This is a genomic window from Dyadobacter diqingensis (assembly GCF_024220585.1).
Taxonomy (GTDB): Bacteria; Bacteroidota; Bacteroidia; order Cytophagales; family Spirosomataceae; genus Dyadobacter; species Dyadobacter diqingensis.
Window position 1 is genome coordinate 230,685 of sequence record NZ_JAMXKF010000006.1, and the last position, 57,671, is coordinate 288,355.

The window sequence follows — 57,671 nt, forward strand, 5'->3', positions numbered from 1 at the left end:
GTTTGTGTTCTCGCGCGTAGTTAACGGCCATGACCACGTCTTCGGCACTGTGGCACTGCACAATCAGATCAGGATGTTTATCGATCATGCCGTTATGAACTTTCCGGGCAGTTTCATACTCAGGTTCCTGAGCAGTAATAATTTTACCCCCGAAACGGGGATAGGTTTTGGCAAAGCTGTTTGTTTCCATAAATATGCAGAGTTCTGGGTTAATTGATAGGCACAACAAATCAGTTCAGGTAATTTTTTACCCGATAAACATCGTCAATACTGGATGAAGGTTAGTGAATTTTCTCCTTTCGGTAGTTTAAAGGTGATGCACCAAATTTCTCCTTAAATACCCTGCTGAAATGAGAACTGTTCTCAAATCCGCTTTCGGACATGATTTCGCCGATATTTTTTCTGGTGGTATCAAGCATCAGCTGGGCAAAATCCAGTCTTCTGTCCATAAGCCATTTCGCAGGCGTCGTGTAAAACAGACTTTTAAACTCCCGTTTGAACGTGGCAAGACTGCGATTCGCGATCTTGGCATACTCCGTCAGCGAGAGATTATACATATAATTCGCTTCCATCACTTCAAAAAGTGACGTTTTGTGATGGTCTGCCAATTTGTTCAGATAAGAAACCAGAAGCTGATTTTTACGATTGCCCAGTATCGAGAAAACCAGCTGACGAAACTGCTGTTCAAGAACATCCTCCGCGGGTATCGGTTTCCCCGAAAAAGTCGAAAACATCAGGTCTTGAAAATCCTTTGAAATCTCATTGATATCCAGCTGAATAACCTGCTCCATTGCATGTCCGCCCATCGTCTGCACCTTGCCATATCTTAAATAATCGCAGATAAGCCGCCTGAGATAAGCATCAGGAATATAAATATTCATGGAACGCCAGCCTTCATTCAGATATAACTCCTGGTTATACGCGCCCTTTTTAAAAAAATAACAATTGCCCTCTTCCAGCAACCAGGACTTGCCGGGCCGATGGATTATTTTTTTCCCGTCAATGATAAAAGCAATAATGTTATAGTGTGTAAAAATATCAACGCGTTTCACCGCCTGCGGACAATCACAATAGACAAAAGTCATCCCTTTGCAGCTGAATTGCTTATACGCCTCAGGCTTATATTTCAGAAATTCATATCCATTAATCATAGCTGTAAATATTAGATCAGGTAATGAATACAAGTCTGAGAAGTTTCACTGTGCTGTCGGCTGTCAATATTCCATAAACTTCTGTTTTTCAGAATCCTTAAATCAAAAATAAACCTTTTATTTCACTAACTCTTTGCTGTGAGGGTCAAAAAATTGACTATGAGGATCAAGTTTTCAAATGGTCGGGTTTATTTATTAAACGTGTGATTTTTTAAGCCTCATCCCCTCCGACGAACTTACGAATCAGCGATTTTTCTCATCAATGTTTCAAAGGGACCGTTCCGGAAATACCGCGACCATAATTTGCTGAAGTAAAAACTTACCAGAAAATAGAAAACTGAGAAAATCAGAATCCAGACGGGACTAACAAACTCGTTTTCGTATGTATTAACCGAATAACTTCTGTTCGAAAAAACTCCCAAAAGTGCCATTCCGATAGTCAAATGAAGAATGTAGTGCGTTAGCGTCATTTGACCGGTTGAAGCCAGATCCCTTGCGAATGAATTTTCTGAGACTTTGTTACCTAAAAACATAAAACCGGCAATCAGCATAAATCCAAACCCCGTGGTGCTCAGAATAAATGGCAGAAAAGGCGGCAGATAATTTGCGTTGATGAAATATTGCAGATCGTCACGCATGGGAATGTGTCGAGATAAAACTTGAACAATTCCAATACTGGTATACAAAAGCAAACCGGTAAGAAAAAGGCGATATCGGGTTTGGGCTTCTCTGAAATTTAGCCTGCCCAGAAACATCCCCAAAAAGAAATAACTGATCCACGGAAAAACAGCATTCCATCCATTGTAAAATGTGTTTCGAAGAAAACCGGCTATCGTATAGAAATCATTGTAGTGCAGCGTTTCAAAATTCCATCCGGTTTCAAAAGGCACGATCGCCAAAAGCAAGTGGAATATAATGACTGCCCCGATGGCGGCAAAGAGATAATATTTCTTGTCGGAGAACAAAACAAAAACCGCGATATGCATGTAGATACCGTAAAAATGCAGAATGTCCGCCAGCCACCATACGTTCAGTATGAGCCCGGTTATCAGCAAAAAATTGGCTCTTTTTCGGATCGTAGCTCTGATTGTCATTTTTTCAACAGCAGCATAGTCTACCCTGTTCGTCATCAGAGACATACCCATGCCTGCCAGGATAACAAAAAGCGTACTGGAATTCCCGTTGAATGAGGATAGGAATTGTCCGGCAAAACCGGATTTCTCCGGTGTTCCAAACACGATATTAAAATTTACGATGAACATGCCCAATATGGCGTATGCTCGGGCCAGGTCAAAACCGATTATTCTCTGTTTCAAAATTACGATGATTTAAATTTCATCGAATTTCCGGTTAAGATTCTGCGGATTAATTGACTTAAGTCAAATAATCCGCTACATTTTTGCCCTTACCCTGCTGAGCGTTTCAAGTGAAATACCCAGATAGGAGGCAATGTAGGTTAGCGGTACATTTTGGATCACGTGCGGATCTTTTTGAATCAGCAGCCGGTAACGCTGTGTCGCATCCATGGTCTGAAACTGAAACAACCTGTTTTCAAGCCACATGGCGTAATATTCCGTCATTAGTAAATCGAGCGCTGTTAGTTTCGGATATTGCTGTTTTGCTTTTTGAAATACGGCATAATCTGTCACCGCAACTGTTACATCCGTAACTGCCTGAATAAATTCCCTGCCAGGTGCCTGCAAACAATAACTATCAAACGCAACAGCGATATCGCCTGCAAAAATCAATTCCGTTGTGATTTCCTTTCCATCATGGAGATAATACTTCCTGACTATCCCGGATTCTACCAGATAACTCTTCTTACAAACATCGCCTTGCCGCAGCAAAAAATCCCCTTTTTTAAAAACCTTTGCAACCGAGCAATTTTCCAAAACGTTAGCCGTCTCCATGTCCAGCCGCTCAATGAAATCGGTTATTTTATCAAGATATGCGCTCATAAGCCGTTTTGCCAGTTGGGTTCCGCTCAAATATATCACATAACCCGAAACATTACCTATCAAATTCAGGATATTGTCGGTTAAAGCGGATACAATACGCCGGTGAAGCAAATCATAATTAAAACTGTAATAATTAACCCTGCAATAAAAATACCGAATGATTCCCGGCGGAATTTCTTCATCAATATTGGTAGTGAAGAGGTTGATAAATCCCCTTCCACAGACTCAATTCTCCTGACATAATGTGCGCAGGCAATGTGTGCAAATACACTGACAACGGACAAGGTGTAATATGGAATAAAAAAGAGTTTTTCGGGATAACGTACTGCCACACCGGAAGCAAAATAAAAGTCGGGATCAATTTTCCAGACATATCGCGCCATCAGAACTGCCCTCACATGGTTGATCATAAAAAAGGAAAGATATAATCCGCTGATTACCTGAACAATTTCATAGAAGGATTTCTTGAAAAATCCGGCCCGGAATATCAAAAAAATACCGCTTGCGATCTGAAAAAGTACGCATAGGAGCAAAAAAACTTCTACTGGCGGAAAACGATAAATATGCCGCAGCAATTTCATGACCGCTATGTGCACAGAAGGACCTGCAAGCGCAAACAAATGGTTGGTCAAATGCAAAAGCAAAAATACAGAAAGTGATAAGCCACTCAGCCGGTGCAGCTTTTTTAACACAGGTCTCATGTAGGGGGATTTTTTAAATAATTACAAATCAATAACGGCGTCAGCGATTAGAACAGCACCTATTCAGTCTTCTGAAACATATCATACCGTTAATGGCCGGTTGCTTTTTCAGGATATTCGGCGGTGTAACCTTGCCGGCCATTTTTGATAATAAAAAGCAGCAAAATCCGCGTTGGACGATCTTTTAGATTATTGGCAGCAAGCGAGTGCAGCACATTTCTTTTCTCATAAAACATTTCACCGGTACGATACACAACAGGACTTTGATGGTCCAACCCGATCTGAACCTCACCGTCGATTACATATCCAAAAAGATCGCAATCGTGCCTGTGGCTGACGGTGTCTTGAGCACCGGGCGCGATTGTCAATACGGATGATTCGAGTTTGTAGTCTTTAAGAGCCGGGTCTGATAAAAATTCAGATCGAACAGACTCAAATGATAAGGGCGGTTTTTTAGCAGCATTGTCGCCGGCGTGCTTATGCTGCCCGAATGCAAATGAAACAGTAACAAAAAATAATAAAAATTGACAGGAAAGTGCTCGTTGCATCGTGTTTATGGTTTAATTTATAAATCAAATATATACAGTTACAAAACTTTGCAAATAGGCCACAGATGATTAAGCCGCTAGTCCAGAATTAACTGAAAGATGATCGACCTGAGTAAATTCATTACCATTGATAAGCCTTCTACGCAGCCGGTTTACCTGCAAATTGTAAATCATATCATTTCACTGATAAAAAGTGGCGTGCTTTTGCCGGGAGTAAAAATTCAGCCTTCACGAGACTTGTCGAAAATGCTGAATGTTCATCGCAATACCGTTGTGGCGTCTTACAATGAACTTCATGCGCAGGGATGGATTACGGTCAGGGCCAGAAAGGGATGTTTTATCTCCCCCACTTTACCCGATTTAAACCCGGTTCTGCTCAAACCGGATCAGGAAAAACGTGCCTCCTATCCCGGCCACACTTCTTTTGCCATTGACTACAAATTAAAAAATGAATTGCTCCAGCAATATCCCTCAGGCGTATCCAAATATGTTTTTAACGAAGGTTTCCCGGATGTTCGCCTCACTCCGTTAAAAGAACTGCTTCGGGAATACCAGGTCATCGGGAACCGAAAAAGTGCCAGAAAACACCTTTCATATTCCACCAAAGAAGGTTCGCTTCGTTTGCGTGAAGAACTGGTAAAAATGCTCCGCCAGTCGCGGGGCCTCAATATTGAAACAGACAATATCCTGATCACAAAAGGAGCGCAAATGGCCATTTATCTGACGGCATCACTGCTTCTCAAACCCGGTGATCATGTGATTGTCGGCGAACCGAGTTATTTCATTGTCAACGCGATGCTGGACCGTTTGGGAGCCCGCATTTGCCGCGTACCCGTTGATGAGCACGGCATTGACGTAGACGCCGTCGCCAGGCTTTGTGAAAGCACACCGATCAGAATGATTTATGTGATTCCCCATCATCACCATCCGACTACGGTAACGCTTTCGGCTGATCGCAGGTTAAAGCTGCTGGATATTGCTGCGCAATACAAGATCGCTGTGATAGAAGATGACTTCGATTTTGATATCCATTACGAAAACCGTCCAACACTGCCCATGGCAAGTTCGGATCAGCATGGAAGTGTTATTTACATCGGCACCCTGACCAAGATATTCGCTCCTACAATCCGGTTGGGTTATGTTGTTGCCCCGCAAAATTTCATCCGCCTGATAGGCCAGCACCGGGTAATGGTTGACTTGCAGGGAGACAACTTACTGGAAGAAGCCATGGCCGAATTATTCGTCAATGGTGCGATTGAACGGCACCTCAAAAAAATCAGAAGTCTGTATAAGGAACGCCGCGATCTGTTATGTAAAATGCTATCGGAACAATTGCCCGGCATTGCAAACTTCACCATACCGCAAGGCGGTTTGTGTTTATGGGTTACGTTTAAAGGTGTGGATACAAAAGCGATTTCGAAAGAAGCATTACGGAACGGACTTTTCATCCGAGATGGCAAAAATCACAACCCGCCTGATAAGGATTTAAACGCGATGTGTATTGGATTTGCCTCTATGAATCCGGAGGAATTGCGGGAGGCCGGTCAAATTTTAATCGATGCCGTATTGTCGTGTATGGATAAAGGTTAATGTGATTTCTGTTTCGGAAAGCCGGTTTCCGCCCCTCGTTCACCTTTTGTATACCTGCTATATGGGTCTGTGTACTTCTTGTATACCCCTAAAAGTAGGACAAAACTCCTGCCTGTATTACGTTTGCATTGTCTTGTCGGGAGACTCAAACGACTAATAAAAAAGTCTTCTGCCCGGTAGTTCCCTTACTCAAATATTAACGTCATTTCCCGTGATTACTAAAATTTTATGGTCCGTAATCGGACTTAACACTGTTGCGCTGGTCATTGTTACCGTTTATTTTTTTATTGAAACCGCCGACAGAAATCTGCGCGAGCAGGAAGGCGGCTGGACGACCATTTTATTTATTCTCGCCGTCGCGGTGATTCTGCTGGCCGCCGTCCCCTTGCGTATGAGCCAGTCCACTTTCAGTCTTTGTTTTTCAGCTTTTTTCGCCTTCCTCCCTTTGGGCATTTGGCTTTACAATGTGGCCGGCGATAAACTTTCCGCTATAAAAAAACAACCCAGCCAAGCAGAATTCTATTTCAAAGATAAAACACAGCGCAGTATTGCCACAGCCATCGAAAATGGCGATACTTCCCTGGTTCAGGAACTGATTAAGGGCCAGGATCTGAATATCCAGGGCAACCGCGTGTGGGATGCCGACGGATTGAATTACCTTCAGTTTGCCATCCGTTTGAGACGTGGACAGAATTTCAAGGGAGACACCGCGGCAAATTCGTCGATTATAAGGCTTCTGGTTAAAAATGGTTCGGCAACAACCCGCGCCTTGGCAGAGGGTATAACAGGCCTTCCGCTTGAAATCAGTGCGCTGTTGCTGGATTCGGGCGCCGACCCCAATACTTATGCTTTTGTCTATGATCATGCCCTGTTATTTTCAGTAATCGGAGCTACGAGCCAGGATGTGGATGCCGCTATTCTGCTGGTCAAAAAGGGTGCCCGCCTGGATGTGTTAAACCAGTATCAGCTAACTCCGCTGATGTATGCGGCCAACAATTCAGGCACCAGTGCGCACTGGTTTGAAACCTGGCGATTTGTCCGTTTTCTATTGGAAGAACAGCACGTCGATTACAGTTTCACAAATCGTGATGGTAACAATTTTGAAAAAATCATAACATCTATACAGGTGAAAGCCAAGGCCGAAAATATAACGATGCCTTCTGATTTCGGTTGGATCGTAACCTTCCTCGACAAGAATCAAAAGTAAGCAACCGCAGCAAACCATAATGAACCTTAAAATAACCTCACTGATGTTATCCGCCGCAAGTCTTCTGTTCACTTCGTTTTTCGTCAATACAAGCCCGCCTGAAAAACCAATTGACAGGGCCTGGTGGGACGCATTGACAGACGAATGGAAAAACATTTTACTGATCAATCAGAGCTTTTCCCGGCAGCAAATCAATATTTATACGATTCAAAAAGAATATATCAACAGGTTAAACACCCGTGATGAACAATCGCTTTCTGAAATGAACACCTCATTATATGATTTACATGAAGCTGAACAATTCGGGCTGAGTTATCAGGATATGTATGCACGGGCAATTCGGAGAAACCATTTGATTCCTCACGATCAAATCGACCTCGAAACGCTGGAAGAACTGGACACACTGTACATGGTTAACGGTCCAGGCGATCTGTCGCCACTGACCAAACTTCCAAATCTTCGCGTACTGATCATAAACTACTGCGGGATTGGCTACAATATCCCCATAAAAGAACAAATACTGGATTTGACACCCTTGAAAAACCTGAAAAAATTACGGGTATTACATTGTGCATCGAGCGCTGTAAGATCACTGGAACCGATCCGGAACCTGACAGATCTCGAAGAATTGGTCTGCGATAACACAAGTATAAAAACACTTTCTCCGCTCAGAAAATTAACAAATTTGAGGATATTGTCTTTTGGATCAAACGTAGCAGGTACAGCTGACATCGGCCATTTGGTTAATCTCGAAGCATTATACATCAAGGGCAGCAAACCACTTTCCGGTGTTTCTAAATTGAAGAAACTGAAAAAGCTCTCGATTGCCGAAAATGAACTGTCCATTGTAAATCCCGATTATCGCTACAACGATATCAGGTTCCTTGAAAATTTTGAAGAACTGACATTTTTGGATATGCAGCACACCAGTTATCACGGGACTTTGCACGCTCTGTCTGAGTTAAAAAATCTGAAAGCAGTAACACTTCCCAGGGCTCCGGGCGCAGAAGTTTCGGTATTTAAGCAGAGGAACCCGAACTGCCTGATTACTAATTTATTTACATTCGAAAACTAACAAAACATATGATATTTAAACTCATCAAATGGCTTTTTAAAACCTTGTTTCTGATCATCGGTTCGCTGCCTTTGTTTCGCTGTTTTTCCGGCAATAACGATAAGGTTAAGTTTAACGGCAAAGTCATTACCGACAAAAATTTCATTGTCCTCAACAAGCAGTTTGCCAAGGATGCTACAACGGCTTATTACAAATCACGTGCCTTCTCCTATGCCGATGTCCCAACATTTGAAGCCGTGGACGATCATTATGCAAAGGACAAAAATGCTGTTTACTATTGCGACGAATACCGCGAAGGCCAGAATTACTACCTAACGAAAAAACAGACCATTGTCAATCTGGAAAATGCCGATCCGGTCTCTTTTATCAGTTTGGAATATGGTTATGCCAAAGACAATCAGCGGGCGTGGTTTGAAGGAAAACATTTTAAAGTTGAGGACATTACCTCTCTGGCCATTATCGACTACCATTTTTGTAAGGACGATAAAATGGCTTACCTGAACCGCCATCCGATCAAGGAAAGTCAGGGGAAAACGTTTGAACTTATGGACAGGAATTATGCCCGGGATGCGGCTAATATTTACTATTATGGCTATACCGGCGAGGGGCAAAACAATATCTGCATTTTGCCATGTCACAGAGAATCGTTTGAAATCATTGATGACCGCTATTCCAAAGATCAGACAAATGTATTTTTTCTTGGTTTTAAATTGAAGAGCGCGGATGGGTCAACATTTCAGGTACTGGCGGAAGATTATTCAAAAGATCAGCATACTGTATTTTTTCGGGAACGTAAGGTAACGGATGCAGATCCGAAAAGCTTTGAAGTGTACGAGGAAAACGGAATGTACGGCCACGATTTCAACTTTGCCAGAGATCATCAGTCCGTTTTCATGGATGATAAAAAGGTCAGCGGTGCCGATATGGCTACATTTACGGTTTTAGGCGAGAACTATGCGCGCGACAAAAACCATGTTTATTACAAAACCAACATTGTGAAAAATGCTGTCCCGGCAAGTTTCCGGGTTTATCCGCACGATTTCGGCAATGCGGATGCAGAAGATGCTCTAAACAAATACCATGAAGGAAAAAAAGTGACAGATGATTAAAATCCGCCACTTTTTCCGCGATCTTAATCATCCTGACCCTTAGCCCATCGGCGTACAAATTTCGATCAGAAAACCATCCGGATCTTTCACATAAGCCACAACCTGGCCCCAAGGTTTTGTTTTACTTTTTTCGACGGAAACAGCACCCGCTTTGATGGCATCGGCATATGTTTTTTCCACATCCGCCGCTGCAAACCCTATTTCAATCCCAAAAGGTTTTCCGCCTGGCGAACTTTCAACGAAACCTTCTGACAAGTTGGTTTTGGCCAGTTCTGTTGAAGCAAAGGAAAGCGTGGTGTCGCCTGTGATCAGCTCACCATAGTCATTACCGGGAGCAATAAATTTCCGTTCAAAACCAAATGCATTTTCATAAAACGTTATCGACTTGGTCACATCCTGTACGTAGAGGATGGTGTAGGCAAATTTTATCATCTTAGATAGGTTATTAAAATATCCCGTTAAAAATAAAAACTCTGTATCACCCGCAAAAGTATGACGGCAGAAGATATGATCCCTTGGAAAAAAACGACAAAATCAGAGTTTTGTGGGTGCTTCACCCGTATACTTTTTGATCTCGTTGGTAAGATGGGCATGGTCGTAGTAGCCACAGTCAAAAGCAATCTGCGCCAAGTTTTGTCCCAGGTTATTGTTTTGAATAAGGGGTAAAGTACATTGATAACGAACAAGATTCAGGAATTCTTTGGGACTGACGCCGATGTATTGCTTAAAATTCCTTTCCAGTTGCCTGACCGTCGTGCAATGCCTTTCCGCCAGTAATCCGACATTCATCAGCCCCTTATGATTTTGGATATCCGTTACGATGTTTAACAACTGATTATTGGGCTTGCCAAGTTTGGCAAGAAAAAACTGATCGAGATAGATTCTTCCGTCAGTTTTCGTTTTTTTTAGATCTGGCGAAAGCGCCTCGTCAAACTCCAACGTCTGGTCCGTTATTTCGTGCAGTGAGGCAAATTTATAAAACGACAAAAACGCGGCTGGTTTAAAACGGATGCCCAACAATTCCGATTCGGGGTTTAGGCTGCTTTCTTTGAAACGCGTCATTGTACCTACCAGATAAGTCTTTTCGTTTTGCAACGTTAAACTGCCATTTTCTGCTCTGCAATCCGCTCCCAAGTTCAGTATAATATCAACACAGCCATCCGGTAATATTTTTTCAGTTTGTATTTTATTTGCATCACCAGTCGCGATCCAGTAGGCATCAATATAATCTGCCAGTGCAGGATGGGGATTATATTGCCTGTATGCCATGGATAATATCTGTTAAATTCAAGCCTTCAATTTTAGCGAAATTTCACCAAAATTGCTATTCATCCGCGTGGTCAAACGGGCAATCATTAGCAGCCGTGTGAACCATCCGGTTTTTCGTTGATTTAATTATGTTTATCTTGATAAATAATATCACATTTCCTGTCGATCTATGAGAAAAACAATACTCCTGTTATTGTTGAGTGTTTTTACAATTTCTGCTGTTACTGCACAAAACAAAAACCCTAAACACCGGACCATTGTCACTACGGATGGTGAAGTGGACGATGTCGACTCGTTTATCCGGTTGTTATTGTATTCCAATGAGTTTGATATTGTCGGTCTGGTATACAGCAGTTCGCAATGGCATTACAAAGGTGATGGAAAAGGGACGATGTTTACCTCGGAAATGGAAAATACGGCTAAACGTTATGGAAACCGCCCCGATTTACGTTGGCCGGGAACCACCTGGATGCAAAAATATGTCGCGGAATACGCAAAGATTTATCCCAGTCTGATTAAACATGCCCAGGGTTACCCGTCGCCTGACTACCTTTCCGGGATTATCAAAACGGGAAATATTGATTTTGAAGGAGAAATGAAACGGGATACCGAGGGATCCGATTTTATCAAAAAAATTCTGCTCGACAATAACCCTGCTCCGGTTTATCTTCAGATCTGGGGAGGAACCAACACCGTAGCGCGGGCTTTGAAATCAATCGAAGAAGAATACAAAAACAGCGCAGACTGGAAATCCGTTTATCAAAAGGTTTCCCGGAAAGCAATCATTTATGCGGTCCTCGATCAGGATGCTACATACCGGAAATATGTGGCATCCAATTGGCCAAATATCCGCGTGTTATACAATTCGGATCAATTTTGGAGTTTTGCTTATCCATGGCCGATGGTTGTTCCCAAGGAGCTTCAATCGTATCTGAGAGGACCGTGGTTTGCCGAAAACATCAGGTTCAATCATGGTCCGTTATTGGAAAATTATTATTTATGGGGCGATGGAAAACGCATTGACGGCGACCCCGAACATACGCACGGAGATATGGCAGAAGCGACGAAAAATGGTTTCACTCAATATGACTTCATCTCGGAAGGCGACTCCCCTGCTTTCTTTTACCTGGTCGATGTGGGCTTGCGAAGCCTGGAAGATGGCTCCTATGGCGGATGGGGTGGCAGGATGTTAAAGCCTGCAAAAAATCCATTCCGATGGGAGGATGGGAAACATGTTACTGATTTTAATCCCTACACAAAAAAGAATGACGCCGCTTATCCTCAGGTCCGCTGGGTTGATGTCCTGCAAAATGACTTCGCTGCCCGCGCCGACTGGTGCGTGAAGGAATATAAAGACGCCAACCACGCACCGGTCGTCAAATCCGGTTCGGAGGATCATACCGCACGTCCGAAAGAAGTGGTGAAACTATCAGGAAACGCCACAGATCCTGATGGCGATCAGTTAAGTTATCGCTGGTGGCAATATGAGGAAGTCGGGACCTATAAAGGCAAAGTAACAATCGAAAATCCATTGGCGGCCAACACATCGGTTATTATACCCGATGACATTCAAAAAGGCCAGACGATCCACATCATCCTGGAAGTGTCCGATTCGGGCAACCCTAAATTGACCAGGTATCAGAGAGTCATTATCACAGGCAAGTAACAAAATACCGACGCGCCATTTTAAGAGGAGTATTTATACTGTATCAGTGTAAATATTCTTCCCCCTGTAAAAGCAGACTTTCCTGTATTCTTTTTACCAGACTGACGATGGAGTCGTCACGGTCCTTACGTGTGCAGGCGTACCAGCTGCGGTTTCCGGTATCGGAGAGGAAACGAAGACTCGTAAGTCCGTCGGTCTTTTCATATTGCCTGGCCGCCCACGCCGCCATAACGGTAACCCCCATGCCATACCGCACCATTTCCACAATGGCTTCGGTCAACGGAACCTGAATAATTTCCTTCGGCGACAGACTGCTCACAAAACCTTTGGTCAAAAGACTATCGCTGCTGCCGGCCTGATAAGCAATAAGTGTTTCGGAATGAAGATCTGAAAACTCCACCGGTGTATTCCGGATCGCGAGCGGATGCTGGGAAGAAAGCAAAACCACCATTTCGTCGTCAAAAAGCGGATCAAAATGTAACTTCGGGTCAGTAGAAGACCGGCTGACGATAGCCAGTTCCAACCGTCCTGATTCAAGATACTCCATCGGCAGACGTGTCGCATCAGCAACAATCTGAACCGTGATGTGCGGATAATCCTTCTTAAAATCGGCAAGCAAGGGCGGCAGCCAGTGATAACAGGTATAACATTCTGTACTGATACGAATGGTTTGAAATTTACCGGACCGCATTTCCTTCAATGAGGATTCCAATTCTCTGATTACCGGCAAGATCTTTTCAGATCCCGCGACGATCTTGTGCCCAGCCTCACTCAACACAAGTTTCTTGCCTACACGCAAAAACAATTTAAGCCCGGCCATCGCTTCCAAATCCCTGATCTGATGGCTCAGCGCAGATTGTGTGAGGTTCAACTTTTCCGAAGCCTTGGTAACCGAGCCTTCGGAGATAATTTTTTCGATGATGTATAAATGTTGAAGGGTCAACATAGTCGTATTATTCATGAATAATATTCATCAAAAATACGAAAATAATTCATTTTACTCATATTTAATTAACCATTACTTTTGTATCGAACCATTTGACAAACAGACATGAAAATTCAAAGATTATCCTGGGCAGGTCTAAAAATAGAATCGGACGGACAGATTCTTCTTATCGATGCCGTAGAAAATTTTCAGGGAAGAGGCGCTTCCATAGGCCCGGACAATCCGTTTTTGTTTAGTAACGATACCAAAGCCCATGTGATTTTATTGACCCATTTGCATTCTGACCATTACGATAAAGAACTGATATTGAATACACTTCGCACTGACGGCCAACTGATCAGCTCTGATACCGTTACCAATGAACTGATTCAGGATGGACTTAATCCCCTGGGACTATCGCTCGGACAGTCACATGTGATCGGCAATTTTACCGTTACGCCCGTTTTTGCCATGGACGGTATTGGCGACAAGCAGGTTTCCTGGGTTATTGAGGATGCAGAGCACCGTATTTTGCATGGCGGCGATACGATCTGGCACAATCAGTTTTGGAATATCGGCCGGAAATATGAGCATTTCGACGCCGTTTTTCTCCCGATAAATGGTGCTGTGGTGAACATTCCAGGCCTTGCTTACAGTCCTGTACCCATTACATTAACGCCATTTCAGGCTGTCGCGGCAGCTAAATTGGTGAATGCCGAAACGCTGGTTCCAATACATTACGGGTTCAACCGTCCGGGCTTTTACGATCAGTATCCAAACATGGAAAAAGAGCTTCCGCAAACGGCGCAGGAACAACAGTTGAACGTAACAACACTGGATCCTGGCGATTTTCTTGCATTAAAAAACGAATTGAAAGTCAGCTGAACTGCCTGCATATCCATCCGCTTTACTGCCAGTCCCTGAACAACTTTGACCTGATCCCGTCAAAGTTGTTCAGGGATTTTTTATTTCTTTCGTACAAAAAAACGGCCTCGTTCTTTATTTCGATACACGCACCGATTCAAGAAAATCAATTCTTTTTTGTCATTCCCTGAATTTTCTATTAATATTGATACTTAATTAATCATTTTATTGATACTTTAAATATCAATATTGATTACCAGCACATTATACACACCAAGTAACTGGTAAATTCTGTGAAAAATCGACAACTACTTAACTTATGACCGTATGGAAGACATCAAACTGATCCCTGATAAAATAAATGTTATCGTGCGTTTGTGCTGCTATAATTATGCAAGCAAAGTGGAAACACCGGACGTAGTCCGTTTTGAGCTGCACACCATGTGTGACGTTCCTATCTTGACTTTCATATTTCAGAAACCGGGCGAAGTTGTCGTCGTTCCGGTGAACTTCCGGACGGTTGCCACCTGGCCGAAAGCCAAAAAACTGACGATCAAATTACAACAATTTGATCTGAGAAAAGATGTACTTTTATCTGAAAAAACGATAGTTCTGAACGAAGAAGATACACACACCATTCAGCAGGCGAGATGGGAGCAGCAGAAAATGCGAAAACGCCAGATCGACGCTATTGCCGACTTTATCTATTCTGATTATATCGGATTTGCGGGTTTATCGGAAGTATTTTAAAAAATTTCTACACGAACCTCTCCGCTCCGGGATCAAACAACGTTTAATAAAAAACTTCTGTCAATAAGATGCGTTATGCCATTGTCGATATAGAAACCACAGGCGGTTATGCTTCCGGCAGCGGGATAACCGAAATCGCCATTTTGATTCATGACGGCACGTCGGTTATCGACCGGTATGAGACACTTATCAATCCAGGCCTCCCCATTCCATTTTCCATACAGGCCCTCACCGGTATTGATGACGAGATGGTGGCCAACAGCCCGGCATTTGATAAAGTGGCTGATCAGGTTTACCAGATGCTCTCAGGTTGTGTATTTATCGCGCACAATGTCAACTTCGACTATTCTTTTATAAAATATCACCTTCAGGCAGCGGGTTATGAATTTAGTGCTCCAAAACTTTGTACAGTTCGGCTGAGCCGGAAAATCAAGCCGGGGTTATCTTCGTACAGTCTTGGGAAACTGTGTGACGCGTTGGCGATTCTTATTGAAAACCGCCATCGCGCCGGCGGCGATGCGGATGCAACGGCTATTCTTTTTTCAAAACTCCTGACCTGGGATACCGCTGGCCATATCCCGATGATGCTCAAAAAAACATCAAAAGAACAGCAGCTTCCGCCAAATCTACCCAAAGAAGATTTTACCAATCTGCCCTCCTGCCCTGGTGTTTATTATTTTCTGGATATGGCTGGCAAAGAAATTTATGTTGGCAAGGCCTTAAATATCAGGAAAAGAGTAGCCTCACACTTTTCAGGCCATAATCCTAATCCACAGCGTCAGCATTTTCTCAGGAGCATTTATGCGATCCGTTACGAAAGTTGCGGTACCGAACTGATGGCGCTGCTGCTGGAAGCGGCAGAAATCAAGCGGTTATGGCCTTTGTATAACCGCGCAATGAAACGGCCGGAACCTAAATTTGCCCTGTATAGCTATGAAGATTTTCACGGATACAGGCGGCTGGCTATCGGAAAACATGGGAAATACCATGATTGTATCCATGTTTTTAACCGCGAATCGGATGGGATCAGGATGCTCCGCAAGCTGGTGATCGATTTCGGTCTTTCCGCCGACCGATGTTCCTATGGGCGTTATCCCTTATTCAGCAGTGAATCCGAAGATATACAGAAGTTATCCACTGAAATCCAGCTTTTGAATCCACAGGATTACAATACCCTTGTGGAAAATGCGCTGACCAAATTCACTGAAAATCTGCCCAGTTTCGTCATTGTTGATACCGGCAGAAATACGGACGAAAACAGCTGTATCTGGGTTGAAAAAGGAAGATTATCCCGCATCGGTTATCTCAGCAATCAATCGGATCTGACCAGTTTGTCTGACATTAAAGAGATGCTGAAACCCTGCACGTCCAACCATTATATGAACCAGTTAATTTTTAGTTACGCTGAAAAATACCCGTTAAAAGTGAAGCGTCTTATGCAGGAAATGACTAATTTTCAGGAGATACCTGAGTAAGACCAGCCAGATTCCGGCTCAACAAATTGAATGATAATTACCCTCACATGATCACAGCCATATTTCTAACCAACAGTGTTATTTTCATTACGCTTGCCCTCATCCATATTTACTGGGCCTTTGGCGGTACCTGGGCAGCGTTTGCGATTATCCCGACAGACAGCAATGGCCGACGGAGATTTCGCCCGGCATTTATAACAATCACCTCCGCGGCAGCCATATTTCTGGTATTTGCCTGGGTCGATCTGGCTTCCGCGGGCTTCGTCAGCGAGCCTGTTCCTGACAAAATCCTTACAAACGCCGTCGCCGTTATCGGGCTCATATTTTTACTGCGTGCCATTGGTGATTTTAAATACGTGGGGTTTGCCAAACGTTACCGGAAAACGATTTTTGCAAAAAGAGACACCCTGATTTTTACGCCGTTGTGTTTAATTATCTCCGTACTTCACCTGGCTCTGTTCTTCGTTTATTTCTAAAAAACAGATAAGCTGAACTGATGCCTTACTACTGGCAGGTCGCAAATAATCCACGCATCCGGAAATAAGACGTTATATTTGAAGATAATTTTATTTTCAATATGACCTCTTTTTCAAAAGTTATAACCCACGACACTTCGTTTCACGCGGATGACGTGATTGCCGTTGCGCTTCTCCGCCATGCCGGATACGATTTTGAACTGATACGCACCCGAAATCCACAAGTACTTGCCGATGCCGTTGCAGACCCCAACACGCTGATTCTGGATGTCGGCGGTAGTTATGATCCGGAAAAACTGAATTTCGACCATCACCAGGACATGGAGCTCAGCTCGGCTGCCGGGCTTGTTTACGAGCATTTCAAAGACGAGATCTGTCCTGCGGAAGCACAGGTTTTCTTCGGACGATTTATCGCTTCCATTGATGCAATGGACACAAACCGGGACAACATTTTTGATCTCTGGGCTACGTTACCAAAAGGTTTCAGAAACACGTCCGGACTGATCGGAGGCTTTAACCGCGAAGTGACCGACGCCGCTTTGCAGTACAATCAGTTTGAAAAAGCAGCCGCATTTGCACTGGAAATTATCGGTAATGAAATTTATAAATCGGTAAAAAAGGCCAAGTCAGAAGCGGAGTATAACGACAGGCTGATTCTTGACAACAACGTAGCTGTTTTCGATCAGTTCTCGACAGTCTGGAAAGAAAAGAAAGAACACACGTTTGCTATTTTACCACACGCCAACGGTTGGCAGATCCAAACCATGGATACCAACATCGCTAAAATTCCGGAAAGTATCGCGGAGCTCGACGGGTTCGTTTTCCGTCATGCCTCGGGTTTTATGGCCGTTGTGAAGGATAAATCAGTCGTTATGGATTTTGCGCAAACGCTTTGATCTAAACGGATAAATAAACGCATAAAAAAACGGCTTGCGGTAGCGCAAGCCGTTTTTTTTATAACCGGTCAGTCAGAAAAAGCCTATCAATCTGTGTGACTTAACTTACTTTCAGCAGTGATTCAAGCCGACTGGCTATTGCCTGCAATAACCCGATGTCTAACCGTGCCCTCTCCACGTCATCAAGACTTACCAGTGCGCGATAATTGCGCTCTTCATCAGGTTCAAAGAGGACTTTTGTTCCCGCAATATCCATCTCAATTTTATGAAGATAACCCGAAACAATCAGCCATCCCTCAAATTCTAAGTCCTTTCCCAGGTACGCTACATCGATAAAAAACGATTCCTCCATCTTTTTAAACTCAAATTCTTCAACATTTTTGGCAAGATACCCAGAAACCAAGCAGCATCGTTAAAATATCGTTTCGTGTTTTAGAATTTGTACGCAAAACTCGCTGTGACATTTCTCGGCTTCTGTGGGTTCACCGACCAGTATCCGATATAATATTCCTTATTTGTCAGGTTGTTAACATTCAAAGTAAATCTGAAATGATCCGCATTGTAAAACAAGCTGGCATTGATAAGTGTGTAACTCGGCAGATAAAAATTCCCGGTTTTGCTGTTGTCAATCACCTTGTATTCGCTGGCATAGTTTCCACCGGTACCGATCCCGAAATTTTTCAGTCGGCCATGTGTAAATTTATAAGTAGCCCAGAAATTAGCCAGATTCTGGGGTCCCTGTCCACCCGGACTTCTGCCTGGTTCCGAGTAAAAGTCCTCACGATCGCCAGCCAATACCTTTGTTTCGTTGTGGCTGTAACCCGCAATCAGATTCAGTCCCGGTACCGGATTGGCATTTAAATCCAGCTCAAAACCTTTGCTTCCAACCTTGCCACCCTGAATCACATTCCTCGGATTATTCGGATCAGGCATAACCCTGTCGGTCACTTTAATATCATAAACAGAAACCGTGGCATTCAGCTTATCCGACAACAAAGTGGTTTTCACACCGTACTCCCATTGATCGGCATGTTCCGGTTTAAACGATTTGACACGGGTATTGCTCCCGTCCGCATCCGCCACCTGCTGCGGAGCTACATTGATAAACGCATTCATATAGTTTGCAAAAAGAGAAACCTTTTCGCGAATCGGTTGATAAACCAGACCAAATTTCGGTGAAAGCGCAAACTGATTAAAGTCGTCATCCGAGCTATCTTTTTCACCTTTGGAATCAAAATAATCTGCTCTCAAACTCACCATTGCCATTAATGAAGGCGTCAGGTTGAGAATATTGGAGGCATAGGCACTGTACGAGCTGTTGGTGATATTGCTTTTCGCTGGTTCGGTTCCGGCCAGCAAATTGTTGATCGACGCCTCTGTCAAATAAACCGGCGCAAGTGTGTCGCCCGAGTACGGATCCACATAATTCACATCCCCCTGAGGCGTTACATTTCTGGCCGAAGCCCACCCCGATCCGTTGTCTATTACGTTACGGTTAAAATAGTCGAAGCCAACCAGCAAACGGTTTCTCATGTTTCCGATTTTGAAATCCCCGTTAAAATTCTGCTGAATATCGGTTGTGTTGGTCGTTTGCTGCTCCTTGTGAAAATACTGGCTAAAATAGTTATCACCCGAAACATCATCCCAGATATAGGTATAAAAACCATTGGACTTCACATTTCCTCTTGAAAAAACGGTTTGTGAGCTCCATTGATCAGACAGCTTGTAAACCATCTGCCCTTGCAAGTTAAACCGCGGATTTTTGATCGTCAGGTCATTGCTCGTGAATGACAGGTTGTTATTCAAATTCAGTTCTTTGATCGTCTTGAACGGAAGCGGGTCCACACGGTTCGAGTGAAAAAATACCGGCGCGACAGCTCTTTCTTCTTGCAGGATTTCCGTCATAAAGTGAAAAGAAAGCCGGTCGCTGACCTCATAGGATAACGAAGGAGCAATGAAAAACGACTTTTTAAACCCCGCATCCTGAAAACTGTTTTCGGTATGGTAAGCGGTATTGACACGCAACGCAATCTTGTCTTTTTTGCTTAAAGGGGTATTGATATCGGCCGTAATCCTGTTCAGCCCGAAACTCCCGACATTGTAAGCCACTTCACCGCCAAAACTGTGATAAGGTTTCTTGGTGACCGTGTTGATGATCCCGCCGTAGCTATAATAACTACCACCGAACAACGTGCCGGAAGGCCCCTTGATCACCTGAATTTCCTCCACATTGGCAGGATCCAGATTTCCGCTCGTGATCCCAGGCAAGCCGTTATACAAAGTAGGCTGCGCATCAAAACCTCTGAGCGCAAAATACGAAGCTCCGTCCCCTGCCCTGCCCGTCGACTCCCAGGTTCTGGTGATACCCGGCACATTACGCATGGCGTCGTCATAATTGGTAATTCCCTGCTGCTTTAAAATTTCAGAAGAAACTGTATTGTAAACCTGAGGATTTTCAAGGTTTTTCAACGGAATTTTGGCAACAATAACATTTTCACGGTTCGACTTTTTCGAAGAAACAATAACCTCCTGCAACTGCGCTGCATTCTCTTTCAGCACAAAATCCCGTACCGCTTTTTCTCCCGGTTTCACCTCCACGGCCTGCTCACTGTTTTCCAGACCAACAAAAGAAGCGATTACAATATGGTTTCCCGGTGTGATCCCTTTAATCTGAAAAGTACCATTTTTGTTGGTCACAGCACCTTTGCTGGTACCTTTTATGGCCACGGTTACGAACTCGGCCGGTTCATCGTCCGACGTTCTCACCGTACCGGTCACAGATCCGTTTTGAGCGACCGACAGGATTGTGGAAAGAAAAAACAGAACGGCGCAAAAAGTTAAATGTTTTATCATAATACGATTGTTTAGTGCGCCGCAAAAGTATTATTTTAAATTAATCTAAACAAGAATAACAAAACACCAGATCGTAGAAATGGTTACAAAAGCGTGAAAAGCAAAAGGCGTTTACAGAAGTATTTCTGCAAACGCCTTTTGATCTTTTTATCTGTTCAATGCTCTACCAACACCCGGCCGATTCTGTAACCCGGATAAAGATGCGGATAGTTTTGTTTGATCAAATGCTGTAAAAGCGCTCTGGCACGTACATAATGCGACCGGACCGTCGCCTCGTTGATTCCCAAAAGCTCGCCGACTTCCCGGTGATTGTACCCATCGACCACGTACAACAGAAATACATTTTTGTAAACCGGTTTAATATGCTGGATCAGTTGCAGGATTTCCTCCGCGGTGATATGGCTCACGATATCTTCCTCAAAACCCAGATAAGGCGCGTCTTCCAGCGCTATTTTCTCTTCGGAGTGTTTCTTGTTTTTACGAAAATTACTGATTGCCGTATTTACCATGATCGTCCGCAGCCAGACTTTGAACGGGTAGGTATTGTCATACCCTTCCAGATTCCTGAATACCTTCAGAAAACCTTCATTGAGCACTTCTTCTGATTCCTCTTTTGAAGTGGTATAACGGAGACAAATGCTTTTTGCATATCCGAAAAACTTCTTGTACAAATAACGCTGCGCCTGGTTGTTACCAGCAATACACGCCTTCACGACGGCATCAAAGTCGTTTTCATCAAATGCTGCTTTATTTCCGAATGGCAAAATCATGGTAACAGTCTTTAGGTATTTTCTTTATTTAACCAGGCCCGCAAAGTCTTTTCCCGGATGCCCGCTTATGGGTTATTACTCGAAACAAAGTGAGGAATAACCGATTACAAAAGAAAACCGGACAGATACAAAGGCAGAAAGTCTGGATGAAGGGTCAAAATTTCTCTATAAAACGGCTTTATCCTCCGATTAAAATCATGTCACCAGAATACGGCTGTTGACCGTCAAAGTTTTGGTCTGTACCCCGATAAATTTCCGGTACGTCGAAAGTCTTTTGATGTTAACGCAAGTTCTTTTATCCTTGCAGCATAATTGAATCAGATGAAAAAGGAAAAATCTAAAAGATGGGTAATTGTTGCCGTCCATATTCTGGCCTGGGCGTTGCTCGGTTTTGTCCTGATGTTTTACCAACCGCTGTCGTGGGGCGTTAAACTTCCGTTTTCCTTTTGGACAAAACAAACCCTGAACCTTGTCATTCTGGCCGGACTGTTTTATGCCAATATGCTTTATATGGTGCCAGGCTTTCTGCTGAAAAACAAAGTACCGGCCTTTATTTTATGGATTGTCGGCTCGGTCATTGCGCTGCTGCTGATAAGCAAGTTTGTAGATTTGCAGCTTCACGTACGCGAACAAATGGACGCTGTCATGCGCAGGCCCGGCCCCAAACATAAGGGCGTGATCGATGGACTGCTGCTCATGACCTCACTGCTCGTGCTGGGTGTCAGCACAAGCCTGGCCGTGATACACCGATGGCAAAAAGATGCCCAGATACGAGAATCCGTTGAAAAACAAAACATTACGTCTGAGCTGGCACTATTGAAAGCACAGATCAATCCGCATTTCTTTTTCAATACTTTAAATAACATTTACGCTTTAACCTACACTGACGTACCCGTTTCCAGAGACGCCATCCTGAAACTTTCGCGGATGATGCGGTACTTATTATACGAAACCCAGCAGGACACTGCTCTGCTGAGCCAGGAAATATCGTTCGTGAAGGATTATATTGAGCTGATGAAACTTCGCGTGCAAAGCAACACGACGATTCTTTTCGAAGAAGTAAAAACCGGTAAAGATTACGCGATGGTGCCGATGCTTTTGCTTCCATTTATAGAAAATGCATTTAAACACGGGATCAGCGTGATGCAAAAGGCAACCATCCGGATTGATCTGGAAGTGCAGGAAGGCGTGCTGACCCTCCGCGTCCTCAACGATATTTTCCGGGACAAAGATGCATTGAATATGGAAAGCGGCGGGATCGGGCTGACGAATACGCAAAGAAGGCTGGACCTGCTTTACCCTGGAAAACATGAGCTGGCGATCAATGAAAATTCAGAGCAGAACACGTATCTGGTTACCTTGCGCATCCATTTGCTGTAAAACTAAATCCTATGATCAAATTAAACTGTATCACCGTTGACGATGAGCCGCTTGCGTTAGGCCTTGTGAGCGCGTTTGTAGAACAAACACCTTTTCTGCATCTGGCAGGGCGGTTTGGAAATGCAGTTCAGGCGTTGCAGGCTATTCACAGCGAAACCATCCATCTGGTTTTTCTGGACATACAAATGCCCGACCTGAATGGCATGGAGCTTGCGCGTGTGCTGAATCACGGTGCTGCGGTATCTCAAACCAAGATTATCTTTACCACGGCTTACAATCAGTTTGCCGTGGAAGGTTACAAAGTTGATGCCATGGGTTACCTCTTAAAACCTTTTGGTTACGAGGAATTCCTGAGCGCGGCCCTGAAAGCAAAAAATTATTTTGAACTTATCCAGGAAACAAGTGCCCCATCGGAACCAGCTGAAACAACGGAAAATTATCTGTTTGTCAAAGCCGATTACAAACTGGTCCGGATCGACTTTGATTCCATTTTGTATATCGAGTCTTTAAAAGATTACGTTAAAATCCATCTTGCGGGAAATAACAAACCCGTTATGTCGCTAAGCAGCCTGAAAGCGATTGAAGAGAAACTTCCCCAGGGAAAGTTTCTGCGCATACACCGCTCTTTTATTGTGGCCGTCAATAAAATTGACTCCATCAGCAAAAATGCGGTACATATCGGCAACCTGGATATTTCCGTTGGCGATCTTTATAGGGACGCTTTTAAAGAGCTTCTCTCACGGTGGAGCTGAGGCCGCCAACAGAAGGTCGTCAAAATGGGTTATTATTTTTCGACGGGATAATCGGGAATATGCTTTCCAAGATAAATATTTCTCCCGGCTTTGGACAGCCCCCTGCCCACATCCACTAGATGTAAAACGCCGCTACCGCCCCTGTTTTCCAGTTTTTTAAGTCTGTCGGGCGTCACCAGCGGATCGTCGTCGAATAAAATTTCGTCGATGTAATATTCATTTTTATCCGGTTCTTTCACAACCATATGGATATGCGCAGGTTCATCACGCCCGGGATACGCACCGGGACGCACCGTCATAAACTTGTACGCACCTTTGTCATCCGTTTTCATCCACGCACGCAAATATCCATGTCGTTTCCCCCAACCTTTTTCATCGCCTTTTTTAGGATAAATTCCGTCCGGATTGGTGTGGTAAACATAGATAATCACACGCGGTGCGGGCGTTTTCCCGTCCGCCTTATAGACCGTGCCGTGTATTCCCAAACGGTTGGATAAGTTATCGTTAAAATCAGGGAGCCGGACAAACATATCCAACTTTTCAAAAGGCGTTGTATTTTCATAGATCGCTTCGCAGCCCTCGCAGGGTCCGCCAACTTTTCCGGGGTGGTTAAAACCACCTGCCCCGATCATTATGAGCAATAAAAACGTTATCTTTTTCATGGTTTTGTTTTGGTTTAATTCCTGAATCAAACCAAGCATATTTGATCACCATTGCAAAAAATAGTATACGAACAGCCGATTTAATAGATGACCTTTCCGCTTTGGAGTTTAGCAGGCGCGTCAAAATGATTTCCTCTACTTTTTCGGCAGTTGGTCGATATTATTTCCTGGATTTAAATCTTTTATCTTCATTTACATAAAATAATATTTTTACTGTTAAAAATACAAAAACAATGGACGCCTACGAAAAAACAGTTCGCCTGCCCTTTTCGAAACGCAGCATTTCGCTGAAATATGCGCTGGTCCATACCGCCTACTGGATCTTTATTACAGGCTTTTTCATTTATGAAAAACGGTATCTGATCTATAAAGCCAGCATGCCCTATTTTGTAATTTGCGTCACAGCTCGCATCCTGCTTCTGATTTTGGTGGCTTACCTGAACCTTCACTATTTCTTGCCAAAATACCTGCTAAAAAAACGCTACTATCAGTACTTTACAGCCGTTTTCCTGTCCATTTTGGGCTACCTTCTGGTACAATGCCTTTTCGATTTTTATCTCTACGGTTATGTCATCGGCCCGATGCGCAACAGCAACTGGATCGAGACACTGTCGTATAACTTTTTCAGCACGCTGTGGTACCTCGGACTTATGCTGGCGCTGAAACTGAGTATTGATTGGTATGAACAGCAACGGATCCTGCAAAAAATAACGGTTGAAAAATTACAGGCCGAAGTCAATTTCCTGCGTTCGCAGGTTAACCCGCATTTCCTTTTCAACGTACTCAACAACCTGTATGCGCTTACATTGAAAAAATCGGATCTGGCGCCGGAGGTCGTGCTGAAATTATCGGAAATGATGGAGTATATGCTCTACGACAGTGATGGCTCAAAGGTACTGCTGCAAAAGGAAATCGGTTATCTGAACAGCTACATCGAACTCGAAAAAATACGTTTCGGAGATCATTCGGATATTGTTTTAAATGTTACGGGGGATATCAACGGACAGGAAATTGCGCCGCTCTTATTGCTCCCGCTCGTTGAAAATGCAATGAAACATGGCGTGAGCCGACAAACAACCCATGGCTGGCTGCATGGCAAACTTATCGTCACCAAATCGTCAGTCCGGTTTAACATTGAAAATAGTAAACCTGCTGCCCGGTCGGTGCATAACAAAGGCGGCATCGGGCTCGACAACCTCCGCCAGCGACTGGAACTGTTATATCCGGACAAACATTTGTTATCGGTTGAAGATAAAGGCAGTTCCTTTTCAGCAGATCTTCAAATTGAGTTGTAAAGATTTTACTTAAACAAATCCCAAACCTTTATTAGCCATGAAAAATCTTTCGTTTTCTGAATGGCGGCGATCTGTATTTTTCGTCTGCGCCGGGCTGTGTTTTACAAACATGGCGTCCTCTCCCGCTCCGGAGGTATTCGTCGGGTCAAGTCCCTGCGACCCGGTGATGCGACCGTGGATGTCTATTCCATTAAACACCGACTGCGAGTTTATCAAGTGGAAACTTTTGCTATTTAAAAATCCGGAAAATCATCAGCAACAAAGATTTAACCTGACCTATACCTACGGTGTATCTAAACCAGGTACAGAAGGTTTTCTGAATGGAGGCAACACCTCCGAAATGACCGGAAACTGGCGCGTACTGAACAACTGCATAAACCTGCCGGGAAAGGCCGTGATTCAGCTAAGGGACCATAAAATTAAAACGCCCTTAACTTTTCTAAAATTCAATAACAGTCTTCTGCATTTAACGGATCAGGAAGGTCATTTGATGATCGGAAACGCGGGGTGGAGTTATACGCTGAATAAAATGAACAATGATTGAATTCATCTTAAAAACATGGATATGAAAAAGATATTTTTTGCGCTTTTGATCACGTTTTACGTATCCGCGGGAGATGTCTCCGGACAAAATCCTGTTGCACGAAATGCCCCTTCCAAAACAACTACACGATCTCCCATCGCTGACGGGCCGGATGTCTGGGGCGTGTTTCATGGCCGCGTTCCATGTCAGGCGATGGCGGCCAAAATGGGACTTGATGTTCCTTCCGATTGTGAAAAACTGAAATGGGGTTTTACTTTTTATTGGGACCCGAAAACCCATCAGCCGACAACCTATGCCTGGGAAGGCTCGATGTATCGTGAAAACGCACGCAAAGGAAAATGGATCATCATAAAAGGGACGAAAGACTTCCCGGACGCCACCGTCATTCAGCTTGATCCCGACAAACCACAGCAATCCTTTTTCCTGCTGAAAGGCGACGACAATGTATTGTTCGTTTTGGATCGAAGCAAAAATTTGATGGTCGGAGGAAGTTATTTGAGTTACACTTTCAATCGGGTTGTAAATTAGTCGGATATCTATTCGATCGCGACGCTCCGTCGGACGGCTTTTTTCGGCCGTCCGACGGATAAAAAATAAATACAATGAACAAAGAACCCTTCAAGTTGAAATGTATCATCGTCGACGACGAGCCGCTGGCCAGAGAAGTACTGGAAGGGCATCTACAAAAACTGGATCACATCACGTCAGTCGTGCAATTTGGCAATGCCCATGATGCCCTCAAATACCTCGAAAACCATGAGACCGATATCATCTTTCTGGATATTGAAATGCCCGAAATGACAGGAATCGAATTTTTGAAAGTACTCCCACACCCGCCCATAACCATTTTCACAACCGCCTACCGCGATTATGCATTCGAAGGATTTGAGCTCGGCGTAATTGATTTTCTGCTTAAACCGATCTCCTTCGCCAGGTTCGCGCAAGCAGTGGAAAAAAGCCGGGAATTCCTGATTTTGAAAGACCAGAATACCAATCTTGAAAATAACCTTCCCGAGGAAATACAAAGTTCTGTTTTTGTAAAAAGTGGCGTACAACGTATCAAATTACAGTTTGACGACGTAACCCATATTCAGGGACTGAAAGATTATGCGATCATTTACACATACTCCGGCAAAATCGTCATCAAAGGATCCATCAAGGCCATGCTGGATATCTTTCCCGGTAAAATATTCATACGGATTCACAAATCCTTCATCGTTTCCATTCCCAAAATCTCACGCATCGACAGAAACAGGATTTTGATTAATGGCCAGCAACTCCCAATCGGGCGAAATTACCGTGAAGAGTTGGAAAAAATATTATCCTGATTTGATAAAAACAACGTCCTGTTTGATAACAGGACGATAAGTCGGCATGTAAAATTCAATTTCAGAAACCTCCCCGAGCTATCATTTTTTTGGTATCAAAAATAATTTTACAAATAGTTACATAGTCATACAACTATTTTGTGCAACAAAGACTCTTTGTGGTTACATAGGGCTGTCAGATCGATCTGGCAACTGATTAAACCCTGGCCAACAAACTTTTACTATGCGCAAAACACTATGTCAATTACTTTGTTTCATTTTTGTTTCGTATCAATCCTTCGCTCAGGAACGCATTACCATCAGCGGATTTGTCAGGGAAACCGGCAGTAGGGAGTTGCTGCCCGGCGTCAACATTTATATTGAAAACTCCACGATCGGCACGGTTACCAACAACTACGGCTTTTACTCCCTGACCGTCCCCGCAGCGGACTCATTGCTTATTTCATATTCTTTTGTCGGCTATGAAAGACAGAATTTGAAAATCAGCGCCCGCTCCGACAAGCAGCTTAATATCGAACTTTCCTCTGTTAATCAACTGGAAGAAGTGGTAGTGTCTGGCCGGCGTCAGGATGAAAAGGTAAGTGAGTCAGCGCAAATGAGCAAAATCGAAGTACCCATTTCGCAGATCAAAAAAATCCCGGCGTTTTTTGGAGAAAAGGACGTAATCAGGGTTCTTCAGCTTATGCCGGGCGTGCAAAAAGGTACGGAAGGGCAAACCGGACTTTATGTGCGAGGCGGTGGCCCGGACCAAAATCTGATCATCCTGGATGATGCCGTTGTGTATAACGCAAGCCATTTATTCGGATTCTTTTCTGTTTTCAACGGCGACGCGCTCAAAAGTGTAGAGCTCACAAAAGGTGGCTTTCCGGCCCGTTATGGAGGCCGGCTTTCGTCTGTTGTTGAGATGAACATGAAAGAAGGAAGTAAAGAAAAATTGCATGGCGAAGGCGGAATTGGCCTTATTTCATCCAGACTGACGCTTGAAGGCCCGCTCGCCAAGAAGAAGTCTTCATTTTTAGTTTCGGCCAGGCGTACATATATCGACTTTCTTGCTGCTCCTTTGATTGCACAGCAGCAAGTGGGATCTGACTCCAAGGCGAAACCCGGCTATTATTTTTACGACCTGAATGCGAAGATAAATTACGATTTCGGCCCCAAAAACAAGCTATATCTCAGTGGCTATTTTGGTCAGGACCGGTTTAAGATCCGGGAAAAAAGTAAAGGCAGTGAAAACAACTCCGGGTTAAACTGGGGTAACGCCACGGCCACATTACGCTGGAATCACCTGATCAACCAAAAACTGTTTGTCAATACTTCATTCATTTACAGCCATTTCAACTTTGGTATTTTCTCCAACGACAAGGATATCGACAATGGCAAAGTTACGGATGAATTCAGCCTTAGATACAACAGTCTGATACGCGATTTCAGTCTGAAAACTGATTTTGATTTCTACCCTAATACCAAACATGCCATGAAATTTGGCGTGCAGGCTACCAGCCATCGCTTTGTCCCGTCTGCACTTGCTCTGGCTGGTGATTTTACCAACAACGATATTGATTTACAGGCAAAACCGATCAATAATTTTGAGGGTGGAATTTACGCGGAAGATACCTGGCAGCCTTTTCAGGCATTAAAAATGAATGTTGGATTCAGATTAAGTTCTTTCCAGACGCCGGATAAAACATACTTACGCCCGGAACCCAGGTTTTCGGCGGCACTGAAACTGGCGAAGGATTTTTCCGCCAAAGCATCTTATGCAAAAATGAACCAATATGTGCACCTGCTCAGCAACACGGGCCTGGGCTTGCCTACCGATCTCTGGGTACCAACCACCAACCGTATCGCACCGCAGCAGTCGAGCCAGGTGGCCATTGGTCTGGCAAAAGATCTTGAAAAACCAGGACTGGCCATAACACTGGAAGGTTATTACAAAAAAATGAACAACATCATCAGCTACAAAGAGGGCTCTTCTTTTATCAAGCTGGACGGTGAAAATGCGAATGAGATCAATTGGGAAGATAACGTTACTTCGGGCAAAGGCTGGTCCTATGGTGCTGAATTTATGGTTCAGAAAAAAACCGGGAGATTCTCCGGATGGATTGGTTACACCTTGTCCTGGACAAAATGGAAATTCCCCGAGCTGAATTTTGGTGAAACATTTTTCCCAAGATATGACCGCCGGAATGATCTCTCGGTCGTCGGCATTTACGAACTGAGCAAGCGTATCACCTTATCGGCCACCTGGGTATACGGAACCGGCAATGCGATTACCCTGCCCGTATCCAAGTACACCGCGTTCCGAAACAGATTTTTACCGGAGTTATTCGGTCCGCCGTCATCCTATTGGGGAGGTCAGACAACGGAATACGACAAGAAAAATTCTTTCCGCTCGGAGGCTTACCACCGGATGGATTTCGCGATTCAGTTTCACAAAAAGAAAAAACGTCACGAAAGGACCTGGGAGTTTGGCCTCTACAATGCCTATAACCGGAAAAACCCGTTTTTTTACGAAATCAATACAAAGGAAGACAAGAAAAACCCGGGAACGAGCATCAATGTGCTTACGCGATATTCACTGTTTCCGGTACTTCCATCGTTCAGTTACAATTTCAAGTTTTGATAGCTGCAAAATTCAATCTTAATTCCGATGAAAATATATAAATATCTCTTCCTTCTCATCATTCCCGTTTTGTTAGGGAGCTGCGAAAGCATGGTGAACGATCTCGGCCCGGACAAATTACCACGGATCGAAGCAAAGCTGGTGGTAGAATCCTACATTTCACCGCAATCCGAAGAAATCAAGGTTCTGGTTACGGAGTCGCAGCCCTTGTTCGGTCCGGCTGATTACAAACCTACGTTCGTTAAAAATGCGACGGTAAGTATATCCGGCGAAAACGGCGAGGTAATAATCCCCTATGTCGACTCTACGCTGTCTTACGTCATTCCTAAAAGTCAGTTCAAAATTGAAGCTGGAAAAACTTATACACTGCGTGTGAGCGACGGAAAACGCAGTGTGAAAGGAAGCTGCACTGTTCCTTTACAGGCTGTAACCATTAAAAGTTATGAGATCGATTCCGTACCGGAGGTCTACTCCACCCAAAACTTCCGTGCACGGGTTAAAATTTCCTGGGACGATATCAAAGGGGAAAGGAATTATTACACCATGCGTGGATACTCGATCACCGGTGCAACATATCCGGGTTATAACCCCAAAAACCCGAATAATTCCCAGCCGGTCCGCGGCACTTTTAAACGAGTGATCGAGACCGACCTTGATAATTATATGGTCAATGACATTAATCTGGATGGTATCCGCTTCGACGCACCGTTGTTTTATGTACGACTTGCCAGTCATTACACCTTTGAATACATCGATGATAATGGCGAGAAACAGATTGCAAATTCGGATCCCTGGTTTTCGGAAGTATATGTAGAGATTCTGAATCTGGATGAAAACTACTACAAATTTTACCGTTCACAGAAAGACGCAAGGGACAATGATAACCCTTTTGTCGAACCTACGCTGGTATTTACCAACATAGAAGGCGGACTCGGATGTTTCGGCTCGTACAACGTCGGAAGTTTGAGCATCAAACCTTAACGAATCAGATCACTCTTCAATTTTTCAAAAACAGAATCGCCGGCCGGAATGATCCGCCCGGCGATTCTGTTTTTCCATTTAAATAGTAACTAGTACTTTACATAATCATGTCTAAATCTGCCCCTTCGGACGAATTTCAGACATTATAGACCTTGCAGCTCCTTTGACGAAACGACAATTTTCACAGGATTTTCAAAAAAAATTTACCGTTAAATAACTCTGATGAAGATGCCGTCAAGGGTCTGAAAACCGCCTAAAATCTACTTAATCGATCAAAATAGAGCATTAAGCTATTTTGTAGAACTAACTGTATTTTACTTGTAGATATAATTTAAAAAAATAATAGAATTAATTCTTGCATGATAAATTTATTCGTAGTTATTTTACTACATCTTGCAAGGTGTGGGGCAGCTGAAAACCACTAAAAACGAGTAAGCACTAAACACAAACTTAAATTACGCTATGGTATCTCTAACTCTTTCGCTGACTCAACTTTTGGTGTTTCTTGACACAATCCTTCCTAATATCACTGTTTCATTAGGCTGGTAATTGAAATATTAACGGTATTTGCAAAAGGCTGATCTTTATGGTCAGCTTTTTGCTTTTATAGAAGTTCAGCCATTTCATATCCGGCAACACAATCCATAAAAGGTTATTTCAAACTCCAAAAAACTGCTTACTATATTCCATTAAACACTATTTATCAGATAGTTATGTAAAACACAAAACTTCCGATAAACTGACTTACGACACAGGAAGCCCTTTAGATCAAAGTCCCGGATATTTTTTTAAAATTATTTTCCCTGATATAACACGGAGTATTTTTCAATAAATCGCGGAGAACCTTCACTACATCTTGGTTTGAAAGCGTAGGGAATATTGATGCAGCAATACACGATGTCCACACCAGCGACACCCCACCCGGCGAGAAAAAAATCGAGAATTGACAAAGCGAGACCAGACCATTCCGATAAAAATTCCCTCACACCAAAAGCCACTTTACAGCGTCGTACATAAATAAATTAATTCTACACTCAATTACGAACAATTTCACTTATACAAGTAATTCTATCTTTTGTACTATTATTTCAATATTCGACCCAAAGCGCCCCTACACATAACAAAACGTATATTGACAATAGTCAGCAAATCAAACGACATTATCACAACTTTAAAAACGAAGTAATTGGAAGACAAAACTTATTGTATATCAAATAGTTATCGTTAAATAATTTATTTAAATATTTCCATAAAAAATTAAATGTTTTGTATATATTAGTACTCAGTTTACAATCAGATACAAAATACCGCAGCAGCCGTAAAACGATTAATTTATATTTTCTTCTCACCGCAAAGATGAATGTCAGTAGTTTACCTTGTAAAATTTATTCTTTAACTCAGCTCTCAAAGAAAAATGAAACATTGTTTACTTCATTCAACTCCGACATCATGTGATGTCCGAACTGCATTCCATTTTCAAAGCGTATGTTACGCCACCAATCCGCTTTTTGCTCCTGTATTAAAACGCGGCAACAATCATTATCCCTGAGCAAACAGCTTTATTGACCGGGCCGCCAAAGTAACCCGCGTACTGTACTTCGTTTAGCCTGCAAACAAAATTGCAGCCATGGAAAATATTGCCTTTTGGGTATATGAAACCCCTGGTTACGATCTCGTCTTCTGCAAGGTCCGGGGCTTTTTGTGCCCAGTTTTTTCTGTCGGCGTCCGCCGATTTTAAGTTAATGCAGCATGCTGCAAACCACAATCTGCTTTTATCCTCTCTACAAACCCGGTTCACTTTACTCACTTTCAACTTATTAGATATGAAAAAGTTTGTATGTCTCCACATGAGGTTATTGTTTGTTTCGCTTTGGGTCTGCATAGGCCTCAGTATCGGAGCAACAGCCCAGGTTAATGATATTGTGACGGAAAATCTCCTGACAGGAAATCTCCCGAGCGAATGGGACATAGAAGGTTCCGGCGACTTATCAATTCAGGGCTTTGCGACAGATATCAGTTACAACGTGGGTGATGTGGCCAGTTTTAAGATAAAAACGACTGCACCTTCCTATACGGTTAAAATTTACCGGCTTGGTTATTATCAGGGAAACGGTGCCAGGTTTATCAGTAATGCTACGTTCATCGAACCTTTGCCTCAGATTCAGCCGGCTTGTTTCAGTGATCCCGCCACCGGTTTGCTCGATTGCGGAACCTGGGCAGAATCAGCCAACTGGGCAATTCCGCTCGACGCAGTTTCGGGTGTCTATCTCGCCAAACTGACCAGAACCGATGATTTGTCTAAGTCAAGCCATATCGTCTTTATTGTGAGAGACGATTCGAGTACCTCAGATCTGCTTTTTCAAACCTCCGACGCGACATGGCAAGCCTACAATGTGTATGGCGACACCGGCAGCAATGGAAAAAGTTTGTACACCGGCGCGGGAGGAAAAGCTTCAAAAGTAAGTTACAACCGGCCATTTTACACCCGCGCAGGTGGCGGTGGCGGCGGACCTTCCGAGGACTGGCTTTTTAATTCAGAATATCCGATGATACGATTTCTGGAAAAGAACGGTTATGACGTGACCTACACAACAAACGTAGATTCAGACCGGATGGGTAACCTCATCCAAAATCACAAGGTGTTTATGTCCGTCGGGCATGACGAGTACTGGTCGAAGGGTATGCGCGATCATGTCACCAATGCACGCAATGCCGGGACGCACCTTGCTTTTTTTAGCGGCAACGAAATGTACTGGAAAACCCGCTGGGAAAACAGTCAGGTTCAAACCGCAAAATCGCACCGGACGCTGGTCTGTTATAAAGAAGGCTCTCTGGGCGAAAATCAATGCAATGGAAAATGCGACAACACGACAACAGAATGGACGGGTTTATGGAGGAGCGGCTGTGAATTCCCGACCAGCGACGGCTGCAATCCGGAAAATGCTTTAACCGGACAAATAAGCTGGGACGGTTCAACAGGTACGATGGAAGTACCCAGCACCTATAAAAATCTGCGTTTCTGGCGCAATACGAGTGTTGCCGGTCTGGCCAACGGAGCTGTTGCCATTTTAGCAAATAATTCATTGGGATATGAGTGGAATCCCGAACAGGAAGCATACCGATCCTCATATCCTGCCGGGAGAATTATCCTTTCCAAAACTGTTTTACACGGCAACACACATTATCTCAGTCTGTACAAACATGTGAATGGCACCAAAAAATCACTGGTTTTTGGTGCGGGAACCGTTCAGTGGTCATGGGGACTTGATGACCAGCATGACCGGGGCAATGACCCAGTAAGCCCCGCCATGCAACAGGCAACGGTTAATTTGTTTGCAGATATGGGTGCGCAGCCAGGTTCCATCCAGGCTGGCCTGACGCCGGCTACAAGTTCCACGGATGATACTGCACCGATTCTGACTGTGGCCACACCGGTGGCGGGATTCTCAATTCCGGCGGGCACGGATTTCAATATTAACGGTACCGCCTCAGACGATAACACGGTGGCCGGCATAGAAATTTCGACAAACGGAGGCGTCACCTGGCACCTCGCAACGGGTACTACCACATGGAATTTTAACTGGACGCCGACGGCACAAGGCGCTGCTACGGTTATGCTGAGAGTTTTTGATGATTCAGGGAATATCAGCACCATCACAACGATCAGCGGAACCGTTACCGTTGCCACACCGCAGCCTTGCCCATGTACCGTATTTCAGCCAGCCGACTCCCCTGGCCCGTCAGTGTATAATGACGGACAGCCGATTCAACTTGGGATGAGATTTACGGCCGATGTCAACGGGTTTGTGACCGGCGTACGTTTTTTCAAACATCCTGAAAACACCGGTACGCACACGGGTCAGCTATACAGTGCTGCCGGAATCTTACTGGCCCAGGTTATTTTCTCAAATGAAACCGCATCAGGCTGGCAGGAAGCACTGTTCTCGTCTCCGGTTGCCATTACTGCCACTACACCTTATATTATATCCTATCACAGCGCAACAGGCAGATATTCTGCCGTAAACCCATTTTTTGATACCGAGAAAATAAACGGACACCTGCGCGGTTTAGCTGATTCAGATCCGGCACCCAATGGCATTTATAAGTACACAGCCAGTCCCGCTTTTCCGACGGACAACTACCAGTCGAGCAACTATTATGTTGACGTTGTTTTTAATACTGAAAACCAGACCGACGCAACCCCGCCTTTGGTGGTCTCAACTGCGCCGGGCAACAATGGCAACAATATTAATATCCATGCCGGAATCAATGTTACCTTCAACGAGGCTTTGGATGCAGGCACTGTTTCAGGCAATACAATCCGGTTATTGCAAGCCGGCGTTCCCGTTGCAGCTTCGGTCAGTTATGCGTCGGCAACACTCACAGCTATCCTCACCCCAGATGTTCCGTTAAGTTATGCCACTGCCTACACCATTGAAGTGGCAGGAGGCGCCGCAGATCCACGGGTCAAAGACGCAGCTGGCAATGCACTGGCCACCACATTTACCTCGGTATTTACCACGAAAACTGCACCTGTGATTTTGCCTTCGCCTAATGAAGGACCCGGCGGTCCGATTTTGGTGATCAGCTCCTCCGCAAATCCGTTCAGCCGGTATCCGGTTGAGATTTTAAGAGCCGAAGGTTTCAATTCATTTGCAGCAAAGGATATTGCCGAAATTACCGCCACGCCTTCACTGCTTAATAACTATGATGTGATCGTCCTTGGCGAAATCCCGCTTTCCCCTGATCATGTCGCCTCATTCACCGCTTTTGTAAATGCAGGCGGTACATTAATTGCTCTCAAACCCGATAACCAGCTGGCAACATTATTGGGAATTACTTCCGTAGCAGGTACGCTAAGCGATAAGTATATCAGGGTCAATACCGCCAACGGACCGGGAGTCGGCATTGTTGATGAGACAATTCAGTTTCATGGAGCCGCAAATCTTTACACGCTTAATGGGGCTGTCAGTCTGGCCTATTTACATAGCGATGCCAATACGGCAACAATAAATCCGGCCGTAACTTTAAACGAGCCGGGTGGAAACGGAGGAAAAGCGATCGCGTTTGCTTACGACCTGGCCAGATCCATTGTTTACACGCGTCAGGGAAACCCGTTATGGGCCGGGCAAAAAAGAGACGGGCAGGATGGCCCTATCCGTTCGGATGATATGTTTTTTCCTGACTGGATTGATTTCAACAAGGTGGCCATTCCGCAAGCGGACGAGCAGCAACGCCTGCTGGCCAATATCATTTTGCAAAGTAATATGCATAAAAAACCACTGCCACGTTTCTGGTATCTTCCGCGAGGCTTAAAGGCCGCGGTTGTCATGACCGGTGATGACCATGCAGCAGGCGGAACCATCGGGAGATTTGATGATTATCTTGCCAAAAGTATAACAAACGATCAGGCGGCCGTCGATAACTGGACTGCCATCCGAAGCACTTCTTACATTTTTCCGGGCACACCGATTAGCGTGGCACAAGTTACGGATTATCAGGACAAAGGGTTTGAAATTGCTTTGCATCTGAACACCAATTGTGCGGGTTATGACGCAGCCAGTTTACAGCAGTTTTTCACGGATCAGATGGCTTCATTGTCGACGCAGCTTCCTAATTTGGCCACACCAAGCACCAACCGCACCCACTGTATTGCATGGAGCGACTGGGCGACCAAGCCAAAAATTGAACTCGCCAATGGAATCCGCTTTGATGTCAATTATTATTACTGGCCGCAAACCTGGGTTAACGACAGACCCGGCATGTTTACCGGCTCAGGCATGCCTATGCGTTTCGCGGATCTGGACGGAACGCTGATTGATGTGTATCAGGGGGCGACACAATTGACCGACGAATCCGGTATCAATTATGCAACCCACATTGCCACTTTACTCGACAACGCGCTGAGCAGCAAGGGGTATTATGGTGTATTCACAGCCAATATGCATACAGACGTAAACGGAAGCAATAGCAGCAACGGATCAGACGCGATTGTGACGGCGGCAAAAAACCGAAACATCCCTGTTATTTCAGCACGACAAATGCTTCAATGGCTGGACGGGCGAAATAATTCCTCTTTTGCGAATATGACCTGGAATGGCAATGTGCTTCATTTTGATATTAACACAGCTTCCGGATCAGCCAATTTACGTGCTATGCTCCCCGTGGAATCCGACGGCGGCGAACTAAGCGGTATTACTTTTAATGGTAATCCATTGCCATTTACCAATGAAATGATCAAAGGTATGAATTATGCCTTTTTCCCTGCCGGCACCGGAAGTTACATCGCCATGTACAACGCTGATAATGTGCCTCCGCAAATTTCAAACATCACTGTTACACAATCCATTGCCGGAAGCGCAACCATTAGCTGGACAACCAACGAAGCAGCTACATCCAAAGTAGACTATGGAACTTTGCCCAATCAGCTCACGATGAATGAGGCGAGCGTCAGTCTGGTTACAATGCATAACATTACACTGAACGGACTTACTTCGGGCACTACATACCATTTCAGAGTAACCGCTACTGATGTTGCTTTAAACAGCGCCACAGCGCCGGCCGAACCGGCGGCGCCAGGTAATTTCGCAACACCCGTACCTGCCTGCTTTGAAGACCTTAGCAGCACACAGTTTAACCTGGGGACTTTCGGAAACAACACGATCGCAGGTACAGAAGGGGTTACTTTAAAACCAAAAAAAGAGGAATTCACTACCCTGCCGCCTACGACGGAATGGCAGAGTTTTCCGTGGAATGCCGGCGGTACAAGTACCATTACGGATGGAAAAATCGTGGTAAATGGTGCCCGGTAGAATACAGAACCAGTCGGAAATACTTTCGGTCCGGGAACAGCAATTGAATTTGTTGCCACATTTGGAGCCACCGCTTTTCAGCATATTGGTTTCGGTGCAGGCAATAATGTTGACATGTACAACAACACTGCTATCTGGGCCATGTTCAGCACCAACACCACCAATAACCAGTTGCAGGCAAGAGTTGCCAATGGCGTATTTGATAACTATGTAATTCCGGGCAGTTTCCTCGGCACGCCACATCGTTACAAAATCGTGTGGAATGCCAACAGTTTCGATTTTTTCATCGACGGGGTTCCTGTTCACACTTTCACCACTACTTTGACAACACCGATGCGGATCGGTATCAGTGATTTGAATGTTAGCGAGCCAGTCCTGAATGTGGATTGGATTCAAATTTTACCCGCCAGCTATCCGGAGACCGGAAGTTTTATTTCACGCGTATATGACGGAAGAAGTGCCAAAACATGGGGACAAGCCTTCTGGACGTCCGATTTGCCGGCAGGAACAAACCTTCAGCTATTCCAGCGGCAGGGAAACACAGCCAATCCGGATGACAACACCTGGACTTTATTTACGGCAATTCCGGCCAATGGCAACAACGTCGGCGGCACCTCACGGTACATTCAATATCGCGCCGACTTGTCGACGTCCAATATCCTGAACAGCCCTGTACTGAAATCAATGTCTATCGCCTGCTCAGAACCGGTATGCCCGTCCGTCGTTTTCACACCACAGACAGGAACATCCTTAACCACGGCGATAGCCGGTGCAAATTACTCACAGACAATCAGCACCAATCCGGCAGGTTATACCTTCTCAGCAACCGGGCTCCCTACCGAACTTTCAATAGCAGAATCTTCGGGCATCATCAGCGGAAAACCGGCCGGGGCGGGAAATTACAGCAACATTTTCGTGACCGCAACACAAGGCACCTGTCTCGTTACAGCGTCTTACTCGCTTACGGTTTCACCAAACCCACTGCCTGTTACGCTCACCCGTTTTGTTGCCGTGAAAGAAGGCCGGTCAGCCCTACTTCACTGGTCAACAACACAGGAAATAAACAGTGAACGATTCGATATCGACCGTAGTATGGACGGAAAAACCTGGAAAAATATCGGTACTGTTGTAGCAAAAGGTGAAAGTTCAACGGTTCAAAACTATGCTTATGCGGATACAGAACCATTGAGCGGGCAAAACTACTACCGGCTAAAAATGGTAGATAAAGACGGAACGTTCGCGTACAGCCGCATACAGAATCTGATGTTCATTGATCCAGCTAATTTCCTGACTTTCCCGAATCCTGTATCGGAACAACTGAAAATTAACATCAGTGATATCAAAATCCTTAAAACAATTACGCTTTTTGATCTTAAAGGAAATGTCGTTTACACCGCGTCGGGAAACAGATTATCCAAAACGATTGATGTCAAACCGTACAGCTCTGAAATGTATATTTTGGAATTGGTATATCAAGACGGACAAATCAGGACAGCTAAAATTGTCATCCTGAAATGACGCATCATAACAAAGGAGGCAGTATAACGCCGCCGCCTTTGTTATTTTTCAGAAATAAAAATCTACTTCAAAACCACCATTGAATAGGCCGGAAGTTTTAAAGTCTGGTTTTTGATTTCTGCTTTGGAGGAAGAATGAAACACAGGCGTTTTAAACTTTCCGGGAACATTAACTGATTTTTCCGTATCGCCCACATTGTGAATGACCAACAAATCTCCTGAGCGATCCGTCCTGATAAATGCAATAACATCGGTTTCACGGATACCGCTTTCTGCCAGATTAACGGGTGAAACCTGCCCCAGAGCGGGCTGCGAATGACGCAGTTTTAAAAGCCTTTTGTAATGGTTGAAGAGCGAGCCCGGATCAGCTTTCTGAGTTTCCAGATTTCGCACGCTTTCATCCGTTGAAAACTTAGGATTCAACCAGGTTGGTCTTTGCTTATCGGCGGATTTGGCGGCCCATAAAAATGGCTCCCGGATATTTTCGTCCGGTTTATCACCCAGCATCCCGATCTCCTCGCCATAATACAAATAAGGCTCTCCCGGCAGCGTCAGCAATAAATTGGCTGCCACCTTCATTTTATCAACATTCCCGTTAACCGCCGTACCAATGCGGATCTGATCGTGATTACCTGTGACTGTGGCATCAATAAAATCCGGATTCACTTTTTTGTACTCGCCATAAGTATCGGTAAGCTGTTTCACCAAATCAACATGCTCGCCTTTACCCAGAATTTTCTGAATCGCCAGTGCCGCGTCAATATTAAAATTCGCCGGCAACCCACGGAAATACGGTGCCACCTTATCGGGTGTGGCCCACACCTCACCAACCAGATAAACGTCCGGCTTGTAACCCGTCACTTTCTCCCGAAACTCCACCCAGAAAGCCTGACTTTTTTCGGCTTCCCAGTCCGGATAAATGTGTTTGGCAGCATCCAGCCTGAACCCGTCCAGCCCTACTTCTTTTAGCCAGAATTCGGCAACGGAATAAATCTCTTCACGCACCTTTGGGTTATCAAAATTCAGGTCAGGCATTCCGCTCCAAAACAAACCGTAATACTTTTCGGGCCCGGCTTCCTTGGTGGCATGCCAGGGATTAACTTCCCAGGAATCGCCCGATTTCTCACGTGTGGCAATGCCGAGTGAATCGATCTTTGTCTGGGAAAGCCAGACATAATAATCCCGGTAAGGGTTGTCCTTTCCTTTTTGCGCCTCCAAAAACCACGGATGCTGGTTGCTGGTGTGGTTCACAACAAGGTCTTTCACGATCTTCATGTTCCGCTTATGTGCCTCCGATATCAATCTCTTGAAATCATCTATCGTACCATATTCCGGATCGATCTGCCGGTAATCGGCTACGTCATACTTATGATAAGTCGGGGATTTGCAAATGGGTGTGAGCCACAAAGCGTCAATTCCTAGATCTTTAAGATAATCAAGTTTGGATGTGATACCGTTGATATCGCCAATGCCATCATGGTTCGAGTCGGCGAAGGAACGGACAAAAATTTCATAACAGACACCCGGCGGCTTCGTCACCTGGGCCTGCGTTATGGTTCCATACAGAAACCAGAACGCCAAAAAAATGGCTCGCTTATTTTGTTTAATGCTCATTTATCTTCGAAATCATTTTTTAGTAATTGAATAAGAATAATTACCGGCATTGCTGAGATTGAGTACTACGGTATAAGTACCGGCGGCCATAATTTTAATGTTGCCATTGTCCAGGGTGTCCGGAATATTATCTCCGTTGGCATCACCAAAGGCAATCGCCCAGTCATCATTGGCACGGAATTTCACCTCCCCTTCTTTTAAAGCAATTTCCGTTTTCCAAACCCCTTCGGCTGCATCAAAGGTCATATCCAGATCGGAATCCCAGCCACCGGTCGTGGCTGAGCCTATAAGCCCCCAGGCCGTTTTGGTGGCCGACCATGTACTTGTATTCAGATCAACTTTTAACAGATAATACCCTGCGCCTTTTTGCGTCAGATTTCCGGTCGTGCCCAGTTTCCCCGGGCCGCCGCCTCCGTAGTCACCGTCCGTCCAATTCGGACCGTTCGTGAGTTTAAACTCGGTTGTTGCGTCCGGGAAATTCACATAACCTTCGTAGGTTTTGTCGTCTTTTACAGAAACTACGCGCGGCGCTTTATCGGGAGCCCATCCCTGATGACTGCCCGGCACATACAAGGCAGGATAAACGATCACTACAAAATACGGCGTGACTGACAACGCCGCCGCCGCAGAGGTTACGTCCATACTCTGCGCATTGGTGCCAAGAGACGAAATAACGCGGGCTTCGATCTGAGACAACTGACCCGCGGTCAATTTCAATTTGTTAATCAGCAAATTGTTAATCTCCGTATTTGTCAGTGATTTTTTCAACAAATTCCCTCCCGGAATCTCCGCCGGTTTTTGAAAATTGTTGCCTTTTTTATCCAGCTGAATGGTGTAACTGATCACGCTTTGATAACCATAATCAACAGGCGTCCAGGAAAACGACACGGCTTCCTTATTCGCATTTTCATTGGTCAGCACCAGATTGGGAGCGCTCACCGACAACACAGGTTTCTCACCTGCGACTGCGACAGTTCTGATCTCATCTTTTTCACAAGCCGACAAGGACAACATCGCCGCCAATGCCGTAAAAACGGAAATTCTTATATTTTTCATTTTAATTCTGGTTCAGGTTAGGGTTTGCAATCAGGTCGGTTGCCGGTATCGGAAACAGATTAAAGCTTTCTGAAACTCCTTTTCCATCTTTAACGCCACCTTTCCAGGGCCACAAATAGGTGCCTGACGTAAGATAACCGTAACGGATCAGGTCTGTTCTGCGATGTGCTTCCCAGTAAAACTCACGTCCTCTTTCATCCAGAATATCGTTCAGACTTAATGAAGTGACATTCCCCTTCGCATTACCATACGCGCGCTCCCTCAGTTTGTTAAAATAGCTCAATGCGGTGGCATCATTTCCGCCCGTGCCGCCGCGTTTTACGGCCTCGGCATAGGTGAGATACATTTCAGCCAGACGAAACAACGGGAAATCAGTTGAAGAAAAAGAGCCACCGGCCGAAGGTGCAGTAACACCGGCAGAGGTTATGTTGCGGAACTTGGTAACGGCCAAACCATCCGTAAACACGGCCGGATCTTCCATTTCCAATTTGTTTCCAAAAAACATGGCACGTTTGTCCTTGGCCCCACTGTAATCACCAAACAACAGCGGCAGATTTTTGGTGGTCCTGTTTCCACCCCAGCCTCCGTTCGGAACGCCGAAAGCCGGCGGGTTCATAGCCGCGTTAATAGCCGCATTGATAATGAAGGTAGTACCGCCGTTATTCTGCGTTTTCACCCCGTCATAATTTATCGACAACAACACTTCCGGGTTGTTTTGATCATTATCTGCCAGAAAAAGATTTTTATACTCCGGCATTAGCCCATAACCGGATTTTATCACTTTGTCTGCGTACGTCACGGCATCATTGTACCGCCCTTTTCCCTTGCCCAGATACACCTCCGCATTCAGATACAACCGGGCCAGCAATGCCCATGAAGTCGCCTTATCCGCACGCCCGTATTCGTTTTTCCTGGGCTCGGACAACACCGGTTCAATCGCTTTTAATTCTGTTTCGATATAACTGAAAAGGTCGGCGCGTTTAATCTGCGGCGGGATGTATTTGCCGATGGGATCGTTTTCAGTCACAAAAGGAGGATTTCCGAAGAGATCAATAAGTACCCAATATTGAAACGCTCTCAGGAATCTTGCCTCGGCACGAAATTTCCGTACCTCCTCGGCATCCTGTCCGGTAATACCTCTGGCGCTTAACTTTTCGTCGGTCGATTCACGGATAAACTCGTTGCATACCGTTACATGAAACAAGCTGCGGTTATACAGAGCCGTCAGCAAAACATTGCTGGCTGTCCAGTTCAAATTATGAAAATCAGGAACACCCGGATCATTCCACACGCAGGCTGCCTCGTCTGTGGTGAGTTCCTGCGCATTCCAGAAAAGTCTAAGAAAATCAGCCTGGCCCGGATCAATACCTGCAAGGTCCGAAATGGCTATACCATTATTGCCGGCTAAGGCAAAACTACCATACGTTTTAGCCAAAACCTGCTTGTAATCAGCCAGCGATTTGTAGGCAATATCCGCTGTAATGGAATTGGTTGGCGACAAATTCAGGTCATTGGTGCAGGAAGTAATCCCCCCGATCACCAGTCCTGAAACGGCTGCTATTTTAAATAAAAATTTCATATCTCAGTGATTTTAGGATTAAAAGTCAAGGTTCAGCCCCAACACAAAAGTTCTTGGTCTCGGGTAAAGATTGTAGTCAATACCACCATTGATTTCCGGGTCAAGCCCCTTGTATTTGGTTACCACAAAAACATTCTGGCAGGTCGCATTAATCCTCAGGTTCATTTTATTGCCAAGCACCCGACCGGCGTTATAACCGATGCCAACATTATCCATTCTCAGGAAAGAAGCATTCTGAACGTAATAATCAGACTGGTACTGGTTGTTGAAAAAATTGGTGTTGAATATGTCCGTCGTGCTGTTGCCGAGGATGTTGTTCGGATTAAGGATATTCCTTTTCACCCCGAAATTGGAAGCAACGTTATTGTAATTATAATTACCCAGATTCGCCCGCAAAATCGTACTCAGGCTCCATTTCAAATAATTCAGCTGTGTATTGAAACCCAGCATTACTTTCGGGAAAGGAGATTTGTAGCGATACTGGTCTTTTTGATTGATCACGCCGTCGGCATTCAGGTCAGCGTAAACACTTTCAAGCGGCTTCCCGTCCATATCATACACCTGTTTGTATACGTAATAAGAAAACGTGTTGTAATTCACCGAATGGATCTGAATGCTCTGACCGGTTCCGCCTGTGATGCCACCTGTTTGGTTCCCTGCGAATTCGGGATCGCTAACTGCCGTAAGGTTTGTGATCTTATTGTTGTTATAAGTCACATTAAATCCTGCATCCCAACTAAATTTCTTTGTTTTTACAGGCGTGCCGTTCACGGTAAATTCGATACCCTTGTTTTCAATATTCCCTACATTGGTCAGAATCTGATTGCTGAAATTCGAGCCGATTGGGATAGGAACCGTATTTAAAAGGTTTTTCGTCTTTTTAAGATAAACGTCGATACTTCCGCTTAAACGATTATCAAAAAATCCGTAGTCAAGTCCGGCGTTGGCGGTTGCGGTTTGCTCCCATTTGATATTTTTATCATACGCAGCCGGCGCCGTCATGTTGTAATAATTATTGCCAAACTGATACTGAGAGGCATTGGAACTGACTGAATAAATACCCAGATAGGAATAGTTGGCGATGCCATCCTGATTTCCCGTGATCCCATAGCTCAATCGCAATTTCAAATCCGATAACTTGCCCGAGGTCGATAAAAAAGACTCTTTGTTAATCCTCCACGTAAGTGCGGCCGAAGGAAAAACGCCCCAGCGGTTTTCGGGAGCAAACCGTGACGAGCCATCCGTACGAACCGAAGCAGCCAGAATATACTTGTCATCGAAGGTATAAATCAACCTTCCGTAGTAGGAAATCAGCGTATTTTCAGGGATATCAAAGTCAAATTTCGGCTGCGATCCTTCTACGATATCACCGTTTGCACTGTAATTCGGATAGAAATAATTTTTGGTCGAATTATTATAATAGCCGTAACCGGCTGTGGCACTTACCGTACTTTTGATTGTCTTAAAGTCTTTAACGTAATTCAGATAAAACTCTGCTACCTTGTTATTTACCTTTTGCAGATATTTATTGTTTTGCCCTTTTGTGGTAAAACTCTGTGCGGCATATTCCGGCACAAATGTCGTACCGTGACCATTTGAAATATCGTATCCCAAATTCAGGTTGGCATGCAGATCCGGTAAAAAATGGAACATGTAGTCAAACTGAGCATTACCAAAACTACGCTGAACCGTACCATTGTTATCCTGAAGACGTATCAGTGAAACCGGATTTCTTGGCGCGTTTGGGTTAAGGGTTGCTTTTCCGGTTTCGTCCTTGGTAACCCATTCAAAATACCCGCCGAAAGGACTGCTTGCGTCCATTACGGGTTGTGTCGGATCAAATTGGACCGCATTGATGATTGCCTGCTGATTGGCAAAATGTGACTTCGTAAGCGCTCCTTTAAGATTCAGGTCCACTTTTAAGTGTTTTTTAAACAACCGCGGACTGATATTGATCGAAGCCGATGGGCGTTGCAGTTTATCGGTGATCAGGATACCATTTTGAAGCAGATAACCCATTGAAACACGGTACGGCATGTTTTTCAACGCGCCGGTGATGCTCAGGTTATTGTCTGTACTGATACCGGTGCGGTAAATTTCATCCTGCCAGTTGGTATTGGCCGTTCCGAGCAGTGCTTTCTGAGCATCCGTTCCGTTAGCCTCTACGTAGGACCTGAACTGGTCTGCCGACAGGGCATTTACCATTTTCCCAATCTTTGAAACCGCTACCTGTGTATTGAAATTAATGGCGGGTGTTCCGCCCTTTCCTTTTTTAGTGGTAATTAATATAACACCGTTAGACGCCCTCGAACCATAAATAGCCGTTGCCGATGCATCTTTCAGTACACTAACCGTTTCGATGTCATTCGGGTTGATAAGGCTCAGCGGACTTGGCGCGCCATTTAAAGTACTGCCGCTTAACGGAACACCGTCAATCACGATCAGCGGATCGTTACTGGCGTTCAGTGAAGCTCCGCCACGAATCCGGATCGTACTCCCGCCTCCTGGCTGGCCATTGTTGGATGTAATGGACACGCCGGCCACTTTACCCACAATCAGCTGCTCGGGACTTTGTATGTTTCCTTTTTGAAAATCTTTTGACGAGACGGTTGTTATCGAGCCCGTCAGTTCCTGTTTCTTTTGCGTTCCGTATCCAATGACGACAACCTCTGTCAATTCTTTCACATTGTCTTCCAGCGTCACATGGATCACCGTCCGGTTGTCCACCGGAATTTCCTTGCCAAGCTTACCCACAAAACTAAATACGAGGGTGGCATGGGCCGGAACATTTTCGAGTGAGTATTTTCCGGCAGCGTCAGTTTGTGTTCCCAGCGAACTGCCTTTTACGAGCACGTTCACGCCCGGTAATTCGGAGCCATCCTTGGCGTCGGTGACATTCCCGCTCACAACGGATTGCGCTCTGGCCGATAAACTCCCCAGCCATAGCAGGAGGGTTATGCAGAGTAATTGTTTGTAATGTTGATTCATCTTACAGGAATAAAATGTGGTAGATTGCTTTTAAACACCCCGATTCATTCAATAGGTAAAATCCTATTAATTATCGAAATATTTCTCAGCAAAAGTATCCCTATAAAAGCCGCGTGTCGTTCCACTTCACGTTTCCGCGAAAATTTCCAAAACTGAGGCTAAAATCACTATTAAATAATTGACAGTTAATGATTTAATAATACAATTCAAAAGACCACTTTATAAAATGGCACTTATTTTTTTGAAAGTTTAAGTCCGAAAAAGCCAATTATTCTTCCAAACGGCTCTCGTTGTAGTAGTCGCGGGGCGTTTGGCCGGTGATCTTTTTGAACGACCGGTTGAAGGCCGTTTTGGAGTTAAAACCCACTTCATAGGCGATACTCAGCAGGGTATAATTCTTGAATTTCGGATTATCAACCCGCTGCTTAAACTCGTCGATGCGATAGGAATTAATGAAATCAAAGAAGTTTTTGTCAAAGCCGTCATTGATCACTTTGGACAAGGTATGCGAAGGTAATTTAAGCTTGATTGAAAGCTCATTCAGACTTAACCGTGGGTTGGTATACGGTTTGTTTTTAAGCATGTATCCTTCCACAATTTCCTTTAGGGCCTGGATGTTTTCGGGCTGCTCGGTTTTCTTATCGGGTGTTTCGTCTTCGGTTTCCGGCAGCGGTGCATGATTGAGATCCCCGAAAATAGACAACGGCTGAGGGGAAATTTTGAAAATTTCAGGCTGATGAATGGCAAAATAACCAACGAAATACGTAATCGTCGAAAATGCCAGCCATATCGCGTCAACACTTCGCTCTACGATCTGCATGACATTGAACTCAAACCACTGACCGAGCCCAAGCATCACAAACAGAAAAAACCATAACCCAAGACAAACCGCCTGGATAAACATAACCGTATTGAGATAATGAAGATTCTGCTCGTAGGAAAAATGGCTTTGATACTGTTCCCGGTAAAAGCGAAAGGTTTTCCTGAACAGAAACCAGAAATAGGTGTTCCAGGCGAGCCCCAACAGACCTGTGCCTAAAAATACACCCAGCAGCTTCCAGTCGCGCATCAGGAATTGCATTTGCAATGTGGTGTCGCTCATCAGGAAAAATGGCAGATACACAAAACACTGAATGATTGCAGGTAAAAAGAACATCACCTGCCGGACAGGCTTAGTGGAGTGATTGAAGAGCAGTTTTTGCAGGTAAAAATAGAACAGCGGTACGTACAAAAACAGGATAAAATCAGGCAGTAACAACACCTTGGTAAAAGCCTGCGCGGCTTCCCGATAGCTGCCGATCGTTCGCAACAGGATCATCAGCGACGCAAAGCCGATCGTAATCACCAGCCAGCGGTTTGCAGCACGGTTATAGTTCTGAATGGTGGGAATGGCGATAATCAGCAATATCCCCTGAAAAACGGCAAAAAGCAGCAGCAGATCATAGATCGAGTAAAAATGAAAAGATGCCGTAAGATCCTCCCACCCATCGATTTCGACATCCACAGACATATGATCGACTTTTGAATCCCGGTAAATCGCGCGATTCGGGCGCGCCTTACCACTTTCCCTTCCTTCAATGGATTTCCAGCTTCCTCTTGTGAATTTATATTCTACCGGATCTTTTTCGGTGTAGATTGTGGTGCGGTAGGTTCCGTCTACGTTTTTGTAAACCTGGTACAGCGGATTGTCAGGATCCCAGTCATTAAAGTTTCCCGTAATAAATAACTGGGCATCGTGGGGCGTATTTTCAGGCAGCTTTTTGATGATGAACGAGTAGACAATCTTCCGTTCCCATCCCGTAATAAACAGTTTTATCAGGCGCGGATCCGAAAGTTTTGAACTATCATAAACACGATTTGCGAGCGGAATACCAGTAGAATCCCCTTCCACCAAAGTCCAGTTGCCCTGTGTTATTTTGTATTCAAACCTTGAAGGTGTTTTAGGTAAGTCGATGTAATAAATCCCTGATGGGTCTTTTTTGAATACATAATCCGGATCGCCTGGACTCCAGTTATTCAGGTCCGACGCCAGATAAAGCGAAGACGATGGCCCAACCAGCGGCGGGGTGCTGACAATCTCAATACGTAACTGTGAATAAGCGATCTGGTTAAAAAGTACCAGGGTCAAAATTGCCAAAAATCTGGTCATTCAATAATTCATCAACGTGAGTTTACAGAGGGAACCTGGGGGAAATTCATTTTCTCACCAAATTTAAGGATTATTCTTTGTCTGCTAAACATTAGCATGCTTCTGTCAAAAGATAAAAACCGGGATACCGTGTTTGTAAAACATTAATCACAATAAGCAAAACCCGGTTTCCAGTATAAATACGAATGAAATAATATTTAACAATGGTAGATTTGATATAAAATGACTTCTCGTGTTCGGCGCGACCATTGACTATTGACCGTTGACCATCGACAGTTGACCATTGTCCATCGTCCATTGTCAATCGTCCATCGTCAATTCTCCCATCGCTGACAGTCCAAAAACCTTTCTTACTCCAAATGGTAGACTTTGTCCACCATTATCACTAAATTTGCTTTCTAAAAATTACAGAACAGATTTACAAATCTTGGTTTAGTGTTATGAAATATAATAATAGCTTGTTGGACAACCCGGTCTGGAATTCGTTGCAGACCGTCCATCAGGATATGCGCGAGGGGACATCCAATGCAGCAAAATATCCCGGAGGTGTTTTACCTTTTATGGCATTGCGCGACAGAGAGGGAGATTTTATACAGGAAATCTCACCTTACTTCGATAAAAATGAACAGGTTTTTCTTGTTGGAGATCAGCCGCTTTTACCCGAAAACTGGTCGAGGTTTTCAAATCTGGAATGCCTGCAAATGGTCTGGTCGTCTTTGAAAAATGGAGAGCCTAAGGGAAACAACGCTGACATTACGGAGTTACTGGCATCGGATCGCACCGAAATGTTCGACTTTATCAATGCGATTCAACCGGGTTATTTCAAAATTAATACACCTGCATTGGGGCATTATTACGGCATCCGCGTAAACGGAAAACTCGCGGCAATGGCAGGCGAAAGATTAAAAATGACGGGTTTCACTGAAATCAGTGCAGTTTGTACCCACCCCGATTTTACGGGAAGAGGTTTTGCCTGGGAGTTGCTTCTTCATTTGTATGATAAGATTACACAGGCAGGCGCAACACCTTTTTTGCATGTGGCCGCCACAAACGAACGGGCTATCAGTCTCTACAAATACCTTGGTTTTGAAGAGAGAAGACATATCGACTTTTCACTCATCGGGTTATCTTAACTCGATTGAAAACATGAAAAGAACCATTTATTAAATCAAAAAACCTCAAAAGATTTTAATAAAATCTTTTGAGGTTTTTTCTGAAATCCAATCTCGCACAGACCTTCAGCGCAAAACCCTTATTTTCTCCACAATATCTGACTTCTGGATTCACGTAAACGCTGTGTTACTTTTGCCCCTCGTTCCTGCAGTGTGAATAAAATCTCCCGTTAACAGACCAATCATTATCTGCCAAACGATCCATTTCAGCTCAATCACCTCTCCCATTTTGGCTACAAAAAATACCAGTTTGGCGACAATCGCCGGCCACCGGTTGGAGACATTTGTATCGTTCAAACAACTTAAAAATAACAGAAAATGAAAACGATTTTTATAACCGGCGCATCAGCCGGACTGGGCAAAGCGACTGCTAAATTATTTCAATCGAAAGGCTGGAAAGTCATTGCAACCATGCGAACGCCGGAAAAAGAAACAGAATTGAATTTGCTGGAAAATGTAACCCTCTTACCACTAGACGTAACCAATATTACCCAAATTGATGCGACCGTCAAAGCGGTTACAGAGTCCGCTGACATTGACGTGGTATTCAACAACGCCGGATATGGCCTGATCGGTTCGCTGGAATCTTACACCGAAGAGCAGATAAGAAGTCAGTTTGAAACCAATTTCTTTGGCGTGATCTGGATCACCAAGGCATTTATCCCCTATTTTAAACAAAAAAGAAGCGGTCTTTTCATCACCACAACATCCATTTGCGGGCTGAGCACTTATCCGCTTTCGTCGATATACAACGCTTCAAAATGGGCGTTGGAAGGTTGGAGTGAAAGTATGTCCTATGACCTGGCGGCATTCAATATTGGGATCAGAACGGTGGCGCCGGGCGGAATCAAAAGTAATTACATGAATGTGATGACCGTCACCGAAGACAAAGCCTATGACGGCCTGATGGAAAGGATGACTGAGGGTTTTACGGACGGAACGCTTATGGAATTTTCAGACCCTGAGGTTATCGCAGCCGTTGTCTATCTGGCAGCGACCGATGAAAGCGACCAGATCCGGTATCTTGCAGGAAATGATGCAGTAAAAACCTATAACAAACGACTGGCAGAAGGCCCGGAATTGTTTCGGAAAAACCTCGCGAAATACCTGAAACTTGAAAGTCCTTTCCAACCCACCACAGTATAAATATAATAACTTGCATGGAAATCCCTCTGGCGGGTTTTCCATGCTAAGATGTAACACGTATGAAATCAGAATCAAAACCACCTTTTATCTTCAATTCGATTTCCGAGTTACACCGGGCGCTGGGATTACCCAAACCGCTGCATCCGCTGGTAAGCCTGGTTGACTATTCGAATATTAAAAGTAATACGGATGAAATAGCCAAGGGCATGATACTGAACTTCTATAAAGTGTCATACAAGAAGAGTTTTCACGGAAAAATTAAATACGGACAGGGTAGTTATGATTTTGATGAAGGTGGGTTGTCTTTTATTTCGCCGAATCAGGTTATTTCTGCGGGAGAAAATAAGGCTGATTACAGCGGTTATACTTTATTATTCCATCCGGATTTCATAAGAACCTATCCGTTGGGCAAAGGCATCCGGAATTACGGTTTTTTCTCTTATTCGGCGTCTGAGGCCCTTTATCTGTCGGAGCGTGAAAAAGAGATTATCATTGGAATCTTCAAAAACATCGAACATGAACTGGGATTATCGATCGATGGTTTCAGCCAGGATATCATGATCAGTCAGATAGAACAATTACTGCATTACAGCAACCGGTTCTATAACAGGCAGTTCATCACCCGAAAGGCTGCCCATAATGACCAGTTGACCAAACTGGAACGATTGCTTTCAGACTATTTTGACAATCAGGAGACTTTGCTGAAAGGTTTGCCTTCTGTTCAATATCTTTCAGATCAGTTATGCGTATCTCCCCGATACATGAGTGATATGCTCCGCTCGCTGACAGGTCAGAACACCCAGCAGCATATCCATCAAAAAATGATAGAAAAAGCAAAGGAAATTTTAAGCACAACTGATCTGACCGTTGCAGAGATTGCTTACCAGCTTGGTTTTGAGCACCCTCAGTCGTTTAATAAGATTTTCAAAAGAAAAACAAATGTCTCTCCCGTCGAATTCCGGCAGTCGTTTAATTGATGTCTTGTGGCGAATTTCGAAGATAAACTTTGTCTCAAAAATATAACATTTGGATCGGCGAAATCCCCTGACTGATCCTTAAATGATATAAAATTGCATTTTGGTGACTTTGACTTAAAAATCTTTCCTAATTTTAAGGAAGTTTTTTATTTACAAAAGCGTCATTCGTCTGGTGATTTCCCAAACTCCTATCCTGCTAAAATTACATTTTTTGTTTCTGCTCACGATATGCGTCAGTGCATGCAAAGACAGCGACAAAAAATCGGGCAGTGGGAAAGTACATATTGAAAAAGTTAACGGGAGATATACTGTTTACAGAAACGGAAAGCCTTTTCAAATCAAAAGTGCCAGCGGCGATTCCCATTTCAAAACGCTTAGTGACTGCGGCGGAAATACGATCAGAACCTGGGATACAACACATCTGGGTGTGATTCTGGACAGTGCGGCAAAAAATCATCTGACGGTTATCGTCGGTCTTCCGGTTGTCAACAACAACGACCATACGTTTTACCCGAATCCTGCAAAAGTAAAATCTCAGCATCAGGCTTTCACTGCAATCGTTAACCGATACAAAAACCACCCGGCGCTGCTTATGTGGTGTGTTGGCAATGAGCTGGATTTCCCCTACGGCCTTTCATATCATTCATTTTATCAGGCCTTCAACGCGCTTACCGGGATGATCCACCACGACGACCCGGATCACCCCGTAACGACCACCGTGCTTAATTTCAATTCAAAATATATTTTAAACCTGGTATTACGGTGCGATGTTGATTTCATTTCATTCAATATTTTCAGCAGGCTGCCGCAGCTTCGGCAAGAGCTGAAAGATATTCTATGGATTTGGAATGGACCTTATATGCTGCTGGAATGGGGAGTTAACGGTCCCTGGAAGGGTACGGAACAAACGGAATGGGGCGCCTATATTGAAGATACCAGCAAGAAAAAAGCCGAAATTTATAAAGACCGTTACGAAAAAGATATGCCGTTCGATGACCCAAGATTTCTTGGCGCATCGGTATTTTTCTGGGGAAACAAACAGGAAACAACGCATACGTGGTTCAGCATTTTTGACGAAACAGGTGCCGCTTCCGAAGCTGTCGGTACGATGCAATGGCTATGGACCGGAAAAAAAACGGATGAAAAATACCCGGATGTTAAATACATGCTTTTGAATGAAAAAGGTGCAAGGGATAATGTTATGCTGGATGCCAGTGCGATAGCATCGGCCGAGGTGCTGATGTTCAGTCATTCTGAAAAAATCAAAAAAATAAGCTGGAATATTTTCCGCGAAGACTGGTACAGAAAAAACAACGAGAACAGCACGCGAAAACTTAAACCGCTAGAAAACGGGATTCAGTCTGAGAACAGTTTGAAGGTAACCTTTACAGCTCCTTCGGAGGAAGGCCCTTATCGCCTTTTTGCAACCATTTATAACGAGAACGGCCATTTTGCCTCCTGTAATACACCATTTTATGTAATTAGTGCCAAATGAATAAAACAATTACCGTAAAACCTCCTTCCGGAAGGGAACTCATAACCCTGCGCCTCATGATATTTCTTGGCGTAGTTTCGATGTGGTTTTTTCTGGATACCATGCTTTCACATGCGGTCAGGGGAAATACGGTTTTGTACTGGATGCTGGTCACTACTTTCGTTTTTGGCGGGCTTAAAATACTCCATGAATGGGCACATTATTTTTATATAACGGTTCCGAAAACGCCTCCGCAGACCAAAACGTACAGTGTCGATATTTTCACTACGTTCTGTGCCGGCGAACCGATTCAGATGATTGAGGAAACCCTGACAGCACTTCAGGCCATCACTTATCCCCATAAAACTTATCTCTGTGACGAAGCTGATGATCCCTATTTACGGGAACTGTGTAAGCGACTCGGCGTTTATCACGTCACAAGAACACTAAAAATCAATGCCAAGGCGGGTAATATCAACAATGCGCTGAGCCAGTCGGACGGAGAATTATGTGTCGTGCTTGATCCGGATCACGTGCCCTTCCCGGATTTTCTTGATCCGATTGTTTCTCATTTCAACAATCCCGAGGTTGGCTTTGTGCAAATTGTACAGGCCTATAAAAACCACAACGAAGGCCTGATCGCCAAAGGCGCTGCCCAGCAAACCTATCAGTTTTATGGTCCGATGATGATGACCATGAATAAGTACGGTACCGTGCAGGCCATTGGCGCTAATTGTACTTTCAGACGCACCGCCCTCGAATCAATCGGCGGACACGCGGCCGGACTGGCGGAAGATATGCACACGTCCATGCAGCTTCATGCCAAGAGGTGGAAATCCGTTTATGTACCAGCCGTGCTGGCCCGCGGACTGGTACCATCCACATTGTCTGCATATTATCAACAGCAATTGAAATGGTCAAGAGGTGTTTTTGATTTGCTGGTCATTGCATACCCAAGACTATTCAAACAATTCACCTGGCAACAGAAACTCCATTATGCGTTTATACCGATGCATTATGTTTCAGGTCTCATATTTCTGATCAATTTCCTTATCCCGGTTATCTCGTTGTTCTTCAACGAAAGTCCGGTATACATTAACCTCTTTGAGTTTGGGTTGGTGTTGTTACCCCTTTCGGCCTCAATAATTCTGATCAGGCATTATGTACAGTATTGGGTGATGGAAGACGAGGAAAGAGGATTTCACGTCGTCGGCGGACTGCTGATGATCGGAACCTGGTGGGTATTTATCACCGGCCTGGTTTATACAATTCTCCAGAAAAAAGTCCCTTACGTACCCACGCCAAAAGAAGGAAATGAAGACACGAACTGGATCCTCAATGTGCCCAATGCGATTATCCTCGCTTTGTCGCTAAGCGCGATTGGATATGGACTGTCGACAGACTGGAACCCCTATAACCTTGCCATGGCCGGGTTTGCTTCCATGAACTGTTTTTTCATGGTTTTTGTCATTGCAGCCAGCCGGCAGCAACACGTACAAAAATGGAGTACGAGGTACAAATTGCTGCGTAATTCCATGAAACAGATTCGTGAAATCAAAGGATATTTCTGGATTCTTCGCCGCCGTATTTATGCAGGAGTACGATCAATGGCCCTGTTAATCAGCACCATGTTACTGTGCACGCTGGTTTATTTTAACTATTCGGGAGATAACATTGAGCAGTCAGACTTAAAGTCCGCTGATCGTAACACCTCCTTTTTTCTTGGCACTCATTTAGCCGAAAATCAAAATCCGGGCAATCTATTAAAAGACATCAGGAGGTTTCAAACCGACCGGAAAATTGGGTTGAATCTCATCGCGATTGACGTAAAATGGGGAGAAAAACTTGAAAATATTGCATCCACTTTGCAAACCATTGATTCGATCTATGCCAACGGCTCGATACCAATGATCACCTGGCGTCTGGATAAAAATTTATCTTCAGGTTCGAAAACCCTGGTTGGTCCGGAAACCGTATTTGCTCGTCGTACCACCGATGGCCAATATGATGCATATCTTAAGGTATTTTCAGATCAGATCCGTTCGCTGAAACGGCCTGTTTATATTCGTTTTGAACCGGAATTGGCGAATGCAACCCAGCCTGATATATTTACAGCAGCGTGGAAATATATCTTCGATTTTTTTGCCAGTCATGGAGCCTATAACCTAATCCGGATTTGGCACGCACCACAGACCAAAGAACCAGAATCCTATTTCCCTGGAAAACCATATGTTGACTGGATCGCTTTGTCGTCACCAGCAGATTTCCCAAAGCAAGAGACTTTCGTCGGTTTGGGATTACCTCTCATGATCATTCAGCCGGATTCTTCAGCTCAGGACAAACTCTGGTTAAAAAATACACTGACGGAGGCTAAAAATATTTCCAGTCAGATACACGGACTTGTTTTGTCTGACACCTCCATTGATAGCGTTTCGGACAATGATTTAAGACAGTATCCTGGACACCAACGATTTGCAACGAATGACGGGTTATCGACGCTTTTAACCACATTCCTCCCGGTTCAACCTCAGTCTTCCCGGGATAAAACCAAGGCTGCTTTTGAGCATATCAAAGGGATTAATTATACCAAAGGACAAGAGTGGACTAAAAACGTGCGTGTTTTCACGAAAGATGAACTGACTGCTGATCTCGCTGAAATGAAGGCATTGGGTATTAATACGATTAAACATTATGGTCCCGGAATTTACGACCGCAATATTTTAAACTCTGCCAAGGAGGCTGATATAAATATTCATTATGGTTTCTGGATACCTCAGAATATTGATTTCAGAAAAGATACCGACCAGCTTGACGAACTGGCATCTGACATTTTAAACACGGTAAAAAATCATAAAGGAAATAAAAACATAACTGCGTGGAATATAGGCAACTCGGTCATGCAAGGACTGGAAAACAGTTATTTTAAACCTGAATTGCTTTATCAGCAGGATGCTTATCTCTTGTGGCTTCGTCGACTTATTGACAACATAAAAAAAACAGACCCCAACCGGCCGGTAACCATAGATGTGTCGGTAACGGATGACCTGCCGTACGTAACAGGAAGGCTCCGTAGTTTCATTCCAAAAATTGATGCGGTCGGATTGGTGTTGAAAGATCAGCCGGTTTCCAAAGCACAACTGCAAACATTGGGTCTGCCGTATTTCATCAGTTATGCCGAAGTGCCGGGTTATGAAAAATTGAAAGATAACAGTGCCGGCGTTTTCATATCAAACTGGCAGGATGAACAACTGACTGACCGGGTACAGTTGGACGGTATTAAAGATCTTGCCGGCCGTAAGAAATTGTCTTTCTTGAAGTTAAAAAATGACTGGAGTGTTGGCACGCCGCTACCGGCTGTTCCACTTGTGAAAATTCTGAAACCTGCGGCTGGAACATTTGAAGGCGCTGAACTTATCTACAATGCGCTGCTCCGGAAAAATGGTCAGTGGATACTTGCAAGCACAGCAGCTTCCGGTCTTACTTTCGAGTGGAAACTGGTTCGTACAGATGGGTTTGAGAATCCGGTTGATTTGGATGAAGTCAGCAAAGGCCCCCGCTTGTCACTACAAATCCCCAAAAATCCATCGGAATACCGGCTTTATCTTTATGTGATTAAAGGCAAAACAGTCATTTCTGTTTGTAAATCAACGCTTAATACGCCACTCTCCTTTTCGAAAAATGTTGAATAAACTACCGGTTATCTCCACTTAATGTTTGGATAAAGTGATTGAAAGTTTCTCTTTTGATACTCCAGTCCGGGGCGGGAATATTACCCCATACCTCAGGATTATCGGCCAGATTAAAATAGCAAACCCCATATATTTCCTTGTGGTTTTTAATAACATCTGCCGCATTTTCCATCCATTGCTGTTTGTAATCCTCAGGCCCCTTAACGCCGAATTCTGTTATAAAAACCGGTTTTCCTCCCAAGCGAATACGGTTGAATTTGCGGTTATAAATCGTCCCGAACGACTCCTGTTTGGTCGGGTCCGTTATATTTTTATCCGGTAAGCCATAAATAGCCACGCTGACAAAATCCACTACGTCTTTGCCCGGCCACCACTCCATCGAACCACGATCACCTGCTGGTCCCCAGACTTTTTTAATATTACCGCCATTTGAGTTACCAAAATTCATGAAATAACGAAATGCCTTGATATACAACACCGGATCCTGGCTTTGCCAGGCGTAACGATGAATCGGAATTTCCATTTCATGAGCAAAACGGAGATAAACCGTTCTTTTGGCAGAGGCAAGAATCCGGTATAACTCCCTGAATTCCTGATCATAAATACCGTTGATCGTGTTCAGCAGCACGTTTGTGTCTTTTCTTGCTTTT

Annotated in this window: 45 protein-coding genes (2 of these 45 cut by a window edge); 25 read left to right on the plus strand and 20 right to left on the minus strand. The window is 44.3% G+C overall.

Translation table 11 applies throughout. The annotated features are described in order from the left end of the window. From M1L62_RS18090 to M1L62_RS18115, 6 genes are all read right to left on the minus strand, one after another. On the minus strand, positions 1–190 hold the start of the coding sequence (locus tag M1L62_RS18090) for an FAD-binding oxidoreductase (protein ID WP_254561023.1). 1,202 nt of this gene lie to the left of the window's left edge; the window shows 190 of its 1,392 coding nt (coding positions 1–190); its start codon is at positions 188–190; its stop codon lies off the left edge, out of view. 91 nt (positions 191–281) lie between these two features. Further along, the gene (locus M1L62_RS18095) at positions 282–1,151 is read right to left on the minus strand and encodes an AraC family transcriptional regulator (RefSeq protein ID WP_254561024.1); all 870 of its coding nucleotides are present in this window, start codon (positions 1,149–1,151) and stop codon (positions 282–284) included. A 236-nt stretch (positions 1,152–1,387) separates the two neighbouring features. Further along, a complete protein-coding gene (locus M1L62_RS18100) occupies positions 1,388–2,467 on the minus strand; it encodes a DUF418 domain-containing protein (protein ID WP_254561025.1) in 1,080 nt (359 codons plus the stop codon). Between the two features lie 75 nt (positions 2,468–2,542). Beyond that, a complete protein-coding gene (locus M1L62_RS18105) occupies positions 2,543–3,109 on the minus strand; it encodes a Crp/Fnr family transcriptional regulator (RefSeq protein ID WP_254561026.1) in 567 nt (188 codons plus the stop codon). Positions 3,110–3,189: 80 nt separating this feature from the next. Further along, on the minus strand, positions 3,190–3,810 hold the full coding sequence (locus M1L62_RS18110; RefSeq protein WP_254561027.1) for a succinate dehydrogenase/fumarate reductase transmembrane subunit: 621 nt from the start codon (positions 3,808–3,810) through the stop codon (positions 3,190–3,192). 89 nt (positions 3,811–3,899) lie between these two features. Continuing rightward, complete coding sequence (locus M1L62_RS18115) at positions 3,900–4,358, minus strand: cupin domain-containing protein (protein WP_254561028.1); 459 nt, start codon at positions 4,356–4,358, stop codon at positions 3,900–3,902. A 99-nt stretch (positions 4,359–4,457) separates the two neighbouring features. Here M1L62_RS18115 and pdxR point away from each other — a divergent pair, with 99 nt between their 5' ends. The 4 genes from pdxR to M1L62_RS18135 all read left to right on the plus strand — a co-directional run bounded on the left by pdxR (position 4,458) and on the right by M1L62_RS18135 (position 9,339). Continuing rightward, positions 4,458–5,948 carry a MocR-like pyridoxine biosynthesis transcription factor PdxR gene (gene pdxR / locus M1L62_RS18120; RefSeq protein ID WP_254561029.1) on the plus strand — a complete coding sequence of 497 codons (1,491 nt, stop codon included), beginning with the start codon at positions 4,458–4,460 and terminating at the stop codon, positions 5,946–5,948. A gap of 211 nt (positions 5,949–6,159) precedes the next feature. Beyond that, the gene (locus M1L62_RS18125; RefSeq protein WP_254561030.1) at positions 6,160–7,155 is read left to right on the plus strand and encodes an ankyrin repeat domain-containing protein; all 996 of its coding nucleotides are present in this window, start codon (positions 6,160–6,162) and stop codon (positions 7,153–7,155) included. A 19-nt stretch (positions 7,156–7,174) separates the two neighbouring features. Beyond that, positions 7,175–8,230 (plus strand): leucine-rich repeat domain-containing protein, encoded by a 1,056-nt coding sequence (locus tag M1L62_RS18130; protein WP_254561031.1) that lies wholly within the window; start codon positions 7,175–7,177, stop codon positions 8,228–8,230. 8 nt (positions 8,231–8,238) lie between these two features. After that, complete coding sequence (locus M1L62_RS18135; RefSeq protein ID WP_254561032.1) at positions 8,239–9,339, plus strand: DKNYY domain-containing protein; 1,101 nt, start codon at positions 8,239–8,241, stop codon at positions 9,337–9,339. A 39-nt stretch (positions 9,340–9,378) separates the two neighbouring features. On the opposite strand, the gene M1L62_RS18140 is transcribed toward M1L62_RS18135, so the two are convergent. After that, positions 9,379–9,771, minus strand: a complete 393-nt coding sequence (locus M1L62_RS18140; protein WP_254561033.1) for a VOC family protein — start codon at positions 9,769–9,771, stop codon at positions 9,379–9,381. A gap of 102 nt (positions 9,772–9,873) precedes the next feature. Then, the gene (locus M1L62_RS18145) at positions 9,874–10,608 is read right to left on the minus strand and encodes an AraC family transcriptional regulator (RefSeq protein ID WP_254561034.1); all 735 of its coding nucleotides are present in this window, start codon (positions 10,606–10,608) and stop codon (positions 9,874–9,876) included. Positions 10,609–10,777: 169 nt separating this feature from the next. On the opposite strand from M1L62_RS18145, the gene M1L62_RS18150 reads away from it, so the two are divergent. Next, positions 10,778–12,274: a DUF1593 domain-containing protein gene (locus M1L62_RS18150; RefSeq protein WP_254561035.1), complete on the plus strand. Its 1,497-nt coding sequence runs from the start codon at positions 10,778–10,780 to the stop codon at positions 12,272–12,274. 43 nt (positions 12,275–12,317) lie between these two features. On the opposite strand, the gene M1L62_RS18155 is transcribed toward M1L62_RS18150, so the two are convergent. Further along, complete coding sequence (locus tag M1L62_RS18155; protein WP_254561036.1) at positions 12,318–13,235, minus strand: LysR family transcriptional regulator; 918 nt, start codon at positions 13,233–13,235, stop codon at positions 12,318–12,320. 90 nt (positions 13,236–13,325) lie between these two features. On the opposite strand from M1L62_RS18155, the gene M1L62_RS18160 reads away from it, so the two are divergent. From M1L62_RS18160 to M1L62_RS18180, 5 genes are all read left to right on the plus strand, one after another. After that, positions 13,326–14,084: an MBL fold metallo-hydrolase gene (locus M1L62_RS18160; RefSeq protein ID WP_254561037.1), complete on the plus strand. Its 759-nt coding sequence runs from the start codon at positions 13,326–13,328 to the stop codon at positions 14,082–14,084. A gap of 306 nt (positions 14,085–14,390) precedes the next feature. After that, positions 14,391–14,813, plus strand: coding sequence for a hypothetical protein (locus M1L62_RS18165; protein ID WP_254561038.1), 423 nt, complete (start codon positions 14,391–14,393; stop codon positions 14,811–14,813). A 68-nt stretch (positions 14,814–14,881) separates the two neighbouring features. Next, complete coding sequence (locus M1L62_RS18170) at positions 14,882–16,288, plus strand: exonuclease domain-containing protein (protein ID WP_254561039.1); 1,407 nt, start codon at positions 14,882–14,884, stop codon at positions 16,286–16,288. A gap of 47 nt (positions 16,289–16,335) precedes the next feature. After that, positions 16,336–16,764, plus strand: coding sequence for a DUF3995 domain-containing protein (locus M1L62_RS18175; protein ID WP_254561040.1), 429 nt, complete (start codon positions 16,336–16,338; stop codon positions 16,762–16,764). A gap of 101 nt (positions 16,765–16,865) precedes the next feature. Further along, positions 16,866–17,660: an MYG1 family protein gene (locus M1L62_RS18180; RefSeq protein WP_254561041.1), complete on the plus strand. Its 795-nt coding sequence runs from the start codon at positions 16,866–16,868 to the stop codon at positions 17,658–17,660. Between the two features lie 100 nt (positions 17,661–17,760). Here M1L62_RS18180 and M1L62_RS18185 read toward each other — a convergent pair whose 3' ends face one another. The 3 genes from M1L62_RS18185 to M1L62_RS18195 form a co-directional block, all read right to left on the minus strand. Then, positions 17,761–18,012, minus strand: a complete 252-nt coding sequence (locus M1L62_RS18185; protein WP_254561042.1) for a hypothetical protein — start codon at positions 18,010–18,012, stop codon at positions 17,761–17,763. Between the two features lie 80 nt (positions 18,013–18,092). Continuing rightward, positions 18,093–20,513: a TonB-dependent receptor gene (locus M1L62_RS18190; RefSeq protein WP_254561043.1), complete on the minus strand. Its 2,421-nt coding sequence runs from the start codon at positions 20,511–20,513 to the stop codon at positions 18,093–18,095. Positions 20,514–20,668: 155 nt separating this feature from the next. Beyond that, positions 20,669–21,283 (minus strand): RNA polymerase sigma factor, encoded by a 615-nt coding sequence (locus tag M1L62_RS18195; RefSeq protein ID WP_254561044.1) that lies wholly within the window; start codon positions 21,281–21,283, stop codon positions 20,669–20,671. 321 nt (positions 21,284–21,604) lie between these two features. Between M1L62_RS18195 and M1L62_RS18200 the strand changes: the two genes are divergently transcribed. Together M1L62_RS18200 and M1L62_RS18205 are read left to right on the plus strand one after the other, a co-directional pair. After that, positions 21,605–22,663, plus strand: coding sequence for a sensor histidine kinase (locus tag M1L62_RS18200; protein WP_254561045.1), 1,059 nt, complete (start codon positions 21,605–21,607; stop codon positions 22,661–22,663). Between the two features lie 14 nt (positions 22,664–22,677). Then, on the plus strand, positions 22,678–23,415 hold the full coding sequence (locus tag M1L62_RS18205; RefSeq protein ID WP_254561125.1) for a LytR/AlgR family response regulator transcription factor: 738 nt from the start codon (positions 22,678–22,680) through the stop codon (positions 23,413–23,415). A 32-nt stretch (positions 23,416–23,447) separates the two neighbouring features. Here the strand turns inward: M1L62_RS18205 and M1L62_RS18210 are convergent, their stop codons facing one another. Continuing rightward, positions 23,448–24,077 (minus strand): dioxygenase family protein, encoded by a 630-nt coding sequence (locus M1L62_RS18210; protein WP_254561046.1) that lies wholly within the window; start codon positions 24,075–24,077, stop codon positions 23,448–23,450. Positions 24,078–24,310: 233 nt separating this feature from the next. On the opposite strand from M1L62_RS18210, the gene M1L62_RS18215 reads away from it, so the two are divergent. The 8 genes from M1L62_RS18215 to M1L62_RS18250 all read left to right on the plus strand — a co-directional run bounded on the left by M1L62_RS18215 (position 24,311) and on the right by M1L62_RS18250 (position 39,178). Next, positions 24,311–25,372 carry a sensor histidine kinase gene (locus M1L62_RS18215; protein WP_254561047.1) on the plus strand — a complete coding sequence of 354 codons (1,062 nt, stop codon included), beginning with the start codon at positions 24,311–24,313 and terminating at the stop codon, positions 25,370–25,372. Positions 25,373–25,409: 37 nt separating this feature from the next. After that, positions 25,410–25,916: a hypothetical protein gene (locus M1L62_RS18220; RefSeq protein ID WP_254561048.1), complete on the plus strand. Its 507-nt coding sequence runs from the start codon at positions 25,410–25,412 to the stop codon at positions 25,914–25,916. Positions 25,917–25,937: 21 nt separating this feature from the next. Continuing rightward, entirely contained in the window at positions 25,938–26,444 is a 507-nt protein-coding gene (locus M1L62_RS18225) for a hypothetical protein (RefSeq protein WP_254561049.1), read from the plus strand. 74 nt (positions 26,445–26,518) lie between these two features. Beyond that, entirely contained in the window at positions 26,519–27,244 is a 726-nt protein-coding gene (locus M1L62_RS18230) for a LytR/AlgR family response regulator transcription factor (protein ID WP_254561050.1), read from the plus strand. 223 nt (positions 27,245–27,467) lie between these two features. Further along, positions 27,468–29,867 carry a TonB-dependent receptor gene (locus tag M1L62_RS18235; RefSeq protein WP_254561051.1) on the plus strand — a complete coding sequence of 800 codons (2,400 nt, stop codon included), beginning with the start codon at positions 27,468–27,470 and terminating at the stop codon, positions 29,865–29,867. Between the two features lie 27 nt (positions 29,868–29,894). Next, complete coding sequence (locus M1L62_RS18240) at positions 29,895–30,848, plus strand: DUF4249 domain-containing protein (RefSeq protein ID WP_254561052.1); 954 nt, start codon at positions 29,895–29,897, stop codon at positions 30,846–30,848. Positions 30,849–32,671: 1,823 nt separating this feature from the next. After that, the gene (locus tag M1L62_RS18245) at positions 32,672–37,660 is read left to right on the plus strand and encodes a N,N-dimethylformamidase beta subunit family domain-containing protein (protein ID WP_254561053.1); all 4,989 of its coding nucleotides are present in this window, start codon (positions 32,672–32,674) and stop codon (positions 37,658–37,660) included. Between the two features lie 114 nt (positions 37,661–37,774). Continuing rightward, positions 37,775–39,178 (plus strand): T9SS type A sorting domain-containing protein, encoded by a 1,404-nt coding sequence (locus M1L62_RS18250; RefSeq protein WP_254561054.1) that lies wholly within the window; start codon positions 37,775–37,777, stop codon positions 39,176–39,178. Positions 39,179–39,240: 62 nt separating this feature from the next. Here M1L62_RS18250 and M1L62_RS18255 read toward each other — a convergent pair whose 3' ends face one another. From M1L62_RS18255 to M1L62_RS18275, 5 genes are all read right to left on the minus strand, one after another. Further along, complete coding sequence (locus M1L62_RS18255; protein ID WP_254561055.1) at positions 39,241–40,791, minus strand: alpha-amylase family glycosyl hydrolase; 1,551 nt, start codon at positions 40,789–40,791, stop codon at positions 39,241–39,243. Positions 40,792–40,803: 12 nt separating this feature from the next. Further along, positions 40,804–41,847 (minus strand): SusE domain-containing protein, encoded by a 1,044-nt coding sequence (locus tag M1L62_RS18260; RefSeq protein WP_254561056.1) that lies wholly within the window; start codon positions 41,845–41,847, stop codon positions 40,804–40,806. A 1-nt stretch (position 41,848) separates the two neighbouring features. After that, entirely contained in the window at positions 41,849–43,426 is a 1,578-nt protein-coding gene (locus M1L62_RS18265) for a RagB/SusD family nutrient uptake outer membrane protein (RefSeq protein ID WP_254561057.1), read from the minus strand. 18 nt (positions 43,427–43,444) lie between these two features. Further along, positions 43,445–46,414, minus strand: coding sequence for a SusC/RagA family TonB-linked outer membrane protein (locus M1L62_RS18270; RefSeq protein WP_254561058.1), 2,970 nt, complete (start codon positions 46,412–46,414; stop codon positions 43,445–43,447). Between the two features lie 268 nt (positions 46,415–46,682). Then, positions 46,683–48,563 carry a helix-turn-helix domain-containing protein gene (locus M1L62_RS18275; protein WP_254561059.1) on the minus strand — a complete coding sequence of 627 codons (1,881 nt, stop codon included), beginning with the start codon at positions 48,561–48,563 and terminating at the stop codon, positions 46,683–46,685. Positions 48,564–49,003: 440 nt separating this feature from the next. Here M1L62_RS18275 and M1L62_RS18280 point away from each other — a divergent pair, with 440 nt between their 5' ends. Then, a complete protein-coding gene (locus M1L62_RS18280; protein WP_254561060.1) occupies positions 49,004–49,696 on the plus strand; it encodes a GNAT family N-acetyltransferase in 693 nt (230 codons plus the stop codon). Between the two features lie 150 nt (positions 49,697–49,846). Here the strand turns inward: M1L62_RS18280 and M1L62_RS18285 are convergent, their stop codons facing one another. Next, positions 49,847–50,032, minus strand: a complete 186-nt coding sequence (locus M1L62_RS18285; RefSeq protein WP_254561061.1) for a hypothetical protein — start codon at positions 50,030–50,032, stop codon at positions 49,847–49,849. A gap of 21 nt (positions 50,033–50,053) precedes the next feature. On the opposite strand from M1L62_RS18285, the gene M1L62_RS18290 reads away from it, so the two are divergent. The 4 genes from M1L62_RS18290 to M1L62_RS18305 all read left to right on the plus strand — a co-directional run bounded on the left by M1L62_RS18290 (position 50,054) and on the right by M1L62_RS18305 (position 57,021). Beyond that, the gene (locus M1L62_RS18290) at positions 50,054–50,881 is read left to right on the plus strand and encodes an SDR family oxidoreductase (RefSeq protein ID WP_254561062.1); all 828 of its coding nucleotides are present in this window, start codon (positions 50,054–50,056) and stop codon (positions 50,879–50,881) included. Positions 50,882–50,940: 59 nt separating this feature from the next. Next, entirely contained in the window at positions 50,941–51,858 is a 918-nt protein-coding gene (locus M1L62_RS18295; protein WP_254561063.1) for a helix-turn-helix domain-containing protein, read from the plus strand. A gap of 211 nt (positions 51,859–52,069) precedes the next feature. Beyond that, entirely contained in the window at positions 52,070–53,353 is a 1,284-nt protein-coding gene (locus tag M1L62_RS18300; RefSeq protein WP_254561064.1) for a glycoside hydrolase family 2 TIM barrel-domain containing protein, read from the plus strand. After that, the gene (locus M1L62_RS18305) at positions 53,350–57,021 is read left to right on the plus strand and encodes a glycosyltransferase family 2 protein (protein WP_254561065.1); all 3,672 of its coding nucleotides are present in this window, start codon (positions 53,350–53,352) and stop codon (positions 57,019–57,021) included. The genes M1L62_RS18300 and M1L62_RS18305 overlap by 4 nt, the downstream gene beginning before the upstream one ends. Position 57,022: 1 nt before the next feature. Here M1L62_RS18305 and M1L62_RS18310 read toward each other — a convergent pair whose 3' ends face one another. After that, positions 57,023–57,671, minus strand: partial view of a glycoside hydrolase family 26 protein gene (locus tag M1L62_RS18310; RefSeq protein ID WP_254561066.1) — the 3' portion only. 1,040 nt of this gene lie beyond the right edge of the window; the window shows 649 of its 1,689 coding nt (coding positions 1,041–1,689); the start codon falls outside the window, past its right edge; it ends in the stop codon at positions 57,023–57,025.

Excerpts from the sequence above, each read along its gene's own strand:
- M1L62_RS18095 (WP_254561024.1), bottom strand. The coding sequence starts at position 1,151 with ATGATTAATGGATATGAATTTCTGAAATATAAGCCTGAGGCGTATAAG.
- M1L62_RS18105 (WP_254561026.1), bottom strand. The coding sequence starts at position 3,109 with ATGAGCGCATATCTTGATAAAATAACCGATTTCATTGAGCGGCTGGAC.
- M1L62_RS18110 (WP_254561027.1), bottom strand. The coding sequence starts at position 3,810 with ATGAGACCTGTGTTAAAAAAGCTGCACCGGCTGAGTGGCTTATCACTT.
- M1L62_RS18115 (WP_254561028.1), bottom strand. The coding sequence starts at position 4,358 with ATGCAACGAGCACTTTCCTGTCAATTTTTATTATTTTTTGTTACTGTT.
- pdxR (WP_254561029.1), top strand. The coding sequence starts at position 4,458 with ATGATCGACCTGAGTAAATTCATTACCATTGATAAGCCTTCTACGCAG.
- M1L62_RS18130 (WP_254561031.1), top strand. The coding sequence starts at position 7,175 with ATGAACCTTAAAATAACCTCACTGATGTTATCCGCCGCAAGTCTTCTG.
- M1L62_RS18135 (WP_254561032.1), top strand. The coding sequence starts at position 8,239 with ATGATATTTAAACTCATCAAATGGCTTTTTAAAACCTTGTTTCTGATC.
- M1L62_RS18140 (WP_254561033.1), bottom strand. The coding sequence starts at position 9,771 with ATGATAAAATTTGCCTACACCATCCTCTACGTACAGGATGTGACCAAG.
- M1L62_RS18145 (WP_254561034.1), bottom strand. The coding sequence starts at position 10,608 with ATGGCATACAGGCAATATAATCCCCATCCTGCACTGGCAGATTATATT.
- M1L62_RS18150 (WP_254561035.1), top strand. The coding sequence starts at position 10,778 with ATGAGAAAAACAATACTCCTGTTATTGTTGAGTGTTTTTACAATTTCT.
- M1L62_RS18155 (WP_254561036.1), bottom strand. The coding sequence starts at position 13,235 with ATGAATAATACGACTATGTTGACCCTTCAACATTTATACATCATCGAA.
- M1L62_RS18160 (WP_254561037.1), top strand. The coding sequence starts at position 13,326 with ATGAAAATTCAAAGATTATCCTGGGCAGGTCTAAAAATAGAATCGGAC.
- M1L62_RS18165 (WP_254561038.1), top strand. The coding sequence starts at position 14,391 with ATGGAAGACATCAAACTGATCCCTGATAAAATAAATGTTATCGTGCGT.
- M1L62_RS18170 (WP_254561039.1), top strand. The coding sequence starts at position 14,882 with ATGCGTTATGCCATTGTCGATATAGAAACCACAGGCGGTTATGCTTCC.
- M1L62_RS18175 (WP_254561040.1), top strand. The coding sequence starts at position 16,336 with ATGATCACAGCCATATTTCTAACCAACAGTGTTATTTTCATTACGCTT.
- M1L62_RS18180 (WP_254561041.1), top strand. The coding sequence starts at position 16,866 with ATGACCTCTTTTTCAAAAGTTATAACCCACGACACTTCGTTTCACGCG.
- M1L62_RS18185 (WP_254561042.1), bottom strand. The coding sequence starts at position 18,012 with ATGGAGGAATCGTTTTTTATCGATGTAGCGTACCTGGGAAAGGACTTA.
- M1L62_RS18190 (WP_254561043.1), bottom strand. The coding sequence starts at position 20,513 with ATGATAAAACATTTAACTTTTTGCGCCGTTCTGTTTTTTCTTTCCACA.
- M1L62_RS18195 (WP_254561044.1), bottom strand. The coding sequence starts at position 21,283 with ATGATTTTGCCATTCGGAAATAAAGCAGCATTTGATGAAAACGACTTT.
- M1L62_RS18200 (WP_254561045.1), top strand. The coding sequence starts at position 21,605 with ATGAAAAAGGAAAAATCTAAAAGATGGGTAATTGTTGCCGTCCATATT.
- M1L62_RS18210 (WP_254561046.1), bottom strand. The coding sequence starts at position 24,077 with ATGAAAAAGATAACGTTTTTATTGCTCATAATGATCGGGGCAGGTGGT.
- M1L62_RS18215 (WP_254561047.1), top strand. The coding sequence starts at position 24,311 with ATGGACGCCTACGAAAAAACAGTTCGCCTGCCCTTTTCGAAACGCAGC.
- M1L62_RS18220 (WP_254561048.1), top strand. The coding sequence starts at position 25,410 with ATGAAAAATCTTTCGTTTTCTGAATGGCGGCGATCTGTATTTTTCGTC.
- M1L62_RS18225 (WP_254561049.1), top strand. The coding sequence starts at position 25,938 with ATGAAAAAGATATTTTTTGCGCTTTTGATCACGTTTTACGTATCCGCG.
- M1L62_RS18230 (WP_254561050.1), top strand. The coding sequence starts at position 26,519 with ATGAACAAAGAACCCTTCAAGTTGAAATGTATCATCGTCGACGACGAG.
- M1L62_RS18235 (WP_254561051.1), top strand. The coding sequence starts at position 27,468 with ATGCGCAAAACACTATGTCAATTACTTTGTTTCATTTTTGTTTCGTAT.
- M1L62_RS18240 (WP_254561052.1), top strand. The coding sequence starts at position 29,895 with ATGAAAATATATAAATATCTCTTCCTTCTCATCATTCCCGTTTTGTTA.
- M1L62_RS18245 (WP_254561053.1), top strand. The coding sequence starts at position 32,672 with ATGAAAAAGTTTGTATGTCTCCACATGAGGTTATTGTTTGTTTCGCTT.
- M1L62_RS18250 (WP_254561054.1), top strand. The coding sequence starts at position 37,775 with ATGTACAACAACACTGCTATCTGGGCCATGTTCAGCACCAACACCACC.
- M1L62_RS18255 (WP_254561055.1), bottom strand. The coding sequence starts at position 40,791 with ATGAGCATTAAACAAAATAAGCGAGCCATTTTTTTGGCGTTCTGGTTT.
- M1L62_RS18260 (WP_254561056.1), bottom strand. The coding sequence starts at position 41,847 with ATGAAAAATATAAGAATTTCCGTTTTTACGGCATTGGCGGCGATGTTG.
- M1L62_RS18265 (WP_254561057.1), bottom strand. The coding sequence starts at position 43,426 with ATGAAATTTTTATTTAAAATAGCAGCCGTTTCAGGACTGGTGATCGGG.
- M1L62_RS18270 (WP_254561058.1), bottom strand. The coding sequence starts at position 46,414 with ATGAATCAACATTACAAACAATTACTCTGCATAACCCTCCTGCTATGG.
- M1L62_RS18275 (WP_254561059.1), bottom strand. The coding sequence starts at position 48,563 with ATGACCAGATTTTTGGCAATTTTGACCCTGGTACTTTTTAACCAGATC.
- M1L62_RS18280 (WP_254561060.1), top strand. The coding sequence starts at position 49,004 with ATGAAATATAATAATAGCTTGTTGGACAACCCGGTCTGGAATTCGTTG.
- M1L62_RS18290 (WP_254561062.1), top strand. The coding sequence starts at position 50,054 with ATGAAAACGATTTTTATAACCGGCGCATCAGCCGGACTGGGCAAAGCG.
- M1L62_RS18295 (WP_254561063.1), top strand. The coding sequence starts at position 50,941 with ATGAAATCAGAATCAAAACCACCTTTTATCTTCAATTCGATTTCCGAG.
- M1L62_RS18305 (WP_254561065.1), top strand. The coding sequence starts at position 53,350 with ATGAATAAAACAATTACCGTAAAACCTCCTTCCGGAAGGGAACTCATA.